General features: G+C 70.3%; 44 protein-coding genes and 3 pseudogenes (1 of these 47 only partly in view). 24 read left to right on the plus strand and 23 right to left on the minus strand.

Annotated features, from left to right (window positions below; translation table 11 throughout):
* The first annotated feature begins 166 nt into the window (after positions 1–166).
* On the plus strand, positions 167–427 hold the full coding sequence (locus AB0E05_RS10310; RefSeq protein ID WP_361961546.1) for a hypothetical protein: 261 nt from the start codon (positions 167–169) through the stop codon (positions 425–427).
* Here AB0E05_RS10310 and AB0E05_RS10315 read toward each other — a convergent pair.
* Positions 426–546 (minus strand): annotated as a pseudogene (locus AB0E05_RS10315) (transposase); the annotation flags it as partial. The gene AB0E05_RS10310 and the pseudogene AB0E05_RS10315 overlap by 2 nt on opposite strands.
* A gap of 42 nt (positions 547–588) precedes the next feature.
* Here AB0E05_RS10315 and AB0E05_RS10320 point away from each other — a divergent pair.
* A pseudogene (locus tag AB0E05_RS10320) lies at positions 589–1835 on the plus strand (RNA-guided endonuclease TnpB family protein).
* A gap of 54 nt (positions 1836–1889) precedes the next feature.
* Here AB0E05_RS10320 and AB0E05_RS10325 read toward each other — a convergent pair.
* Positions 1890–2789 carry a helix-turn-helix domain-containing protein gene (locus AB0E05_RS10325; protein ID WP_361961357.1) on the minus strand — a complete coding sequence of 300 codons (900 nt, stop codon included), beginning with the start codon at positions 2787–2789 and terminating at the stop codon, positions 1890–1892.
* 133 nt (positions 2790–2922) lie between these two features.
* Between AB0E05_RS10325 and AB0E05_RS10330 the strand changes: the two genes are divergently transcribed.
* On the plus strand, positions 2923–4287 hold the full coding sequence (locus AB0E05_RS10330; protein WP_361961359.1) for an alpha/beta hydrolase: 1365 nt from the start codon (positions 2923–2925) through the stop codon (positions 4285–4287).
* Between the two features lie 35 nt (positions 4288–4322).
* On the opposite strand, the gene AB0E05_RS10335 is transcribed toward AB0E05_RS10330, so the two are convergent.
* Positions 4323–5063 (minus strand): SDR family oxidoreductase, encoded by a 741-nt coding sequence (locus AB0E05_RS10335; protein WP_361961361.1) that lies wholly within the window; start codon positions 5061–5063, stop codon positions 4323–4325.
* Between the two features lie 293 nt (positions 5064–5356).
* On the opposite strand from AB0E05_RS10335, the gene AB0E05_RS10340 reads away from it, so the two are divergent.
* Positions 5357–7567: a transglycosylase domain-containing protein gene (locus AB0E05_RS10340; protein WP_361961363.1), complete on the plus strand. Its 2211-nt coding sequence runs from the start codon at positions 5357–5359 to the stop codon at positions 7565–7567.
* A gap of 105 nt (positions 7568–7672) precedes the next feature.
* Here AB0E05_RS10340 and AB0E05_RS10345 read toward each other — a convergent pair whose 3' ends face one another.
* From AB0E05_RS10345 to AB0E05_RS10360, 4 genes are all read right to left on the minus strand, one after another.
* Positions 7673–9124: a catalase gene (locus tag AB0E05_RS10345; RefSeq protein ID WP_361961365.1), complete on the minus strand. Its 1452-nt coding sequence runs from the start codon at positions 9122–9124 to the stop codon at positions 7673–7675.
* A 161-nt stretch (positions 9125–9285) separates the two neighbouring features.
* A complete protein-coding gene (locus AB0E05_RS10350; protein ID WP_361961367.1) occupies positions 9286–11235 on the minus strand; it encodes a SpoIIE family protein phosphatase in 1950 nt (649 codons plus the stop codon).
* A 502-nt stretch (positions 11236–11737) separates the two neighbouring features.
* Complete coding sequence (locus AB0E05_RS10355; protein ID WP_361961370.1) at positions 11738–12454, minus strand: DUF402 domain-containing protein; 717 nt, start codon at positions 12452–12454, stop codon at positions 11738–11740.
* A 17-nt stretch (positions 12455–12471) separates the two neighbouring features.
* Positions 12472–13887 carry a class II fumarate hydratase gene (locus AB0E05_RS10360; RefSeq protein ID WP_361961372.1) on the minus strand — a complete coding sequence of 472 codons (1416 nt, stop codon included), beginning with the start codon at positions 13885–13887 and terminating at the stop codon, positions 12472–12474.
* Between the two features lie 129 nt (positions 13888–14016).
* Between AB0E05_RS10360 and AB0E05_RS10365 the strand changes: the two genes are divergently transcribed.
* Positions 14017–15573, plus strand: a complete 1557-nt coding sequence (locus tag AB0E05_RS10365; protein WP_361961374.1) for a ricin-type beta-trefoil lectin domain protein — start codon at positions 14017–14019, stop codon at positions 15571–15573.
* A 266-nt stretch (positions 15574–15839) separates the two neighbouring features.
* On the opposite strand, the gene AB0E05_RS10370 is transcribed toward AB0E05_RS10365, so the two are convergent.
* On the minus strand, positions 15840–17504 hold the full coding sequence (locus AB0E05_RS10370) for a fumarate hydratase (protein WP_361961376.1): 1665 nt from the start codon (positions 17502–17504) through the stop codon (positions 15840–15842).
* Between the two features lie 326 nt (positions 17505–17830).
* Here AB0E05_RS10370 and AB0E05_RS10375 point away from each other — a divergent pair, with 326 nt between their 5' ends.
* Together AB0E05_RS10375 and AB0E05_RS10380 are read left to right on the plus strand one after the other, a co-directional pair.
* On the plus strand, positions 17831–18517 hold the full coding sequence (locus tag AB0E05_RS10375) for a DUF1707 domain-containing protein (RefSeq protein WP_361961379.1): 687 nt from the start codon (positions 17831–17833) through the stop codon (positions 18515–18517).
* 165 nt (positions 18518–18682) lie between these two features.
* Positions 18683–19027, plus strand: coding sequence for a WhiB family transcriptional regulator (locus tag AB0E05_RS10380; protein ID WP_361961381.1), 345 nt, complete (start codon positions 18683–18685; stop codon positions 19025–19027).
* 350 nt (positions 19028–19377) lie between these two features.
* On the opposite strand, the gene glpX is transcribed toward AB0E05_RS10380, so the two are convergent.
* Positions 19378–20409 (minus strand): class II fructose-bisphosphatase, encoded by a 1032-nt coding sequence (gene glpX / locus AB0E05_RS10385; protein ID WP_361961383.1) that lies wholly within the window; start codon positions 20407–20409, stop codon positions 19378–19380.
* Between the two features lie 115 nt (positions 20410–20524).
* Here glpX and AB0E05_RS10390 point away from each other — a divergent pair, with 115 nt between their 5' ends.
* Positions 20525–21094: a DUF4245 domain-containing protein gene (locus AB0E05_RS10390; RefSeq protein WP_361961385.1), complete on the plus strand. Its 570-nt coding sequence runs from the start codon at positions 20525–20527 to the stop codon at positions 21092–21094.
* Positions 21095–21207: 113 nt separating this feature from the next.
* On the opposite strand, the gene AB0E05_RS10395 is transcribed toward AB0E05_RS10390, so the two are convergent.
* The 4 genes from AB0E05_RS10395 to AB0E05_RS10410 form a co-directional block, all read right to left on the minus strand.
* Positions 21208–21795, minus strand: a complete 588-nt coding sequence (locus tag AB0E05_RS10395; RefSeq protein WP_361961387.1) for a malonic semialdehyde reductase — start codon at positions 21793–21795, stop codon at positions 21208–21210.
* A gap of 197 nt (positions 21796–21992) precedes the next feature.
* On the minus strand, positions 21993–22268 hold the full coding sequence (locus AB0E05_RS10400; protein WP_361961389.1) for an exodeoxyribonuclease VII small subunit: 276 nt from the start codon (positions 22266–22268) through the stop codon (positions 21993–21995).
* 67 nt (positions 22269–22335) lie between these two features.
* On the minus strand, positions 22336–23592 hold the full coding sequence (xseA, locus tag AB0E05_RS10405) for an exodeoxyribonuclease VII large subunit (RefSeq protein ID WP_361961391.1): 1257 nt from the start codon (positions 23590–23592) through the stop codon (positions 22336–22338).
* 165 nt (positions 23593–23757) lie between these two features.
* Positions 23758–25155, minus strand: coding sequence for an APC family permease (locus AB0E05_RS10410; protein WP_361961393.1), 1398 nt, complete (start codon positions 25153–25155; stop codon positions 23758–23760).
* Between the two features lie 132 nt (positions 25156–25287).
* Between AB0E05_RS10410 and AB0E05_RS10415 the strand changes: the two genes are divergently transcribed.
* Complete coding sequence (locus AB0E05_RS10415; protein WP_361961395.1) at positions 25288–26292, plus strand: 4-hydroxy-3-methylbut-2-enyl diphosphate reductase; 1005 nt, start codon at positions 25288–25290, stop codon at positions 26290–26292.
* A 52-nt stretch (positions 26293–26344) separates the two neighbouring features.
* On the plus strand, positions 26345–27094 hold the full coding sequence (gene ppgK / locus AB0E05_RS10420; RefSeq protein WP_361961398.1) for a polyphosphate--glucose phosphotransferase: 750 nt from the start codon (positions 26345–26347) through the stop codon (positions 27092–27094).
* A 9-nt stretch (positions 27095–27103) separates the two neighbouring features.
* Here the strand turns inward: ppgK and AB0E05_RS10425 are convergent, their stop codons facing one another.
* Entirely contained in the window at positions 27104–27688 is a 585-nt protein-coding gene (locus AB0E05_RS10425; protein ID WP_361961400.1) for a DUF6542 domain-containing protein, read from the minus strand.
* 255 nt (positions 27689–27943) lie between these two features.
* On the opposite strand from AB0E05_RS10425, the gene ychF reads away from it, so the two are divergent.
* The 6 genes from ychF (at position 27944) to AB0E05_RS10455 (ending at position 38186) form a co-directional block, all read left to right on the plus strand.
* On the plus strand, positions 27944–29032 hold the full coding sequence (gene ychF / locus AB0E05_RS10430; protein WP_361961402.1) for a redox-regulated ATPase YchF: 1089 nt from the start codon (positions 27944–27946) through the stop codon (positions 29030–29032).
* A 289-nt stretch (positions 29033–29321) separates the two neighbouring features.
* Positions 29322–31067, plus strand: a complete 1746-nt coding sequence (locus AB0E05_RS10435) for a class I SAM-dependent DNA methyltransferase (protein ID WP_361961405.1) — start codon at positions 29322–29324, stop codon at positions 31065–31067.
* Between the two features lie 131 nt (positions 31068–31198).
* Positions 31199–32302: a restriction endonuclease subunit S gene (locus AB0E05_RS10440; protein ID WP_361961407.1), complete on the plus strand. Its 1104-nt coding sequence runs from the start codon at positions 31199–31201 to the stop codon at positions 32300–32302.
* Positions 32302–35877 carry a type I restriction endonuclease gene (locus tag AB0E05_RS10445; RefSeq protein ID WP_361961409.1) on the plus strand — a complete coding sequence of 1192 codons (3576 nt, stop codon included), beginning with the start codon at positions 32302–32304 and terminating at the stop codon, positions 35875–35877. Before AB0E05_RS10440 ends, AB0E05_RS10445 begins: the two co-directional genes overlap by 1 nt.
* A gap of 3 nt (positions 35878–35880) precedes the next feature.
* Complete coding sequence (locus AB0E05_RS10450; RefSeq protein WP_361961411.1) at positions 35881–37161, plus strand: CHAT domain-containing protein; 1281 nt, start codon at positions 35881–35883, stop codon at positions 37159–37161.
* Positions 37158–38186, plus strand: coding sequence for a hypothetical protein (locus AB0E05_RS10455; RefSeq protein ID WP_361961413.1), 1029 nt, complete (start codon positions 37158–37160; stop codon positions 38184–38186). Before AB0E05_RS10450 ends, AB0E05_RS10455 begins: the two co-directional genes overlap by 4 nt.
* A 215-nt stretch (positions 38187–38401) precedes the next feature.
* On the opposite strand, the gene AB0E05_RS10460 is transcribed toward AB0E05_RS10455, so the two are convergent.
* The 6 genes and pseudogenes from AB0E05_RS10460 to AB0E05_RS10485 all read right to left on the minus strand — a co-directional run bounded on the left by AB0E05_RS10460 (position 38402) and on the right by AB0E05_RS10485 (position 42904).
* Positions 38402–38809 (minus strand): PIN domain-containing protein, encoded by a 408-nt coding sequence (locus AB0E05_RS10460; RefSeq protein WP_361961415.1) that lies wholly within the window; start codon positions 38807–38809, stop codon positions 38402–38404.
* The gene (locus AB0E05_RS10465) at positions 38806–39081 is read right to left on the minus strand and encodes a hypothetical protein (RefSeq protein WP_093675290.1); all 276 of its coding nucleotides are present in this window, start codon (positions 39079–39081) and stop codon (positions 38806–38808) included. The genes AB0E05_RS10460 and AB0E05_RS10465 overlap by 4 nt, the downstream gene beginning before the upstream one ends.
* A gap of 303 nt (positions 39082–39384) precedes the next feature.
* A pseudogene (locus AB0E05_RS10470) lies at positions 39385–41038 on the minus strand (DNA/RNA helicase domain-containing protein).
* Between the two features lie 168 nt (positions 41039–41206).
* The gene (locus AB0E05_RS10475) at positions 41207–41335 is read right to left on the minus strand and encodes a DUF6408 family protein (RefSeq protein ID WP_361961418.1); all 129 of its coding nucleotides are present in this window, start codon (positions 41333–41335) and stop codon (positions 41207–41209) included.
* A gap of 261 nt (positions 41336–41596) precedes the next feature.
* Positions 41597–42460, minus strand: coding sequence for a putative RNA methyltransferase (locus AB0E05_RS10480; protein ID WP_361961420.1), 864 nt, complete (start codon positions 42458–42460; stop codon positions 41597–41599).
* A gap of 96 nt (positions 42461–42556) precedes the next feature.
* Positions 42557–42904 (minus strand): DUF4326 domain-containing protein, encoded by a 348-nt coding sequence (locus AB0E05_RS10485; protein WP_361961422.1) that lies wholly within the window; start codon positions 42902–42904, stop codon positions 42557–42559.
* A gap of 220 nt (positions 42905–43124) precedes the next feature.
* Here AB0E05_RS10485 and AB0E05_RS10490 point away from each other — a divergent pair, with 220 nt between their 5' ends.
* A complete protein-coding gene (locus AB0E05_RS10490; RefSeq protein WP_361961424.1) occupies positions 43125–44336 on the plus strand; it encodes a DUF4190 domain-containing protein in 1212 nt (403 codons plus the stop codon).
* Positions 44337–44637: 301 nt separating this feature from the next.
* On the opposite strand, the gene AB0E05_RS10495 is transcribed toward AB0E05_RS10490, so the two are convergent.
* Positions 44638–45990 (minus strand): glycoside hydrolase family 18 protein, encoded by a 1353-nt coding sequence (locus AB0E05_RS10495; RefSeq protein WP_361961426.1) that lies wholly within the window; start codon positions 45988–45990, stop codon positions 44638–44640.
* 287 nt (positions 45991–46277) lie between these two features.
* Here AB0E05_RS10495 and AB0E05_RS10500 point away from each other — a divergent pair, with 287 nt between their 5' ends.
* The 7 genes from AB0E05_RS10500 (at position 46278) to AB0E05_RS10530 (ending at position 54603) form a co-directional block, all read left to right on the plus strand.
* Positions 46278–47030 (plus strand): GntR family transcriptional regulator, encoded by a 753-nt coding sequence (locus AB0E05_RS10500; protein WP_361961428.1) that lies wholly within the window; start codon positions 46278–46280, stop codon positions 47028–47030.
* Between the two features lie 480 nt (positions 47031–47510).
* Positions 47511–47687, plus strand: coding sequence for an SPOR domain-containing protein (locus tag AB0E05_RS10505; RefSeq protein ID WP_361961431.1), 177 nt, complete (start codon positions 47511–47513; stop codon positions 47685–47687).
* Between the two features lie 73 nt (positions 47688–47760).
* The gene (locus AB0E05_RS10510; RefSeq protein ID WP_361961433.1) at positions 47761–48213 is read left to right on the plus strand and encodes a (deoxy)nucleoside triphosphate pyrophosphohydrolase; all 453 of its coding nucleotides are present in this window, start codon (positions 47761–47763) and stop codon (positions 48211–48213) included.
* Between the two features lie 163 nt (positions 48214–48376).
* Positions 48377–48793: an ATP-binding protein gene (locus tag AB0E05_RS10515; protein ID WP_361961435.1), complete on the plus strand. Its 417-nt coding sequence runs from the start codon at positions 48377–48379 to the stop codon at positions 48791–48793.
* Between the two features lie 147 nt (positions 48794–48940).
* Positions 48941–51535 (plus strand): SpoIIE family protein phosphatase, encoded by a 2595-nt coding sequence (locus tag AB0E05_RS10520; protein ID WP_361961437.1) that lies wholly within the window; start codon positions 48941–48943, stop codon positions 51533–51535.
* A 159-nt stretch (positions 51536–51694) separates the two neighbouring features.
* Entirely contained in the window at positions 51695–53833 is a 2139-nt protein-coding gene (locus AB0E05_RS10525) for a TPM domain-containing protein (protein WP_361961439.1), read from the plus strand.
* 56 nt (positions 53834–53889) lie between these two features.
* Positions 53890–54603: a PspA/IM30 family protein gene (locus AB0E05_RS10530; RefSeq protein WP_361961441.1), complete on the plus strand. Its 714-nt coding sequence runs from the start codon at positions 53890–53892 to the stop codon at positions 54601–54603.
* 633 nt (positions 54604–55236) lie between these two features.
* Here AB0E05_RS10530 and AB0E05_RS10535 read toward each other — a convergent pair.
* Positions 55237–56007 (minus strand): succinate dehydrogenase/fumarate reductase iron-sulfur subunit, encoded by a 771-nt coding sequence (locus AB0E05_RS10535; protein ID WP_361961443.1) that lies wholly within the window; start codon positions 56005–56007, stop codon positions 55237–55239.
* Positions 56004–57671, minus strand: the 3' portion of a protein-coding gene (locus tag AB0E05_RS10540) for a fumarate reductase/succinate dehydrogenase flavoprotein subunit (RefSeq protein ID WP_361961445.1). 276 nt of this gene lie beyond the right edge of the window; the window shows 1668 of its 1944 coding nt (coding positions 277–1944); its start codon lies off the right edge, out of view; its stop codon occupies positions 56004–56006. The genes AB0E05_RS10535 and AB0E05_RS10540 overlap by 4 nt, the downstream gene beginning before the upstream one ends.

Raw genomic sequence — 57671 nt, forward strand, 5'->3', positions numbered from 1 at the left:
GGCGTTCACCTGCGGGACAGGGGATTTAGGGGCGCGGGGAACTGCGCGAGCAGCCGCAGACGCCATCACCGCGCACCCATCCGCGGCGGGACCCGCGCCCGCCGGAACAGCCGCGTGGGAGCCCCGCCGGGGGGACCGTGACGGAGCGGGGTGATGCGAAAGGGGCATGCGCAGCCACGACCGTACGCAGCCGGCCGACGAACCGTCGGTGGAGGCGATCCGCACGGGCGACGAAGCGGTCTTCACCGCGCTCGCCCAGCGCCACCGCCACGAGCTGGGCCGGTTCTGGTTCCCGATGTACTGGCGGATGGTCGTGAGCGATGCCCCGCCGCAGGACCCGGCGAAGTGGGGACCGGACCGGAAGTGTCCGCCCCACGAGTATCGGCGGATGTGCGTGTCGTGCTCCTGGCGTATCCGGCGCCCGTGAGGCTGTTGACCAGCTTGGAGACGGCCGCCTTCGGCAGGTAGTGCATCAGGAGGTGGACATGGTCGCGTTCGCCGTTGAACTCCCTTCAGCCCCGCTTCGAAGTCCTCGCACACCTTGCGTTCTGCATACTCATGCGGTCGATCGCATATAGCATCTCTGTCATGCGGCTCCGCTACAACTTCCGGGCCTACCCGGACGCCTCCCAGCGCCATGCGCTGGCACGTGCGTTCGGATGTGCCCGCGTGGTGTGGAACGACTGCTTGCGCGACCGTAAGGAAGCGCACGCGGCGGGGCTGCCGTATGTGAAGTCGGCGGATCTGTCTCGGCTTCGCATCACCCAGGCCAAGCGCACCGAGGAACGCGCCTGGCTCGCTGATGTGTCGGCGGTCGTCCTGCAACAGTCTCTGCGGGACCTGGACACCGCCTACAAGAACTTCTTCGACAGTCTCAAGGGCAAGCGGCAGGGCCGCAAGATGGGGCCGCCCCGGTACAAATCGAAGAAGGACACCCGGCAGTCGATCCGACTCAACACCAACGCCTTCTCCCTCCAGGATGACGGCACCGTGTACGTGGCCAAGGTCGGCAGCCTCAAGGTCACGTGGTCCCGCCGGCTTCCGGCCGCACCCACGTCCCTGACCGTCACCAAGGACAGCTCCGGCCGGTACTTCCTCAGCTTCGTCGTGGACACCGAGCCGGACATCCTCCCCGCCCTGGAGACCGACACCGGGATCGACCTCGGCCTGTCCGCCTTCGCCGTCCTGTCCGGCGGCCGGAAGATCGACAGCCCGCGCTTCCTGCGCAGGGCGGAGAAGAAACTCAAGCGCCTTCAGCGGGAGCTGTCCCGCAAGGCCAAAGGGTCGAAGAACCGGGCCAAGGCCCGTATCAAGGTCGCCCGCCAGCACACCAAGGTGGCCGACCGGCGCCGGGACTGGCACCACAAGGCATCCACACAGATCATGCGCGACAACCAAGCGGTGTATGTGGAAGACCTCGCGGTGTCCGGCCTCGGCCGCACCCGGCTCGCCAGTCCGTGCACGACGCAGGATGGTCCGCGTTCGTCGGCATGCTGGAGTACAAGGCGGTCAAGTACGGCCGTACCTTCGTCAAAGTGCACCGGGCCTTCCCCTCCTCTCAGGTCTGCTCGGCCTGCGGGTTCCGGGACGGACCCAAGCCACTCCACGTCCGCCAGTGGACGTGCGGCGCGTGCCACACCGTGCACGATCGCGACCACAACGCAGCACGCAACGTCCTCTTCGAAGGACGCCGAATCGTCGCCGCCGGACGGGCGGAGACACTAAACGCCTCGTGGAGCGCAGGTAAGACCAGGACGAAAGCCCCGGCACAGCGCGGTGAAGCAGGAAGCCCCCGGACAGGTCAACCGACCCAGACCGGAATCCCTGGACATTGAGGCCAGAGAGCACGTCAAGAGTCCGTTATGACCCGGGCGTGACCCGGCACCGCGTCACAGGGTGCGCCGGATCAGCAGACTGCCCAGCGGCGTCCGCCGGTGCAGCACCGTCCGCCCCGCGCGTACGGTCGTGATCAGCCCGGCGCCCCGCAGCGCCGCGGCGTGGGCGGACACCGTGGCGTCGCTCAGCTCCAGTCGGCGTGCCAGCGAACGGGTGGTGTGCTCCTCGGCGAGCAGCAGCAGCATCGAACAGCGCGTCCGGCCCAGCACCGCGACCAGCGCGCAGGGCGCGTCCTCCGCCGGCTCCAGCGGGAGCCCGGGGCCGGCCGGATACGTCAGCACCGGAGCGCCCGACGGCGGCTCCGCGACCAGCGGGCCCGCGGTCCAGTGGAAGGTGGGCTGAAGCACCAGCCCCCGCCCCTTCAGCTCCAGGTCCCGGTGCGCCCCGGGCGCTTCGCACTCCCACACCGTGCCGTCCCGCAGCCGGGCGCCGGGCACGAGCCCGCCGACCGCGGCGCCCAGCCCCTGCTCGGCGACGGTCAGCGCGTACCGGGTGAACTCCGCGCGGTGCAGGTCCTCGACGCGGGACCACACGGGCCGTACGACCGCCTCGAAGGCGGCGAACTGGGCACGCCGCAGCACCTCCCCGGCGCGCGGGTCCCCGGCGTTGCTCCCGCCCGCCCAGCACGGGGGCGACGGGCGGGCCGCCGCGTCGCCCCCGTGCTGGGCGGATCCGTCCCCGGCCGCCCGGCCCGCCGGCACCAGGTCCGCCAACGGCCGGGCGGCGTCCGGCAGGGACCGCAGCAGCCGCTGCCGCCAGCGGCCGAGCAGCGGATCGTCGTCGTGGGCCAGCACCATCGTCGCGAGGGCCGCGTTCAGCTCCTGCAAGGGGGCCGGTCTGCGGGCGAAGCTGACCAGGGCGAAATCGGCAGCGGTGAAGTGGATCCGGATCACAGGTCGTCCCTCCCCCGTCGCCCCGAGCCCCGCCCCTGGGCGTCGGCGGGGGCGCGGTCGTCCGACCGGGCCATCCTTTCGGTCTGGTCCTTAAGTATTCCCCCGGGCCCACTGAGGGGGCCAGCATGCAGATATGACGACTTCCAGCCCATTCCACGGACACGGTGGCGGATTTCGCGGTCGGGCGGCGGCCGCGTTACCCGGTCGCCGTGCCGTCATCAGCGCCTCCGCCGCCGTGGCGGGCACGGCGCTGCTGACCGGTGGTGCCGTACCGAGGGCCAAGGCGTTGCCGCCGGATCGGCCCGCCCCACCCTCCACCCCGTCGGTCGTACCGACCCTGCCGAGGCCGCTCGGCCCCCACACCGTCGGCGTCGTCGACCTCCACCTCGTCGACCGCTCGCGGCGCGACCCCCTGCGGTTCGCCGTCCCCGAGCGCGAGTTGATGGTCTCCGTGCACTACCCGGCCTGTCGGGTCCCGGCGGACCGGGCCGCCGCCCCCCAGATGACGCCGGCGGCGGCCCGGTCCTTCGTCGAACTGGCGCCGGTGGTCCACCCCGAGCTGCCCGGCGCGGGCGTCGACTGGGCGGCGGTCACCACGCACGCGTACGCGGGCGCCGAGCCGTGGGGGCGGTGGCGCCCCGTGCTGCTGTACAGCCCCGGCGTGCGCGAGCCGCGCACCCTCGGTACGCACCTGGCCCAGGACCTCGCCAGCAAGGGCTGGGTGGTGGTCAGCATCGACCACCCCGGGGACGCCTCCGAAGTCGACTTCCCCGGGGCGACGCAGCACCGGCACACCACGCTGGTCACCACGGAACTCCGCGGCGACCCCCGCCAGGACCCCGACCTCTACCGCGTCCTGCTCTCCGCCCGCGTCGCCGACGTCCGCTTCGTCCTGGACTGTCTGCAACGGCTCACCGCGGGACGGAACGTGGAGGGCGTCGGACCGCCCCTGCCGAAGGGCTTCCACACCATCTTCGACCTGGGGCGGGTGGCCGCGTACGGACACTGCGCGGGCGGTACGGCGGTCTCCCAGGCCCTGTACGAGGACAGCCGCATCCGGGCGGCCGTGAACATGGAAGGGCACCTGGACATCCCGACGGTCCCAGCCGTCCCCGGCCGGTCGGGCCGACCGGGCAAGCCCCTCCCGGTCGCCCGACACGGCACCGACCGGCCGCTGGACCTGCTCGCGACCGACGGCTACGTCCGCCGCACGGAACTGGAGCGCTCCTGGGCGCCGCTGCTCGCCCGGTCGGGCGAGCGGGTCCGCCGGATGCGGATCGCCGGCTCCAACCACCTGGTCTTCAGCGACTACATCACGGTGGCGCCGCAGTTGGTGCGGGCCGGGCTGATGACCAAGGGCGGCCGGGACAGCATGGTCGGCTCGGTCGCCGTGGACGTCGCCCTGCCGCTGCTCAAGTCCCGGCTGACGTCCTTCTTCGCGGAACACGCACCGGTCGCCACGCAGGAGTACCGGGCGGCGCCCGAGGTCGCCTCGTAGCCCCTCCGCGGTCCCGTGGTGTCGGGGCGAGCGCCTCAGGAGGTGAAGCCGCCGTCGACCGCGATCCGGGCGCCGGTGACGTAACCGGCGTCCGGGCCGGCGAGATGGGCGACGACGGACGCCACGTCGACCGGCTCGGCGAACCGGCCCAGCGCCGTGTAGCCGCGGATCGTCTCCGCCATCGGCCCGTCCGCCGGGTTCAGCTCGGTGTTCGTCGGCCCCGGGTCGACCAGGTTCACCGTGATGCCCCGCCCGCCCAACTCGCGGGCGAGCGCCTTCGTCAGGCCCACCATGGCGCTCTTGGTCATCGAGTAGAGGGAGAAGCCGGGGAAGGGGACGTAGGCGGTGACGTTGCTGCCGATGTTGACGATCCGGCCGCCGTCCGCCATGCGGCGGGCGGCGGCCTGGGCGGCCAGCAGCGGGCCGCGCACGTTGACCGCCAGGGAGCGGTCGACGTCCGCGAGGGAGAGCTCCTCCAACGGGCCGACGACGAACGCCGCCGCGTTGTTCACCAGGACGTCGATCCGGCCGAAGGCCGCGACCGTCTGCTCCACGGCGTCCCGCACCGCCTCGGGGTCCGCGGCGTCGGCGCGCACCGCGACCGCCCGGCGGCCGATGCCCTTGATCCGCTCGACGACCTCCGCGGCCCGCTCGGCCTCCCGCTGGTACGTGAAGGCGACGTCCGCGCCCTGCTCGGCGAGGCGCACGGCCACCGCCGCTCCGATGCCCCGGCTGCCGCCGGTGACCAGTGCTGCACTTCCATCCATACGGTTCATGGCATCGATCCTGGTCGGGCGGGCCGCCGTGGTCCGGCGGTAAACGGACGTCCACCTGAGGACCGTCCGCCGGCCGGTCGAACCGCGCCCCCGGGGCAACCCTGAGCGGCCCTCGTGAGTCGGTTCTCATGGAACACGTGGGAACGACAGAGCGAGCACGTGCTGATTCTCACGTCCGGAAAGAGTGGATCGGTCGCCCTTTGTCACAGGGAGCGGTGTTAGCTTTCTTAGCTGCTTCCGGTCGGGCTGCGACCTGGGACGAAGAGCTGAGCGAGAGCGGAGCGGGACGGGTCATGGGCCGAGCCGAGGAGCGACGAGCCCGGCAGCGCGATGCGCGCCGGGCGAAGAAGGGGGCCAAGCCCACGGGCATACGCCGCTTCTTCACCTGGAAGAAGATGCTGGGCACCTTCCTCGGCGTCTGCCTGCTCGGCATGGGCGCGTTCTTCGTGCTCTACCTGATGGTGCCGGTGCCGGCGGCCAATGCGCACGCCGAGATGGAGAGCAACGTCTACAAGTACAGCGACGGCACCATCCTGGCCCGCACCGGCGAGTACAACCGCGAGATCATCGGCCTGGAGAAGCTCAGCGAGGAGGTCAGGTACACCTTCGTCGCCGCGGAGAACAAGAGCTTCTACAAGGACAACGGCATCGACTTCAAGGGCACCACCCGGGGTCTGCTGAACACCCTGTCCGGCAAGGGCAAGCAGGGCGGCTCGACGATCACGCAGCAATACGTCAAGAACTACTACCTGAACCAGGACCAGACGGCGACCCGCAAGCTCAAGGAGCTGGTGATCGCCCTCAAGGTGGACCAGGAGAAGAGCAAGGACGACATCCTCGCCGGGTACATCAACACCAGCTACTACGGCCGCGGCGCGTACGGCGTCCAGGCCGCGGCGCAGGCGTACTACGGCGTCGACGCCGAGAAGCTCTCGGTCCAGCAGGCTGCCTACCTCGCGGCCCTGCTCCAGGCCCCGAACCAGTACGACTGGGCGCTCGCCTCGGAGACCGGCAAGAAGCTGGTGACCGACCGCTGGAACTACGTCCTGGACAACATGGTCGAGATGGGGAAGCTCGACTCGGCCAAGCGCGCCGGCCTCACCTTCCCGCAGCCCAACCCGCCGAAGGCCGCTCCAGGCATGGGCGGCCAGGCCGGCTACCTCGTCGAGGCCGCCAACGCCGAACTCGCCCGGGCGGGCATCAGCGAGCAGGACATCAAGGCCGGCGGCTGGACCATCACGCTGAACATCGAGCCCAAGCGGCAGAAGGCGCTGGAGACGGCGGTCGACAAGGAGCTGGAGGCCAAGCTCGACCGCAAGAAGGACAAGAAGGACGCCACGGTCCAGGCCGGTGCGACCTCCGTCGACGCGCAGACGGGGCGGATCGTCGCCATGTACGGCGGCGTCGGCGCCACCGAGCACTGGCTCTCCAACGCCACCCGCCGGGACTACCAGCCCGCCTCCACCTTCAAGCCGATCGTGCTCGCGTCCGCGCTGGAGAACGAGTCCCGGACGCAGGACGGCCAGCCGATCAACCTGAACACGGTCTACGACGGCACGAGCAAGCGCCCCGTGGTCGGCAGCGACACCCCCTTCTCCCCGGAGAACGAGGACGACCGCGACCACGGCAAGGAGATCACCGTCCAGAAGGCCACCAACAGCTCGGTGAACTCGGTGTACGCCCAGATGATCGTGGACGTCGGCCCCGGCGACACCAAGGACACCGCGCTCGACCTCGGCATGAAGGACGGCGAGGGCTGGCCGGAGCGGCCCGCGATGTCCCTGGGCACCATGGGCGCCTCCACCGTGGACATGGCCGGGGTGTACGCCACCTTGGACAACCACGGCAAGAAGGTCACCCCGACGATCGTGAAGTCCGCGGAGCACCGGGCCCGCAAGGCGGACCGGAAGGACCCGATCGGCGAGCAGGTCGTCTCCCGCGGCACCGCGGACACCGTCACCGCCGCTATGGAGGGCGTCGTCAAGGAGGGCTCCGGCCGCCAGGCCGGCGGCAACTACGACGCCGCGGGCAAGACCGGCACCTCCGAGAACAACCGCTCCGCCTGGTTCGTCGGCTACACGCCCAAGCTGGTCACCGCGGTCGCCCTGTTCGGCGAACAGTCCGACGGCACGGGCCAGGTCACGCTGACCGACACCATCAACCAGGGCCGGGCGAACGGCGGTGGCGTCCCGGCGCGGATCTGGAAGGCGTACACCTCCGCGGCGCTGAACTCCGCGGACGCACGGATGAAGTTCGACCTGGAGGTCAAGGAGCCGGCGCGGCCCCTGCCCGACCCGTCGCCCTCGCAGAGCGAGGCCGACCCCTCGCCGTCGCGGAGCGAGGAGCGCCGCGAGGAGGACGAGTCGCCGGCGGCGCCCTCCACGTCGTCGAGCCGTCCGCCGACGAACGACCCGTCCCCGTCCCGCAGCGAGGTCGACCCCTCACCGTCCACGTCCTCCTCCGGCCCCCCGACGTCCCCGTCGGGCGCGGGCGTCCCCCGCTAGGTCCTTTCCGAGAGGGCCCAGGCCCGCGGGGCGGGGCGGCTTGGGGGCGCTGGGGGACCCCAGCGCCCCCAAGCCGCTTCCCCGTGAGGCACTGGTGAAGGCGGGCTAGCCGCCGTTGACCTTGGAGGCGATGCGGTCGCCCAGGGTCTTGTCGACGTTGCGCCAGTACTGGAACGCCCGGTCCAGCGTCGGACGGGACACCCCTTGCAGCAGGTGACCCGAGACGTTCGACACCAGCCGGTCCCTCGCCGCGTCGTCCAGGACCTCGCGGACCTGCGTCCCCGCCTGACCCCAGTCGTCGTCCTCGCGGTGCAGCTTGTACGCCTCCCGGACCATCTCCCCGGCCGTCGCCCAGCCGGCGACCTCGCCGAAGCGGGCGGTGTCCGCCGCGGGCCCGCCGAAGGAGTTCGGCGCGTACGGCATCGCCGTGTTCGCCGGGAAGTACCGCATCGGCCCGTCCTTGGCGTACGAGTTCACCTGCGACCGCGCACGGTTCGGCGGCAGCTGGGAGTAGTTGGGGCCGATCCGGTACCGATGGGTGTCGGGGTACGAGAACAGCCGTCCCAGCAGCATCTTGTCCGGCGACGGCCCGATGCCCGGCACCAGGTTCGACGGCTCGAACGCGGCCTGCTCGATGTGGACGAAGTAGTCCTCCGGATTCTGGTTCAGCGTCATCCGGCCGACCTCGATCAGGGGGTAGTCGCCGTGCGGCCACACCTTGGTCAGGTCGAAGGGGTTGAAGCGGTAGTCGGGCGCGTCGTCGAACGGCATGACCTGCATGTACAGCGTCCAACTGGGCGCGTCCCCGGCCGCGATCGCGTCGTGCAGGTCGCGGCGGTGCTTGTCCGCGTCCGACCCGGCCAGCTCGTCCGCCTCTGCCTGGGTGAGGAACTCGATCCCCTGGTCCGTCTTGAAGTGGTACTTCACCCAGAACCGCTCGCCGCCGCCGTTCACCCACAGGTAGGTGTGCGAGCTGTAACCGTTCATGTTGCGGTACGTCCGGGGGATGCCCCGGTCGCCCATCAGCCAGGTGACCATGTGCGCGGACTCGGGGGACAGGGTCCAGAAGTCCCACTGCATCTCGTTGTCCCGCAGCCCGGAGTCCGGGCGGCGCTTCTGCGAACGGATGAAGTCCTGGAACTTCTGCGGATCGCGCACGAAGAAGATCGGCGTGTTGTTGCCGACCATGTCGTAGTTGCCGTGCTCGGTGTAGAACTTCAGCGCGAAGCCGCGCGGGTCGCGCCAGGTGTCGGGGGAGCCCTGCTCGCCGGCGACCGTCGAGAAGCGCGCCAGCATGTCGGTGCGCTTGCCCGGCTGGAAGAGGTCCGCCTTGGTGAACTGGCTGACGTCGTTCGTGACCTCGAAGAAGCCGTACGCGCCCGCTCCCTTGGCGTGCACCACCCGCTCGGGGACCCGTTCACGGTTGAACTGGGCCATCTTCTCGATCAGATAGTGGTCCTGGAGCAGGATCGGGCCGTCGGAGCCCACGGTGAGCGAGTGTTCGTCGCTCTCCACCGGAATGCCGACGTTGTTCGTGGTGTAGGGGGTCTCGCTCACGAGCGCCTCCCGTCGTGAGACATGGATGGGTCGCTACGGGCGCCGTGTACCCCAGTGAACTCCGCCGACACGTCGTCGGCAACACGAGACGGGCCCGCTGCCGCCGCCCGGCGTACCCGGGCGGCGGCAGCGGGCCCGCCGTGGCGGACGACCCCCGGTGACTACAGGCGGGTCGGCAGCTCGAACCAGACGACCTTGCCGCTGGAGAGCCGGGTCGCTCCCCACCGCCTGGCCAGGCGGTTCACCAGGAAGAGCCCGCGCCCGCCCTCGTCGGTGTCCCGCGCCTTGCGCTGGCGCGGCAGCTGCGGCGAGTCGTCACCCACCTCGCAGCGCAGCACGTCCGTACGGAGCAGGCGCAGCGTCACCGGGCGCTCCGCGTAGCGCACCGCATTGGTCACCACCTCGCTGACCAGCAGCTCCACCGCGTCGGACAGCTCCTCCAGGCCCCAGCGGGTGAGCGCCCTGCGCGCCAGCCGGCGGGCCCGGCCGGGAGCCGCGTCCTCCGGGTCCAGGAACCAGTACGCGACGTCGCTGGGCGCGATCCCGTCGAAACGGGCCGCGAGCAGGGCGATGTCGTCGTCCCGGTCGCCGGGGCCGAGCATGTCGAGCACGTCGTCGCAGAGCGCCTCCAGCGGCGGCGCGTGGTCCGGTCCGGTGAGCTGGGCGGTGGCGTGCAGCCGCTCCCGCAGTTGCTCGATCCCGGTCCACACGTCGCGCAGTCGGGACTCCACGAGCCCGTCGGTGTAGAGCAGGAGGGTGGCGCCGGCGGGTGCGTCGAGTTCGACGGCTTCGAAGTCCACGCCGCCGACGCCGATCGGGGCACCGGGCGGTACGCGCAGGACTTCTGCCCGGCCGCCGAGGTGGAGCAGGATGGGCGGCGGGTGGCCGGCGTTGGCGATGGTGATCCGGTGCGAGACCGGGTCGTACACCGCGTACATGCAGGTCGCCATCCGGTCCGTGCCCAGGCGCTGGGCCTGCTCGTCCAGGTGGTGCAGGACCTCCTGCGGCGGCAGGTCGAGCCCGGCGAGGGTCTGCGCCGTGGTGCGCAGTTGGCCCATGATCGCGGCGGAGGTCATGGAGTGGCCCATGACGTCGCCGACGACGAGGGCGACGCGGCTGCCGGGCAGCGGGATCGCGTCGTACCAGTCGCCGCCGACCCGCGCGGTCTCGGCCGCGGGCAGATAGCGCGAGGCCAGCTTGACCCCGGTCGGCTGCGGCAGGGAGTCCGGCAGCATGGTGCGCTGGAGTTCGTCCGCGATGTACGCCTCGCGCCCGTACAGCACCGCCTTGTCGATGCCGAGCGCGGTGTGCGTGGCGAGTTGGGCCGCCACGAGCAGGTCGTTCGGCTCGAACGCGGGCCGGTCGGGGCGGCGCAGGAAGACGGCAGCACCGATCACCCGGCGCCGCCCGCGCAGCGGTGCCAGGATCGCGCGGTGTCCGTTCGGTACGGTCCGGCCGGCGCCGAGCAGCTCCGGCAGCGCGGCACGGGCCGCGGCCGAGTCGCCGAAGACGGGCCGCACCCCGCGCAGCACCTCGGAGAGGGCGCCGCCGGAGCGGACCTCGCACTGCTCGGCCGCGGGCGCCAGCTCGTTGTGCTGGTCGATGACGGGGAGGAGGCCCGTACCGCCGAAGTCGGACCCGTCTTCAGCTAAACGCAGCCGGTCCGTGCGGCGCAGGCGCAGCAGGAACGGCGAGACGGGGCGCTCGTCGCCCACCGGCAGGGGGTCGCGCAGATAGACCAGGATCGCGTCCGAGAAGGTCGGCACCGTGGCCCGGCACAGCCCCAGCACGATCTCGTCGAGGTCTATCCCCCGGGCGATCCGGCGGGTCGCGGCGCCCACGAAGCGCAGTCTGTCGCCCTCGCGACGGGCCGCGCCGGCCGCGTCGAGGGCGGCCCCGCCGGGTCCGCCGGGTCCGCCGACGCCGCTGGTGGCCGTGGTGGGGTTGGTCGGCGGGGGAGCGCCGGCGCCCGGGCCGCCGGGTGCCGGCACGGGGGAGACCGTGGCGGACATCGCGGTGGCGCCGGCCGACTCCGCCCGCGGCCGGGTGCGTTCCTGCGACCGGGCAGCCAAGGGCTGTCGGCCTTCATGGGAGGTGGGCTGCTCCGTCACGCGTGGGCTTCCGTCCATCTGGGCCGGGTGTGCGATGCGTACGCCTCAAGGAGCGGTATACCCGCTCCGGGGGCGACGTCGACAGGGTGGCGGAGGCCCCGCACGGCTCCACCCCCTCGTGGTGACTCTAGTGACTCGCGACGACTCTTTGGTGACTTACGGTCAGGCCCTGCGCTGCGCTCAACGATGACCGAACGGATGGCGAACGAGTGCAGAACGGTGAGCCTTGCGGACGACGATCCTACGTTTGCCCCCCGGGGGCGCATCAAGAGTCTCACGACGTCCTTCACGCCGGAGTGCGTTCTTGGACCGGAGTCGGACAACTTGTGACGGCGAACACCCTCACATCTGGGCCGTCACCCGCACATCTGCGTTGCCGGCGGGGTGTTCGCCCCCCTTTCGGCCGGTCCCGGCGCCAGCGCGCCGAGTTGACCGCGGGAGGCACGGGTGCTTCGGATGCTCGGAGGTTTGGGGGGCGTGGCCGCTTGGCGGGGTGGCGCCCTCAGGGCGCGGTGCGCGCAGGCGTGCGCCCCCAGTCGCCGGGAAGCTCCGGCACGTGCCAGGCCGGGTCGGGTCGCCAGTGCTCCCAGCCGTCCGAAAACGGCGGCCCCCAGCCCTTGATGACCTCCACCGCGGCGGCTCCCGCTCGACGGACCCGCGCGGCCTGCTCCGCACCCATCAGCCCCGCACGCTGGGCCTCGGCGAACTCGTCCTCGTCCAACCACAGCCAACTGCGGTCAGGGAAGACCGAGATGTCGAGAAAATGGTCCTCGGAGTCGGTTCCTCCACACCATCGAGTACGCGGTTCTTCCAGGTTGACGTACCAACTACGGAACGTCCAGCCCTCGTCCCAGAAGAGCCACACCGACCACGGCTCGCCGGGCCGCACCAGCTTCAGCACGCCGGCGCCCCGCCAGTGGTCGCGCACGACCCGGCGCGGGGCCGTGTAGCGGGTGGCCAGCGGTTGTTCGTGTAGCGGGGTGCCGTCCGCGCTGACCGGCTTGATGCACGGGGTGCCGGGGGCGATCCACACGGCGAGCAGGTCCGCGCTGTCCTCGACGACGGTCGCCGGGCGGCAGATCAGGAAGCCGCCCGGCTCGCCCTGCCCGTCTTGCTCGTGGCGCCCGTCCCGCTCGTCGTACGTGCCGTGGTCGCGGTAGCGCCACAGGATGTGCTCGCCGGGGCGCCACCGGCGTTCCACGCGTTCCGTGCCTGTCATGAGCAGATCTTAGGAGGTCAGGGACGCGTCATCCGCAGGACGTCGAGGGCCTCGTCGAGCTGCTCCAACGTCAGGTCGCCGCGCTCCACGTACCCCGACTCCAGCACCACCTCGCGGATCGTCCTGCGCTCCGCCAGCGACCGCTTGGCCACCTTCGCGGCCTCCTCGTACCCGATGTAGCGGTTCAGCGGGGTGACGACGGACGGCGAGGACTCCGCGTACTCCCGCGCCCGCTCGACGTTGGCGGTGATCCCGTCGACCGTGCGGTCCGCGAGCAGCCGGGCTGCGGACGCCAGCAGCCGCACCGACTCCAGCAGGTTCTTCGCCATCACCGGCAGCATCACGTTCAGTTCGAAGTTGCCGGCGGCGCCGGCGACCGCGACCGTGGTGTCGTTCCCCGTCACCTGGGCCGCGACCATCAGGACCGCCTCCGGGACGACCGGGTTGACCTTGCCCGGCATGATCGACGAGCCGGGCTGGAGGTCGGGCAGGTTGATCTCGGCGAGCCCGGTGCGCGGGCCGCTCGCCATCCACCGCAGATCGTTCGCGATCTTCGTCAGCGAGACGGCGACCGTCCGCAGCTGCCCCGAGGTCTCCACCAGGCCGTCGCGCGCGCCCTGCGCCTCGAAGTGGTCGCGCGCCTCGGTGAGCGGCAGCCCGGTGGCGCGGGCCACCTCGGCGATGACGTCGGCGGAGAAGCCGGGCGGGGTGTTGATGCCGGTGCCGACCGCGGTGCCGCCGAGGGGCAGCTCGGCCAGCCGAGGCAGCGCCGCGCCCAGCCGCTCGATGCCGTACCGCACCTGGGCCGCGTACCCGCCGAACTCCTGGCCCAGCGTGACGGGCGTGGCGTCCATCAGATGCGTGCGCCCCGACTTGACGACGTCCGTGAACGCGGTCGCCTTGCGCTCCAGGGCCTTGGCCAGGTGCTCCAGGGCCGGGACCAGGTCGGTGGTGACGGCGGCGGTGGCCGCGATGTGGATGGAGGACGGGAAGACGTCGTTCGACGACTGGGACGCGTTCACCTGGTCGTTGGGGTGGACCGGGCGGCCCAGCCGCTCCGTGGCGAGGGTGGCCAGCACCTCGTTCATGTTCATGTTCGACGACGTGCCGGAGCCGGTCTGGAACACGTCCACCGGGAACTGGTCGTCCCAGCGCCCCTCGGCGACCTCGGCCGCGGCGCCGGCGATCGCCTCGGCCACGTCCTCGTCCAACACCCCGAGCCGGGCGTTCACCCGTGCGGCGGCGCCCTTGATCCGCGCCAGCGCCGCGATGTGGGAGCGCTCCAGGCGCTGCCCCGACACCGGGAAGTTCTCGATCGCCCGCTGCGTCTGCGCCCGCCACTTCGCTTCGACCGGGACGCGGACCTCGCCCATGGAGTCGTGCTCGATGCGGTACGCGTCGTGGTCGCGCGCCTGGTCGCCGGTTGTGGACATGGGCCGTGTACCTCCTGAAGGACTCCTGCAAGGCTCCTGAAAAGGTGAGCACTTGTCTTGTTCTGCCTATTCCCCTGTGCGCTACCTGCCAGTAGAACCCGGGGTAACCCAAGAGCAGGGGAGGCGCACATGACGCACGTGAAACACCCGCCGAAGCGGACCACCGGGCGCGGACTCCGCCGTACGGTCGCCGCCGTGGCCGCGCTGGCCGCCGCCGCGGTCGGCCTCGCGGCCCCCCCGGCGACCGCGGACCCCGGCGCACCCGCCGCCGTACCGACCCGCGCCGTCGCGCCGCTGTCACCGGAGCTGGAGGCGATCCGCGCCGCGGAGGCCGTGAAGCTGTACGGCAGCCCCGAGGTCCGCCCGCCCGCCCAGCGCAAGACCGGGCTGGTCTCCCTCGGCGACAGCGAGATCTCCGGCGAGGGCGTCGGCACCTACGAGCCCGGCACCGACGGGCCCACCAACTGGTGCCACCGCTCGCCCGACGCGGCCATCCACCGCACCGGCATCGCCGCGGACGTGACGTACAACGTCTCCTGCTCCGGCGCGTACACCGGCAACATCCGCATCGGCGGAACGAAGCAGTACGCCGACGAACTCGTCCAGAGCGACAACCTCGCCGTCAAGGCGCGCAACACCCGCATCAAGATGGTGCTGCTGGTCGCCGGGGCCAACGACGACCTCCAGTTCGGCCCGGTCATGACCGACTGCGTCGTGCGTTACGTGACCCTCCAGGGCCCCTGCGAGCCCAAGTACGCCGCCGGCTGGCAGGCCCGCGTCGACGCCCTCGTCCCCAAGGTCGAGGGCACGGTGCGCGACCTGCGCACCGTGATGCGCGACGCCGGGTACGCCGACGGGGACTACAAGCTCGTCGTCATGGGCTACCCCAGTCCCATCGGCCCCGACTTCCGCGACAACCCGAACTTCCCGGGCAAGCTGATCTGCGGCGGCATGGGCTACGACTCCGACACCGTCTGGGGCCGCGACACGGCGGTGCCCGCGTTCCAACGCGGCATGCGCCAGGCCGCCGCGTCGACCGGCGCCACCTACCTCGACAACTCGCGGCTCTTCCACGGCCACGAGGTCTGCACCCAGAACACCTGGGTCCGCGGCCTCTACCTGGACCTGTCCAACCCGGTCCCGCCCAGCGAACACACCGCGCGCCAGTCCTTCCACCCCAACGCCCGGGGTCACCAGGCGTTCGCCGCCTGCCTGACCCAGCTGTACGGCTCCTCCCTGCGGGAGGCGAGCTGCGCCGAGACCAGCTCCGACGCCAAGCCCGTCCTGCGCCCCTTCGCCTGGGACGACGCGTACGCCCCGCTGCGCAACCAGGCGACCGGCGGCTGCCTCGACGTCTCCGGCTCCGTCACGCGCAACGGCACCGCCGTCGTCGGCTGGGACTGCCACGACGGCCGCAACCAGGGCTGGTGGTACGACGCGAAGGCCGGCACCCTGCACACCGAACTCTCCCAGGACCGCTGCGTGGACGTCCCCGGCGCGCAGTACCGCGCGGGCGCCGAGCTGATCGTCTGGGACTGCTCCGGCGCACCGAACCAGCGCTTCGTGAAGCAGGACGGGACCCTGCGCCCGACCGCGGCGCAGGACTTGTGCGCGACGCATGAATCGGCGAAGTCCCCGATCCGCCTGCGGGCCTGCACGGGCGCACCGAACCAACGCTTCGCGTAGCGACGCGAGTACCTGCCGGCAAAATCCGGCCTCGCCGGCGTCTGAGGCGCTGGGGGTACCCCCACGCCCTCCGGGCGTGGGGGGCGGGTTCGGGGGCTGGCCCCCGACGGGTGCCCGCGCTTGTCCGGGCGCGGATCGCACCGCCGGGGCTCTGCCCCGGACCCCGCGCCTCAAACGCCGGCGGGGCTGATTTAGCTCCGCCTCGAACCTCGCCGGCTCAGTCGGCGAGGCTGAACTCGCTCAAGCGTCGGCGCGGCCGGATGCGCTCAGCCCAGCCCCGGTCCGCGGACCGGGATGGAGGTGAAGGTGGGCGCGGGCGCCGGCTCGGTGAAGAAGTCGTTGCCCTTGTCGTCCACGACGACGAACGCCGGGAAGTCCTCCACCTCGATCCGCCACACCGCCTCCATCCCCAGCTCCTCGTACTCGACGACCTCCACCTTCTTGATGCAGTCCTGCGCAAGCCGGGCCGCCGGGCCGCCGATCGAGCCCAGGTAGAAGCCGCCGTGCGCGGCGCACGCGTCCGTGACCTGCTTGCTGCGGTTGCCCTTCGCGAGCATCACCTTGGAGCCGCCCGCCGCCTGGAACTGCTCGACGTACGAGTCCATGCGCCCGGCCGTGGTGGGGCCGAAGGACCCGGAGGCGTACCCCTCGGGCGTCTTCGCGGGGCCCGCGTAGTACACGGGGTGGTTCTTCAGGTACTCCGGCATCTCCTCGCCCGCGTCCAGCCGCTCCTTGATCTTCGCGTGCGCGATGTCGCGCGCGACCACGAGCGGACCGTTCAGCGAGAGGCGGGTCTTGACCGGGTACTTGGTCAGCTCGGCCAGCACGTCGTCCATGGGGCGGTTGAGGTCGATCCGGACCACGTCGCCCTCGTCGAGGTGCTCGTCCGTGGTCTCCGGCAGGAAGCGCGCCGGGTCCTTCTCCAGCTGCTCCAGGAAGACGCCCTCCGTGGTGATCTTCGCGACGGCCTGGCGGTCGGCGGAGCAGGAGACGGCGATCGCGACCGGCAGGGACGCGCCGTGCCGCGGCAGCCGCACCACGCGCACGTCGTGGCAGAAGTACTTGCCGCCGAACTGCGCGCCGATGCCGATGCGCTGGGTCAGCTCGAAGACCTTCTGCTCCAGGTCCTTGTCGCGGAAGCCGTGCCCCGTGGCGGAGCCCTCGGTCGGCAGCTCGTCGAGGTAGTGCGCCGACGCGTACTTCGCGGTCTTCAGGGCGTACTCGGCGGACGTGCCGCCGACCACGATCGCGAGGTGGTACGGCGGACAGGCCGCCGTGCCCAGCGAACGGATCTTGGCCTCCAGGAACTTCATCATCGCGGCCTCGTTGAGGACCGCCTTCGTCTCCTGGTAGAGGAAGGACTTGTTCGCCGAGCCGCCGCCCTTCGCCATGAAGAGGAACTTGTACGCGCCACCGTCGGTCGCGTACAGCTCGATCTGCGCCGGCAGGTTGGAGCCGGTGTTCTTCTCCTCCCACATGGTCAGCGGCGCCATCTGGGAGTAGCGGAGGTTCAGCTCGGTGTACGCGTCGTAGATGCCGCGCGACAGGGCCTCCTCGTCACCGCCCTCGGTCAGCACGTTCTGCCCGCGCTTGCCCATCACGATCGCGGTGCCGGTGTCCTGGCACATGGGCAGGACGCCCGCGGCGGCGATGTTCGCGTTCTTCAGCAGGTCCAGGGCGACGAACTTGTCGTTCGACGACGCCTCGGGGTCGTCCACGATGCGGCGCAGCTGCGCGAGGTGCGCGGGGCGCAGGTAGTGCGAGATGTCGTGCATCGCCTCGGCGGCGAGCTTGCGCAGCGCCTCCGGCTCGACCTTGAGGAAGGTGCGCCCGTCGGCCTCGAAGGTGGAGACGCCCTCGGAGGTCACCAGACGGTAGGGGGTGGTGTCCTCTCCCAGGGGGAGCAGGTCGGAGTACTGGAATTCCGGCATGACGGCCATTCCTCACACGGCGGGCATTGGCATACGACACCGACGGGCGACGGCGCGCCCCCCCAGCGTAGAACGCGCGCGGGCGGGCGAGCCGGTGAGGTAAGGCTCAGTAACCGCCCGCCGGTGGCGGTGTGGCTGTGGGTGGTCGTGCGCGGAGGTGGCCGGGCACGACCATCTCCGCGCACGCGGAGGTGGCCGGGCGGGTGACGATCGGGGCAAGCGGGGCGAACTGGCCCGTCCAGTAAGGGGATGATCCGGGGTATCCCGGATCCCCGTCAGGGTGTTGCCCCTAGTTGCGATCTATCGCGTTTCGCTACGCTTGGGACGTGGACCTCGAAAAGCACCCGCAGAAGCCCGCCGCCCCCGCGGAGAACGGCGCCGCCGCCCGGCCGTCGGACTCCATGCGGGCGTCCGACGCCGACCGGGACCGGATCGCCGACATCCTGCGGGACGCGCTGGCCGAGGGACGGCTGGACGCCGAGGAGCACTCCGAGCGCATCGACGCGGTGTACCGGGCCAAGACCCTGGGCGAACTCCAGCCCATAGTGCAGGACCTGCCCGCCCCTGCCGCCGCCGGCAAGGCGCGGGAGGCCGCTCCGTACGGATACGGCCCCGAGGTCGGCGCGGGCCCGGGGGAGAACCTGGTCGCGGTCTTCTCCAGCACCGTCCGCAAGGGCCGCTGGAGCATCGGCCAGCGCACCAACGCGTATTCGATCTTCGGCAGCATCGAGATCGACCTGACCGAGGCGCTGTTCCAGCAGCGCGTCACGGTGATCAACGCCACATCGATCTTCGGCAGCGTCGAGGTGCGCGTCCCGGAGAACATCACCCTGCGCGGCACCGGCAGCGGCCTCTTCGGCAACTTCGAGATCCGCGCCCTGGAGGCGGCCAACCCCGACGCCCCGGTCGTCGTCGTCAGCGGGTACTCGGTCTTCGGCCACGTCGAGGCCAAGCCGAAGCGCGGTCGGCGGGTCGCCGACCTCCACAACCGCCTGCGGAAATACCTGAGCTGACCGCGGCGCCCGCGCGGGGTCGTCGACGTCGACTTCCGGCCATGAGCCTCCGTGCGCTGGCGGTGCCCCCGGAAGGGAGGGCCACTCAGTGCATAGGCGTGCGTACAGCGGGTAGGGAGTGCTGCATCGCCTCTCGCTCGCGAAGCCGTCGTCAGGAGTAGACCCGTGCTGCAACTGCCGTACCAGTCCTTGCCGGTGACCGCCGTACCGACCCAGCGGGCCCCCGTGAGGGAAGACCAGGACGGACCCTGGCACGCAGACGCAGTGTGCCGACGGGACGAGGCCGGACTCTTCTTCGCCCCCTCCAAGGAGCCGACGGCGGCGCGACTGTCACGCGAGGACGCGGCGAAGCGCGTGTGCGCCCGTTGCCCGGTCATGGTGGAGTGCCGCGACCACGCGCTGCTCCAGCCGGAGCCGTACGGAGTGTGGGGCGGCCTGACGGCGGCGGAGCGACGCGTGATGCTGGCCCGTCGCCGCCGCCGCGCCACGACGAAGAAGAACGCGGCGTAGCCCCCATGCGGGGGTGCTTGCGCCCGGCCCCCTCGCCGTAGCCGCACGGGAGCGTCGGCCTCTGCGGCTCGGTGGGGCCTTTTCGCGCAGTTCCGCCCCCTACGCCCAGAGGGCGTGGGGGCCCCAGCGCCCCTGATTGCCCACGCCCTGCGGGCGCGGGGGACTTTCCCGGGGTAATCCGCAGGTGACCGACAAGGGGAGCAAAACAGGGGCGCGGGGAACTGCGGGACAAGCCCACCACCGGGCCGCGGTGACCGACGCTCCCGCAGGGGTACGGCGGGTACGTTACGCGCAGCCCCCGCAGGGGAGGCGCGAGTCGTGCACGCGCGGGCGGTCCGGGGCGCCCCGGGCTACTGGGCGCGGTCGAAGTCGATCGCGCTGTACGCGCGGAGCTTCGACAGTCGATGCGTCGAGTCGATCTGCCGGATCGTCCCCGACTTCGACCGCATCACCAGCGACTGCGTCGTCGCCGTCTCCGCCCGGTACCGCACCCCCCGCAACAGCTCCCCGTCCGTGATCCCCGTCGCGACGAAGAACACGTTGTCCCCGCTGACCAGGTCGTCCGTGAGCAGCACCCGGTCCAGGTCGTGGCCCGCGTCCAGCGCGCGCTGGCGTTCCGCGTCGTCCTTCGGCCACAGCTTGCCCTGGATCGTGCCGCCCAGGCACTTGATGGCGCACGCGGTGATGATGCCCTCGGGCGTACCGCCGACGCCCATCAGCATGTCGACGCCCGTGCCCTCCCGCACCGCCATGATCGCGCCGGCGACGTCGCCGTCCGAGATGAACTTGATGCGGGCGCCCGTCTCGCGGATCTCCTTGACGATGCCGTCGTGCCGGGGGCGGTCGAGGACGACGACCGTGACGTCCTCGGGGGAGGAGCTCTTCGCCTTGGCGACCCGGCGGATGTTGACCGAGACGGGCGCGTTGATGTCGACGAAGTCCGCCGCCTCGGGGCCGGTGACCAGCTTGTCCATGTAGAAGACGGCCGAGGGGTCGTACATCGTGCCGCGGTCGGCCGCCGCCAGGACCGCGATCGCGTTCGGCATGCCCTTGGCGGTCAGGGTGGTCCCGTCGATCGGGTCGACGGCGATGTCGCACTCCGCGCCGGTCCCGTCGCCGATGCGCTCCCCGTTGAAGAGCATGGGCGCTTCGTCCTTCTCGCCCTCGCCGATGACGACGACGCCGTTCATCGAGACGGTGTGGACGAGTGTCCGCATGGCCTTGACGGCAGCACCGTCCGCGCCGTTCTTGTCACCGCGCCCGACCCACCGACCCGCGGCCATGGCGGCGGCTTCGGTGACCCTGACCAGTTCGAGGGCGAGGTTGCGGTCGGGGGCCTCGGGCGAGACCTCCAATGGGGACGGCAGGTTGTGCTCGGACATCGGAGCGCACCTTTCTGTACGACGACGACCGTAAATGAGGGTGATCTGACTCTATCGCCAGAGCGGCAGAATGAGCAGCGGGGCCCACGTTTGAGCGCGAGGTGCGGATGCGACGATGGGGGGCGTGGCAGGTATGCGAGGCAAACAAACGGTGCGGGACATGGTGCTGTCGATGGCGGTCATCGGAGCCGTCGTCGCAGTGATCTACTTCTTCCTCCCGAACGACGACACCGACCAGATGAAGGCCGTGGACTACCGGGTCGAGCTGGTGACGGCGCAACGCGCGGCGTCCTACCCGGTGCTGGCGCCGGAGGGGCTGTCGAAGGGCTGGAAGCCGACGTCGGTCCGGTACGACGGGCAGGCGGGACAGGCCTGGCACCTGGGCTTCCTCGACCCGGAGCGGGAGTACGTGGCGATCGAGCAGTCGTCCCAGCCGTACCGCAAGTACGTCCCGAAGGTCACCGAGAAGGCGGCCGACACCGGTAAGAAGCAGATGGTGAACGGCGAGCCGTGGGAGCTCTGGACGGGCTCGAAGTACGACGCCCTGGTGCGCCAGCACGAGGGCGTGACGACGGTCGTCACGGGTACGGCGCCGCTCGCCCGGCTGACGGAGATGGCCGAGTCGTTGAAGGCGGGGGCCACCCTGCCGTCGACCGCCCCGTCCGCACCGGCGCAGGGCTCCTGACCTTCCGTACCGCGCCGACGGCGTGACGTGCCACAGGGCCGCCGCATCCGACTCCCGGATGCGGCGGCCCTGTGGTGTTCGTCCGGCTCGTGCGAGCCGTCGGGTCGAGTGCGTCAGACCGAGGTGACGACGTCGTCGTACGCCAGTCGCGGCGAGCGCGGGAAGGCCGCGTCCGGGCCCGGTCGACCGATGTTGATGATCATCAGCGGGGTGTGGTCCCCGTCCAGGAACTCCTGCTGGACTCCCTTGAAGTCGAAGCCCGTCATGGGGCCGGCCGCCAGGCCGGCGGCGCGGATGCCGACGATGAAGTACGCGGCCTGGAGCGAGGCGTTCACGCTCGCGTTCTGCTCGCGGACCGGACGCTCCGAGAAGAGGTCCTTGGCCTGCGGGAAGTGCGGGAGGAGCTGGGGCAGCTCCTCGTGGAACTCGTTGTCCGCGGCGAGGACGGCGACCAGCGGCGCGGTTGCCGTCTTGGCCCGGTTGCCCTCGGACATGTGCGGGAGCAGTCGTGCGCGGGCTTCGTCGGAGCGGACCAGGACGACGCGCAGCGGCGTCTGGTTGAAGGCGGTCGGCCCGAACTTCACCAGGTCGTAGATCGCCTGGAACTGCTCGTCGGTCACCGGTTCGTCGGTGAACGTGTTCGCGGTGCGCGCCTCGCGGAAGAGGAGGTCCTGGGCGGCGGTGTCGAGAGCGAGGGACATGCTGGGGGAACCTTCCGATGGTTCGTTGGTGCGGAATCGGAGGGTCCAACCGTAACGCAATAGATTAAATTTCAACTATTGGGGAAGTGTGAGGCGCCTCATAGCCGCCCGGTGCGGGGCATGGGGCCCACGGCTCGGGCTGACGTGCAGGTCAGAGGCTGGTCGGCCCCGGTATCGGCCCGTAGTGCGCCGGCGCCCTACTCGCCCCTTCCGCCCCCCGCATCGGCCGCGAGCGCCGCGTCCAGCCGGGCCCGCGCCCCCTCCAGCCAGTGCCGGCAGACCTTCGCCAGCTCCTCGCCGCGCTCCCAGAGCGCCAGCGACTCCTCCAGCGTGGTGCCGCCGGCCTCCAGCCGGCGCACGACGTCGATCAGCTCGTCCCGCGCCTGCTCGTACCCGAGCGCGGCGCGCTCCGTGTCGTCCGCCACGGCGCCGCCCTGCGCCGTCTCGCCCGTCTCGTCCGTCTTCGCAGCCATGTGATCCTCTTCCTGGTCCTGTTCCCCGTACTCCGTGCACGCGGTCCGCCCGCGCCTCGGCCGCTCGCTACGCACCCTCGACGGCCCGCGCGGCCCCGTCCTCGGAGCCCTCGGGCGCGGACTCCACCCGTACGGCGAACTCGCCCTCCGAGACCCGTGCGCGCAGCGCATCGCCGCCCCCGACGTCCGCCGGCGAGCGCACCACGCCCCCGTCGGCGCGCTGGAGCACCGCGTACCCCCGCTCCAGGGTGGCCGCGGGCGACAGCGACACCACCCGGGCCCAGGTGTGCGACAGCTCCGAGTCGGCGCGGTCCAGCAGATGGCCCAGGACGCGCCGGCCGCGCGCCGCCAAGGCCGTCAGCTCCGCCTCCCGGTCGTCCACCATCCGCTGCGGATGCTCCATCGCAGGGCGCGTCAGGGCGTGCGCCAGCCCGCGCTCCTCGCGCTCCAGCAGCCCGCGGACCGTGCGCAGCGCGCGGTCCCGGAGCTGACGCACCCGCTCCAGCTCCTCGCCCACGTCCGGAACGACCTTCTTCGCCGCGTCCGTGGGCGTGGACGCCCGCAGGTCGGCGACCAGGTCCAGCAGCGGCGAGTCCGGCTCGTGGCCGATCGCCGACACCACGGGCGTACGGCACTCGGCGACCGTGCGCACCAACTGCTCGTCCGAGAACGGCAGCAGGTCCTCCACGCTGCCGCCGCCGCGCGCCACCACGATCACGTCCACCTCGGCGAGCGCGTCCAGCTCCTTCACGGCCTGGACGACCTGCGGCACCGCGTGCACCCCCTGCACGGCGACGTTGCGCACCTCGAAGCGGACGGCGGGCCAGCGTCGGCGCGCGACCTCCAGCACGTCCCGCTCCGCTGCCGACGCCCGGCCGCAGACCAGCCCCACCCGGTGCGGCAGGAAGGGCAGCGGCTTCTTGCGACCCGGCGCGAACAGGCCCTCGGCCGCCAGCGACCGCTTCAGCTGCTCCAGCCGCACCAGCAGCTGGCCCACGCCCACGGGCCGTATCTCCGCGGCGCGCAGCGAGAGCTGCCCCCGCGGCGCGTACCACTCCGGCTTGGCGTGCACCACGACGTGCGCCCCCTCGGACACGACGTCCGCGATCGCGTCGAAGACCTGCCGGAAGCAGGTGACGCTCACGGAGATGTCGTACGACGGATCCCGCAGGGTCATGAACACGACGCCCTGACCGGGCCGCCGCGACATCTGGGTGATCTGTCCCTCCACCCAGACCGCGCCGAGCCGGTCGATCCACCCCCCGATGAGCCGAGAGACCTCCCCGACGGGCACCGGGGCTTCCGCGGACGTGTTGAGAGCCATACGGGGGAGCGTAACGGCCGGGTGTGACAACGCGGCGCGTCGTGCAGGGACGCGCGGCGCACCGCCCCGAAAGCCCCCGCCACCACCTGCCCGACGGGCACCCGGTGCCCCTCCCGGCACCCCTCCCGACGCCTCAGCCAGCCCCGGCCCCTCCCCGCGCACCGCTCACAGCGCCCCCGGCCGCTCCCAGCGCACCGCCAGCACCACCAGCCCCACGCCCAGCCACACCACGCCCACCACCTGCGCCGACGTCGCCGCCTCCGCCATCACCGCGATCAAGATCACCGCGCCCACCACCGGCACCGCCACGTGCCGCAGCCAGTCCGGCGGCCCCGCCATGCGGCGCACCACGAACCACCCCACCACGCTGGCGTGCAGCAGCACGAACGCCGTCAGCGCGCCGATGTCCACCACCGAGACCAGCTGCTCCAGCCCCTTGGGGCGGCGCGCCGCCCACACCGCCGCGACCAGCGTCACCACCGCCGCCGCCAGCAGGGCCACCCGCGGCACGCCCGCGTTCGTACGGGCCAGCCCCCGCGGCAGCCGCCGGTCCCGGGCCATCGCGAAGAGCAACCGCCCCGCCGCGGCCTGTGCCGCCAGCGCCGCGAACGCCGCGCCGATCGCCTTGCTGACCGCGATCAGATCGTGCAGCCAGGTCCCCACGGACGAGTCCACGGCGTCGTAGAAGGCCGTCCCCTGCTTCTCGGGCGCCGCCGCCAACTCCGCCGACGACGCCGGCTCCAGCAGCGCCACCAGATAGGTCTGCGCGAAGAACAGCAACCCCGCCAGCACCAGACAGAACAGCACTGCCCGCGCCACCTGCTGGGACCCCCCGGTCACCTCCTCCGCGAACGACGCGATCGCGTCGAAGCCCAGGTACGACAGCACCGCCACCGACACCGCGGCGAACACCGCCGTCAGGGAGAAGGACAGGTCGCCCGTGATCGGCGACAGCCAGCCGCGCTGCGCCCCGTCCTGCGCCAGCACCACGATCGCCGACACCACGAACACCAGCAGCACCACGATCTCCATCACCAGCACCGCGAAGCCGACCCGGGCCGCCGGCCGCACCCCCCACAGGTTCAGCGCGGTGGTCACGACCACGGCGAGCAGCGTCCAGATCCACCGGTCGACCGCCGGCACCAGCGCCTCCATCGCGATCCCGGAGAAGAGGTACGCCACCGCCGGAATCAGCAGGTAGTCGAGCATCGCCATCCAGCCCGCGATGAAACCCGGCCCCTGACCGAGACCCTTCGAGGCGTACGTGAAGACGGAGCCCGCGCGCGGGGCGACCCGCACCATCTGCGCGTAACTCACCGCCGTGAAGGCCATCGCGACCGTTGCGACCACGTAGACGAGGGCGACCGCGCCGTGGGACTTCGCGTCCAGGGTCCCGTAGACGCCGACGGGCGCCATGGGGGCGATGAAGAGCAGACCGTAGACCACCAGGTCGCGGAAGCCGAGGGTGCGCCGCAGCTCGCCGACGCCCCCGGCCCCGTCCGCACCGCCGCCACCGTCCGTGACTCCGCCGCCCTCGTTCGACTCGGGAACACCCGCGGTCATCCGGCCCTCCGTCCGCCCGTCACCCGGTCGTCACCGTGCCCGCGGACGCCCACGGCACCCCGCGCACACCCAGACAGTCTTTCCCCAAGCGGTGATCTCCCGCCTGTTCTGCTCGGCCTTACGATGGGGTGCATGACTGCAACGCCTCCAGCCCGTCGCGTCCTGCTCGCCGCTCCCCGTGGCTACTGCGCGGGCGTGGACCGTGCCGTGATCGCCGTCGAGAAGGCCCTTGAGCAGTACGGGTCGCCGATCTACGTCCGCCACGAGATCGTCCACAACAAGTACGTCGTGCAGACCCTGGAGAAGAAAGGTGCGATCTTCGTCGACGAGACGGCGGAGGTCCCCGAAGGCTCCATCGTGATGTTCTCCGCGCACGGCGTCGCCCCCGTCGTCCACGACGAGGCCGCCCAGCGCAAGCTCGCCACGATCGACGCGACCTGCCCGCTGGTGACCAAGGTCCACAAGGAGGCCGTCCGCTTCGCCAACGAGGACTACGACATCCTCCTCATCGGCCACGAGGGCCACGAAGAGGTCATCGGCACCTCCGGCGAGGCCCCGGAGCACATCACGCTGGTCGACGGCCCGGACGACGTGGCCAAGGTCGAGGTGCGCGACGAGTCCAAGGTCGTCTGGCTCTCCCAGACCACCCTCTCCGTCGACGAGACGATGGAGACCGTCGACAAGCTCAAGGAGAAGTTCCCGCAGCTCATCTCGCCGCCCAGCGACGACATCTGCTACGCCACGCAGAACCGCCAGATCGCGGTCAAGCAGATGGGCGCGGAAGCCGACCTGGTCATCGTCGTCGGCTCGAAGAACTCCTCGAACTCCGTCCGTCTCGTCGAGGTCGCCCTCGGCGCCGGCGCGGGCGACGCCCACCTGGTCGACTTCGCCGACGAGATCGACGAGGCGTGGCTGGAGGGCGTGTCGACCATCGGCGTCACCTCCGGCGCCTCCGTCCCCGACGTCCTGGTCGAGGGCGTCCTGGAGTGGCTGACGCAGCGTGGCTTCGAGGACGTCGAGCTGGTGAAGTCCGCCGAGGAGTCCATCACCTTCTCGCTGCCGAAGGAGCTGCGCCGCGACCTGCGCGCCGAGGCGGCCGAGCTGGTGGCCAAGGCCGGTGGGCCGAGCGCGGGGTGACCCCGCGCCGCTGACGGGGTGCTCCTGACGCCGGGACCGTAACGTGGTGCCCATGAACGTCTTCGGAGTGGACATCGGTGGATCCGGCATCAAGGGCGCTCCCGTCGACCTTGACGCCGGAGATCTGGCGCAGGAGCGCCACAAGGTCCTGACCCCGCACCCGGCGACGCCCGACGCGGTCGCGGACGGCGTTGCCGAGGTGGTGCAGCACTTCGGCTGGACGGGCCCCGTCGGGATCACCTTCCCCGGCGTGGTCACGGGAGGCGTCACCCGTACCGCCGCGAACGTCGACAAGGGCTGGATCGACGTCGACGCGGCCAAGCTGCTCAGCTCCCGGCTCGACGGCAGCGCGGTCACCGTGCTCAACGACGCGGACGCGGCGGGCGTCGCCGAGATGACCTTCGGCGCGGGCCGCGGACGCGGCGGAACCGTGATGCTGCTGACCTTCGGCACGGGCATCGGCAGCGCCCTGTTCGTCGACGGCCGCCTGGTGCCGAACACCGAACTGGGCCATCTGGAGCTGCACGGCCGCGACGCCGAGACCCACGCCTCCACCAAGGCCAAGGAGGACGCCGACCTGTCCTGGCCGCACTGGGCGCGCCGGGTCCAGAAGTACCTGGCGCACGTGGAGATGCTGTTCTCGCCGGAGCTGTTCGTCATCGGCGGCGGCGTGAGCCGCAAGGCCGAGAAGTTCCTCCCGCTGATCGAGGGCGTACGGGCGGAGATCGTGCCGGCGCAGCTCCAGAACAACGCGGGGATCGTGGGCGCGGCGATGGCCTGCTCGGCCGCCGCGAAGCGCTGACGACCGTATCTAGCGCCCCCGGCCCACCGGGGGCGCCGCGGGCCGTCCACGGCGCTTGCGCCGCCCCATCTGGCGCACCTTCCGCACGCAGGTGATCAGCCCCGCGACGAGCGTGCCGCCGTACAGCCAGCCCGCGTGCACCGCCAGCGCGGTCACCACGGCCATCACCTGACCGCCGATGCCGCCCTCGCCGCCGGAGATCGGCACGACCCCGGCGGCGAACGCGATCGGCACGCTGATCGGCGCGGTGACCAGGTCGGCCTCGCGCACCCACAGCGCGGTCAGGGCGCTGACGAGGAGGAACAGCACGCCGTAGACCGCCGCGGAGCCGTCGAAGAGCAGCCAGTCCACAACGCCGAGCAGCACCATCGCGACCAGCGCGAACAGCCCCGCGCCCAGCCCGGTGAGCCGGGGGCTCGGCAGCTTGCGCAGGGCGAGCACCAGCGGCGACACCGGACGCTGTGACCGCGCGGGCCGCACCCCGTACACGACGGGACGGTCCGCGAGGGCGCTCTGCGGGGAGAGCGGACCCTGCGCGGGAGGTGTCTGGGGCCGCTGGCGGCGCTGGGGGTTACTCGTCCTTGGCTGCTCCACTTGACCAACGTAGGTTGCGACGGGGGCGGAATCCGGCTCAGGACACGCCCTTTGGACGACCTTGGCGAAGAGTTCGACTCCACCAGCCGCCTTCGGACGGCAGCGCGTGCGGACGAGGGCTCCGGGCCGGGTGCCGCAGCGCCCCGGGCCGCGGCCGTGAAACCCCCGCGCGGCCCGTAAACTGGGGGATCGGCCCGGTGCGGCCGAAGCATCCCTCGTCCATGCAGTCCCCTCCCAGCCCAGGAAGTCGCCACCGTGTCGCTCACGATCGGAATCGTCGGCCTGCCGAACGTCGGCAAGTCGACCCTGTTCAACGCCCTGACCAAGAACGACGTGCTGGCGGCCAACTACCCGTTCGCCACCATCGAGCCCAACGTCGGCGTGGTCGGCGTCCCCGACGCGCGCCTCGCCAAGCTCGCCGAGATCTTCGGCTCCGAGCGCATCCTCCCGGCGACGGTCGACTTCGTGGACATCGCGGGCATCGTCCGCGGCGCCAGCGAGGGCGAGGGCCTGGGCAACAAGTTCCTGGCGAACATCCGTGAGTCCGACGCGATCTGCCAGGTCATCCGGGCCTTCAAGGACGAGAACGTCGTCCACGTCGACGGCAAGGTCTCCCCGAAGGACGACATCGAGACGATCAACACCGAGCTGATCCTCGCCGACCTCCAGTCCGTCGAGAAGGCCGTCCCCCGCCTGACGAAGGAGGCCCGCCTCCAGAAGGAGAAGGTCGCCGTCCTCGCCGCGGTCGAGTCCGCCCAGAAGATCCTGGAGTCCGGCGAGACCCTCTTCTCCGCCGGCATCACCAAGGGCACCGAGCAGGGCGACCTGCTCCACGAGCTGCACCTGCTGACCACGAAGCCCTTCCTCTATGTCTTCAACGTCGACGAGGACGAGCTCGTCGACGAGGACTTCAAGAACGAGCAGCGCGCCCTGGTCGCCCCCGCCGAGGCGATCTTCCTCAACGCCAAGATCGAGTCCGAACTGATCGAACTCGACGACGACGAGGCCCTGGAACTCCTCCAGTCCATGGGCCAGGAAGAGCCCGGCCTCGCCACCCTCGGCCGCGTCGGCTTCGCCACCCTCGGCCTCCAGACCTACCTCACGGCCGGCCCCAAGGAATCCCGCGCCTGGACCATCAAGCAGGGCGCGACGGCCCCCGAGGCGGCGGGCGTGATCCACACCGACTTCCAGAAGGGCTTCATCAAGGCGGAGGTCATCTCCTTCGCCGACCTGGTGGAGACGGGCTCGGTGGCGGAGGCGCGCGCGAAGGGGAAGGCGCGGATGGAGGGGAAGGACTACGTGATGAAGGACGGGGACGTGGTGGAGTTCCGCTTCAATGTGTAGCGGCTGAAATATCATCACGTCGCTGATCTGGCAAACATGCAGGTCAGGGTGGGTCCGACTCTTCGGGGTCGGGCCCTTGGTTTTTTCCCGTGCTGGGATGGTGCTGGGATAGCTGACCCCTCATCACCTGTCGTCATCGCTGGTCATCCGTACCGTGCTGGGATTGTGCTGGGACGTGGATGTGGTGCCGGTGCTGGGTTCTGCTCTGGTGAGTGGCTGAACCGTGGGACGGCGACTGCTGGCTCTGGCAAAGTAATCGGCACTGCTAGACGATTCTCGTGAGGAACTTGTGAGCGCGCTCGGTAGCTTCATCTGGACTATCGCTGACCAACTTCGGGGCCCCTATCGCCCCAACCAGTACGGGACAGTGGTCCTCCCGTTCACGATCCTGCGACGGCTCGACTGCGTACTTGAGCCGGACCGCGCGGTGGTACGGGAGCTGGCTGCGAAGCACGAGAACCCGAACCGGCTCAGGGTCGAGGTCAAGAAGGCCACAGGGCGGACCTTCTACAACACCTCCAACTACTCGTTCGCGAACCTGCTGGCCGACGCGGACGGGCTGGCGGATAACTTGGCCGATTACATCGACTGGTTCTCCAGCGACGTGGACGTGTTCGAGTACTTCGACTTCAAGAAGGAGATCCTGGCCCTGGAGAAGGCCGGGCTCCTGCGAGAGATCGTCAAGTCCTTCGGTAGGGTCGACCTCCACCCTGATGTGGTGTCGAACTCCGACATGGGTGACGCCTTCGAATACATCATCCGCAAGTTCAACGAGGCAGCGAACGAGACCTCCGGCGACCACTACACGCCGCGCGACGCGATCCGACTGCTGGTCGACCTGCTCTTCGCGGAGAAGGATGTCGACCTCACTGAGGACGGCATCATCCGAACTCTGTACGACCCGACCGCTGGCACCGGCGGCATGCTCTCCCTGGCAGAAGAACACCTGCTCGCCGAGAACCCCGACGCGAAGCTGAGCCTCTATGGCCAGGAGTACAACCCGCAGTCGTACGCCATCTGCAAGTCCGACCTGCTTGCCAAGGGCCACGACGCGACCAACATCGCCTTCGGTAACACGCTCACCGACGACGCCTTCGAGCGCCGCCAGTTCGACTACTGCATGTCCAACCCGCCCTATGGCGTGGACTGGAAGCAATACGCCAAGGAGGTCAAGGCGGAGCGAGACTCAGCCGGCCCTTACGGCCGCTTCGCACCGGGCCTCCCCGCGACGTCCGACGGGCAGATGCTCTTCCTGCTCCACCTCGCCCACAAGATGCGCGCACCCGAGGATGGCGGCGGCCGTGTCGGCATCGTCATGAACGGCTCTCCGCTCTTCAACGGTGCCGCTGAGTCCGGCCCGTCCAACATTCGCCGGTGGCTCCTGGAGAAGGACCTCGTCGAGGCGATCGTCGCCCTGCCGACCAACATGTTCTTCAACACCGGTATCGCCACTTACATCTGGATCCTGGACAACACCAAGCACCCCGACCGCGAGGGCAAGGTGCAACTGATCGACGGCACGTCGTTCTGGACCAAGATGCGCAAGAACCTCGGAGCCAAGGGACGCGAGATCAGCAACGCAGACCGCGCCAAGGTCCTGCGGCTGTATGACGACTTCGAGGACGCCGATCCCGAGCTCTCCAAGGTGCTGCGCAACGACGAGTTTGGCTATTGGACTGTCACCGTCGAGCGCCCCCTGCTGGATGAGAACGGGAACCCTGTCGTCAACCGTAAGGGTGACCCGAAGCCCGATTCGAAGAAGCGTGACACCGAGAACGTGCCCTTCACCTACGGCGGCTCGACCGCCGGCACGGAAGCGGAGCGCGAAGTCATCCAGGCGTACTTCGACGCGGAGGTAAAACCGCACGTTCCCGACGCCTGGATCGACTGGGCCAAGACCAAGACGGGGTACGAGATCCCCTTCACGCGGCACTTCTACAAGTACGTTCCGCCTCGTCCGCTCGCCGAGATCGACGCCGACCTGGAGAAGCAGGTCGCTAAGATCCTCGATCTGCTGCGGGAGGTTGAGGGATGACACTAGCGCAGCTTGATCTTGAGCAGGCTTGGGCCGGCAACGTCCCATCCCGCTGGCGTTGGAGTAGAAACAAAGAACTCCTGGCAGAGTCACTGTCTGTCTCGTCCGAAGGTGCAGAGGAACTTCTCAGCGTGTCGCATCTGACCGGGATCACCCCGAGGTCAGAGAAGAACGTGACGATGACCGCAGCGGAGAGCCTCGATGGCTACCGCCTTGTGGATACGGGCGATCTCGTCATCAACACGATGTGGGCGTGGATGGGGGCGCTCGGCGTCTCGAAGCAGGCCGGCATCGTGAGCCCTGCGTACGGTGTGTACAGGCCGCGTCCGAACGCAGCCTTCTGTCCTGGGTTCTACGACTACCTTTACCGATCGACCCCGTACGTGATGGAGATGACTCGTCTCTCCCGCGGCATCTGGTCGTCGCGCCTTCGGATCTATCCCGATGTCTTCCTCAGCATGGCGATCCCAGTGCCGCCGCTGGAAGAACAGCGCGCCATCGCCGACTACCTTGACCGTGAGACGGCCCGGATCGACACCCTCATCGAGGAGCAGCAGCGGCTGATTGACATGCTCCATGAGCGGCGGGCATCGGCGGTCCGAGCCGTCTTGCTGCGCGGGTTGGACAGCGATGCGCCGCTCCGCGCCTCAGGTAGCGAATTGCTCGGTTCGATTCCGTCGGCGTGGAACATGGTCCCGACGCGTCATCTCTGCACCATCACGACCGGTGACGAAGACTCGGGAAATGCCACCGAGGACGGCGCCTACCCCTTCTTTGTCCGTGGGCGCGAGGTTCTGCGATCGAATGCCTACGCGTTCGACGGCGAGGCTGTTATGACCCCGGGCGACGGGCAAGGTGGGACCGGCAAGGTCTTCCACTACTTCGACGGGAAATTCCAAGCCCACCAGCGGGTCTATGTTTTCACCGATTTCCACGGAATCGCCGGGCGGTACTTCTACTACTACCTCTCTACTTTCCTGAGGCCGATCGCACTCGCTGGCAGCAACACCGTGACGATGGAGTCGCTGCGGCGACCGCTTCTCGCCGGCTTTCCCGTGGCTGTTCCGCCTTTGGATGAGCAAGCCCGGATCCTCGGTTATCTCGACGAACAGACTGCCAAGATCGACCAGCTGATCGCCGAGACCGAGCGGTTCATTGAGCTCTCCCAGGAACGACGCGCAGCGCTCATCACGGCTGCGGTCACGGGGCAGATCGACGTACGAGAGGCTGCGTAATGGCCGACCACAACGAGGCGGCCTTCGAGAAGGAGATCTGCGAGTACCTCGAGGCCCGTGGCTGGCTGTACTCGGTGAACGACCACGACGGCGGCGAGTACGACCGTGAGCGAGCGCTGTTCCCAGAGGATCTGTTCGAGTGGCTGAAGGCGACGCAGAAGCCGGCGTACGAGAAGGCGCTGAAGGCGGCGGGCTCGCAGGCGAAGTTCCTCGACGTGCTGACTGCCGCTCTGGACAAGCCCCTTGAGCACGGTGGCGGGACGCTGAACATCCTCCGTAACGGAGTTCAGTACATCGGTGGCGGCCGGTTGAAGATGGCGCAGTTCCGCCCCGAGACCTCGCTCAACGCGACCACCACGGCGCACTACGAGGCGATGCGGGTGCGGGTGGTGCGGCAGGTGCACTTCTCGACTGCCGACCAGCGCACCATCGATCTGGTGTTCTTCATCAACGGGCTCCCGGTGGCCACGGTGGAGCTGAAGACTGACTTCACCCAGTCGCTGGACGAGGCGATCAACCAGTACAAGCGGCGCCGCAATCCTTTGACGAACGGGCGCCCGGAGCCGCTGCTGTCGTTCGGTCACCGGGCGCTGGTGCATTTCGCGGTCTCCAACAGCCTGGCGGCCATGACCACGAAACTGGAGGGGGACGAGACCCACTTCCTTCCGTTCAACATCGGCTTCGACAGCGGTGCCGCCAACCCGCCCGGTGCGGAGGGAGGGTCGGCGACGGCATATCTATGGGAACGCGTCTGGGAGAAGCACGCGTGGCTGCACATCATCGGGCGGCTGATGATCGTGCAGACCAAGGAGGAGTGGGACGTCACCACCGGCACCTCGGTTCGGCGTACGAGCATGCTCTTCCCGCGCTTCCACCAGTGGGAGGCCGTCACGAGCGTCGTCGCCGCGGTGAAGGAGGAAGGTGTCGGGCACCGGTACTTGATCGAGCACTCGGCTGGGTCAGGAAAGACGAACACCATCGCCTGGACCGCCCACGGACTGGCCCGACTGCATGACGCCGAGGACAAGAAGGTCTTCGACTCCGTCATCGTGGTCGTGGACCGTACGGTGCTCGACTCCCAGCTGCAGGATGCGATTCGGCAGATCGACGGGAACAAGAAGATTGTCGCGACGATCAGCCCCGAGGACGTCCGCAAGGCCGGCGCAAAGTCGAAGTCGGGGCTGCTGGCACAGGCGTTGAAAAACGGCGAGCTCATCATCGCGGTGACGGTGCAGACCTTCCCATATGCGCTGGAAGAGATCCGAACCGACGCCGGCCTCAAGGGCAAGCGCTTCGCCGTGATCGCTGATGAGGCGCACTCCTCCCAGTCTGGACAGATCTCCTCGAAGCTGAAGCAGGTACTGACGGCCGAGGAGATCACGGAGATCGAGGAGGGCGGCGAGGTCGATGTGGAGTCGGTGCTGGCCTCGGAGATGACCGAGCGAGCCGAATCGGAGAACATCTCCTACCTCGCCTTCACCGCGACGCCGAAGAGCAAGACCCTCGAGCTGTTCGGCCGCAAGGGCCCCGATGGCAAGCCGCGCGAGTTCCATCTGTACTCGATGAAGCAGGCGATCGAGGAGGGCTACATCCTCGACGTCCTCAAGGGCTACCAGCACTATGACACCGCGCTGAAGATCGCTGGCAAGGCCGAGAGTGGTGACGGGAGAAAGGAGGTCGAGGAGGCTACCGCCCGCAAGGGGCTGATGAAGTGGGTGCAGCTCCACCCGACGAACATCAGCCAGAAGGTACAGATCATCGTCGAGCACTTCCACGCCAACGTCGCCTACCTCCTCGAAGGCAAGGCGAAGGCGATGGTGGTCACCGGCTCGCGCAGGTCTGCGGTGAAGTACAAGCTGGCAATAGATGCGTACATCGCCAAGCGTCGCGCCGAGGACGCCTCGTACAACTACCGCACCCTCGTGGCCTTTTCGGGCGGGGTGGCGATACCCGAGGACGAGACCTGGCACAGGGACTGGGGTCCGCAGCCATCGAAGGACGACGAGTTCACCGAGGCCAATATGAACCCCGGCGCCGGGGCTGATCTGGCGGCAGCGTTCAAGGGTGACACGTACAAGGTCATGCTGGTCGCCAACAAGTTCCAGACCGGCTTCGACCAGCCCTTGCTCTCGGCGATGTACGTCGACAAGAAGCTGCCAGGGGTCACCGCGGTGCAGACGCTCTCGCGCCTCAACCGCACCCACCGCACCGCGGGCGGGGAGCAGAAGCGCAAGACGTTCGTCATCGACTTCGCCAACAAGCCCGAGGACATCAAAGCGGCCTTCGAGCCGTACTTCAAGAATGCGACCCTGGAGACCGAGACCGACCCGTACGTTGTTGTCCATCTGGCCAACAAGCTAGCCCAGGCCGGGATCTACACCGAGGACGACGTCCGCAAGGTCGCCGAATTGTGGGTGACGCGGAAGGGTAACAACGCTCTCTCGGCAGCGATCAGCCCGGCACAGCACGACTTCCGGCGCCGCTACGCGCGCGCGATCGAGGAGGAAGACCAGGTAAAGCTCCAGGAGCTCGACCTGTTCCGAAAAGACGTATCCACCTACGTACGGCTCTACGACTTCATGTCCCAGATCGTCGACTACGGCGATCCCTACATGGAGATGCTCTCGATCTTCCTGCGCCTGCTGGAGAAGGTGATCGCCGAGTCCGCCTGGGCGGCCGACGTAGACCTCTCCGACGTGGTGCTGGTCGGGGTCAAGCACACCAAGGCGGCTCCGGTCGACATCTCGCTGGTGGGCGACGGACAACTGAAGGGCATCAGCGCGGCCGGCACGGGCGCGAAGAAGGATCCCAAGTACGTCGCGCTTCAGGTCGTCATAGACAAGATGAACGACCTCTTCGGCGCCGAAACGTTCGCCGCCTCCCAGATCCGGGAGTTCGTGCAGGGCCTCGTGCAGCGGCTGCTCGCCGACCCGAACCTGGTCCAGCAGACCAAGGTGAACTCGAAGAAGCAGTTCCTGGAGTCACAGGACTTCCAAGCCGCCGTCACGGAGGCAGTCGCAGAAAACCAGGACGCCCACAACACGATGGCTGACTACTTCTTCACCGATGGGCCGGCGATCAACTCGATCATCGTTGCGCTCGCGGATGCCTTCTACGAAGCAGCGGTCGTCCCCTACGCAGTCGCCAACCGCGTGGTTGATGTTGACGTGGTTCCTCCGGCGCTTTCGGCACCGCCACGCTGCCGCGCGCATCTGACGCTCTTGGACGACAACCCCAGTGCGGGGACTCCAGTACACGTGACACTGAAGCTGATCGCTGAGCCCCAGCATCCATGGGCCCGCCCGGGTGCGCGGCCCGCGCTGGACATCGTGGCCGTGCCGTTGAGCAGCGCGGATGTCGCCCCTGCCACAATGGCGTACCACCCTGGAGATGCCGAATCCGAGCAGTTCCGCTTCACGGCCCTGGAGCCCGGTACGCACCGGATCCGGTTCACCCTGGTGCATCACGACACAGGCACCGTCTTGCAGCAGGTGGAATCCGACCTGTCCATCACGGAGCCGAAGTCCACTGGGTCGGGGAATAGACAGCTGCGGCCACGCACGGGGAGGGCCTGACCGATGCCCCGTGAATTGACCACCCGCATTGTTCAGGACCCCAGCGACGGCTTCCGCTTCCTGCCGCACCTGACGACGCAGGCTCCCGATCTCCTCGTCAGCTTCGACGTTCTCGGCGGAGGCCGGATCAGGGCGCGGATGTCAGGATCGGCCGTTCCGGCACTCCACGGCACCGAACATAAGGTTGACCTGCATGCCACGCCCGATGAGGTCCATGGGGCGGCGGCCCGGCTCCGTGCCCGATGGAAAACACAGTTCGTTGACTTCCAGCCAGTCGACGACCTGGGTCGCTCTGTACAGGGTCGACGGCGCCCGTACGCAACGTCCGCGGACCTCAGTGCCGAACCTGAGGAGGAGCTGCGCCGGATAGTGGCCGACCTGGCTCGAAGCGGGGAAACACTGCTGTTCAGCACTCTGCTGCGCGGTGACGACGAACCGACCAAGATATTCCGCAACTCCCTGCGTTCGGCCTTGTCCCAGGAGGGGCTGCGGGTACGGTTCGACTCCGAACTACATCTGCCCTGGCCGTTGCTGTGCACACCCGAAGATTCCACCGCGCCTGCAACCTTGGAGGTTCTCTTCACTCGCTTCCTCGGCCATCGGCATCAGATCGAGCACACCAGTGATGCCTACGCGTGGATCGGGCCGCCCGGAGCAGCCCACGAACGGCCCTCGGTCAGCCTGAACCACGACGTCCACGTGGGCAGTGCCACCCGTGCGGATGAAGTCGCGAAGGCACTGGCGGCCGGCACGGAGTACACCGTACGAACGACCTATGAGGACCTCGCCCGCGATCTGGAGAAGCCGGAGCTGGACGAGCAGTTGATGTACTTCTGGTGCCACGGAGACTTCGTCAGCAACCCTCCCGAACCCCCGACCCTGGTCATCAAGCTCACCGACGGAGCCCCCATCGACGGCCACACCGTACGTGAGCTACGGGCCAACTACCGGCACGGTTGCTTCCGACCGCTTGTCCTACTCAACGCCTGCCACACCGGAGTCTCCGCGGCGAGTGCGGACCGAGCGTTCCTTGGGAGCATGCTGATCGAGCACGGCGCGCAAGGCGTGCTCGGGCCGCAAATCGCGATGCCGCAGGCGTTTGCCGCCGAGTACGCGCTCGAGTTCGTCACCCGCTACCTTCGCGGGGCGGCGACCGCTGGCCAGATCACTCGTGAGTTGGCCCGGGACTTCGCCGCCCGATACCGAAATCCCTTGGGGTTCGCCTACGGTCTGCACTGCGGCATGGATGCTCGTCTGGAGCGGACAAGGGGAGGCGAGGCGTGAGCCGTGTCGGCACGGTGGAGGTTGTCGACCTGGACGCGACGGGCTGGCTGCTCGACGCTGACACGGGTGAGCCTGTGCCCGAGGCCAGGCTGCGCCATTACTTCGCGGAGCACCTCGCCCCGCCTGTCTGGGCGACGGACATACTCGTCTATGTCCACGGTTGGCAGACCTCACCCGACTCCGCCTACCGCACCGCCGAGCGACTGTTGGTTCTGATGGATGGGGTCCTGGAGACAGCTCCGGACCGGTATCCAACGCTAGCGGCCAAGGGCTTCAGCCCATGGTGTGTCGTCGTGCGCTGGCCATCCTCCAGCCTGGTCACCCCCACCGGCTACCGCAGGATCCGGGACCGGGCACACGCTATGGGTGCACGCGACGGAGGAGGCCACGCCGCCCACATCCTGGGCCGGCTCCTCGGGTATTTGGACGCCGAGCGCGCCGACCCCGAAGCAGCGCCCGTGCTCGCCAACCGAGACGGTCAGTACCTCCACCTCGTCGGGCACTCATTCGGCTGCCGCTTCCTGTGCGAGGCGGTCCAATGGTCGGCAGACGCCGACCTCGTGGACACACTCGGCTGGAGCGTGCCGGACCACTCGCCATCGCGCCCGTTTACCGCCGACAGCATGCTGCTATTCCAGATGGCCGCACGCCGGGACGCGTTCCTCTCGCTCTTTCCGAACATCCTGCCGAGCGAGGCGCATGACGGCGCTCCGCTGAGGGGGCCCATCGTCGCCACATACTCCCGTCACGACCGGGCGACGGGGTTTTGGCACTTGCGAGCCGAGCAGCAACCTGGCATCGGGCACTCCGGAATTGGTCCTGCCCCCGCACCCATGTTCACCACAACCCTGTTGCCACTCGACGACCGGTATCCGCACTCCGCGCTCGACCACCGTTTCGTCAACATCGACGCCTCCGACGTATTTGTACGAGGGCGCCACCTCAATCCGGCAGGTGCCCATTCCGATCACGTGCGCGCTGAGTCGGCACACCTGCTACTCACCCTCGCGGACTACTCACGCTGAGCAGACGGTCCACGGTCCCCATCGCCAGAGGACTGCACCGTCGGGCAACTTGTGTACGCCGCCACCGCTCATCCGCTACGTCTCGCGGAGCCGACCATGGAACCGCTCACTCAGCCTTGACCCTCCCGGGCCCTTCACAATGACCCCACGGGGTTCGTTGGGCCCAGCCGCGGGGTCGGCGAGACAGCGCGATTCAAGCTGAGTGAACGCCGAGGTCAGACATCCTTGATCTGTACGCGGTCGCCGCACAGTTTCGACCAGTCGTCGCGGTCTGAGGTCAGTACGAGGACGGGTGCCGGGGAGCGGAGCGCCATCGCGGCGACGAGGGCGTCGATGGCGTACTTGTGGCCGTGTAGGCCGCCGGCGTCGCTCAGTAGCTGCACAGCGGTGAGGCTGTCCGCCTGGGTGACGTCTTGGACCTGAAGGCGCGAGAGCAGCCAGCGCAGCCGGGCGGTATCCGTCTTCCCGTACACGGCCTCCACCACCGTCAGGGCCGACACGAGGACAGGCACGCCCACGCGTCGAGCGGCCTCGACCCGGGTGATCATCTGGCGGTCGTTGCGCAGCAGTAGCGACAGTGCCTGGGAGTCGAGCACCAGGGACCTGGCCGCGGGCTCCTTCATGCGGCGCTGTCGTTCGACGCGTAGGGCGCCGGTGCGTCACCAAACAGTTCGCTCTGGGCAGCGTGGACCTCGGCATCGCTCAGCGGCTCGTGCTCGGCTTCGTAGGCAGCCACGATTTCGGCGAGGCCGTCCATGGCGAGCTGATGCCGGACCGCCGCCGTCACGTATGCGGACACGCCGCGCTTACCGGTACGAGTGCGCAGGGCACCGAGGAGTTCGGAGGGCATCGACACGGAGACGTTCTCCGTGCCACCGGGGCGGGATGATTTCATGGCCGCAAGTCTAGTACAGAAACTATTACAGCGTCTGGACTGCTGCGCGGTCTGTATCCGGGGCGGGCGTTGATGCGTAGTCTTGGCGTTTCTGGATCTTCTTGTACTTTGCAGTGGATCCCGTGCTGGGGTGGTGCTGGGATGCGCCCACATAACCGCAGGTCAGACCGGGTGTGGTGGAGTTCCGCTTCAACGTGTGAGCGGACGGCTCGATAGCGCGTCCTGAACCTGCGCACCCGTAGATCGACGGGGGCCGGCTCCGCCCGGAGCCGGCCCCCTCTGTTCCCCGTGCCGGGGCGTCGATCACACCACGGCGAGGCTTGCCGTCGAGCCGATCAGCTCCCGCAGCTTCTCGCGGGTCTCGGCGTCGGTCGAGTACACCACCGTGCCGATTATTCCCAAGGCGGCGGGAGGCGCACCCCCGACGGCCCACTCCCCGTAGACGTTCCAGGGCCGTGCCCAGTCCCCGATGACCACGTCGGCGAGCAGTTTCTGCCCAGGGGACACCTTCGTCCACTTCCAGCAGTAGCCCGCGGACATGCGCGCGCTGTAGCCCTGTGACCGGCGCTCCTCAAGGAGGGCCTCCATCTCCCAGGGGCTGTCCGCGACCAGCAGTTGCATCTTGTCGTCGGGCTCCCAGGTCACGGGACCACCGTCCACGAGCCCCAGCAGGCGCACGACCCACTGCACGTACGCCTCGCTACCACCGCACCGGAACTGGCTGTCCAGCGCCACCACCTGACAGGCGAGGCCCTTGCGCGCGGCAGCCGCCTCGATCTCCGCGACCGTGCCCATCTCGCCGGGGCGGACGACCTGGTGCTCGTCCAACAGGAACACCGGGACGCGCGCGGCGTCGATGAGTTCCTCAACCTTGTGCCTTGCCGGTGCGGTTCGCCGCCCGCGTGTAGCGGTCGGCGGACGTCTCCCGGATGCGGTGGGCCTCGTCGCAGACAAGGACGTCGAGAGCGTTGCGCTCCGCCGTCATGTAGCTGTTGAAGTACTTGAACAGGTTCTGCACCTCGCGCTTCCGGGCACCGGCGACCTTCCTCATGGTCGTGGTGAAGGAACCCGAACCGGTTGCGTGCAGTGCGGTGGAACCCTGCCGGTACAACTCGCCGAGGAGCGACAGGGCGATGACGCTCTTGCCCGTGCCGGGCCCGCCCGTGTGACGATCATGACCTCCTTGTGGTCGGACTGCTTGGCGCGGCGGACAGCGTTGAGGACCGTGCGGTACGCGATTTGCTGCTCGTCCAGCAGGATGAACTGCTCGCGTTCGTGGACCTCCTGGGCGGCCACTGCCATGAGCTGCTTGGACGGCCCGACCTTTCCGGCGATGAGTTCGTCCGCGGCCGAGGCGCCGGATCCTGTCCCGAGCCGTGCCCGCAGGAAGTCGATGTACTCTCCGCGCCGCGCACCGATGAAGAGTTGACCGTGTTGGTCCTGCTCGACTTCGAAGAGCCCGCCGACTCCGAACTCGGTGGCGTTGTGGAGATACGCGGCGCCGCTGATGCGTTCCGGGTGCTCGGCCAGCGCTCCGTTGAAGGAGACGATGTGCTCACAGTAGCCGCGTACCTGGTTGACGGGGTTCAGCACGGCCCGGGCGTACGCGTCGATGCGGCACAGCGACGGATCGTCGTCGTCCTGCTCGGCGCTGCTCCACCGCTTCAGTTCCACGACGACGTACGAGGCAGGCCCGTCTGCGGATGCACGCCGGCCAGCACGGCGTCCGCCCGCTGCTGGTGAGCGGCAGCCCGTACTCCAGGAGCATCTCCACCTGCCCGAGTCCCGCTTCGTAGAGCGCGTTCGCGAGCACCGGGACGCTCCGCTCCCACGAGCGGACCTCGGACGAACTCGGCCGATGGCCGTGCACATGGACGAAATGCTCCGTCAGGCGAAGGACGAGAGCGCCGGAGAGACACTCTGCGGCGACCGCTGCGGCGGAGTCGCGGAACAGCAAGGCATGCCCCCCCAGGCAGCACGGAAGAACTCGTGCGGGTGGGGGCGTGTCCTTCGTGACTCCGCCGGAGCGGAGCGGAAGCCCGGCGGGCCGCAATGACGACCGTAGGCTAACCCGGGACGGGACGGGGTGAGGGCGGGCCCCGGAGGCCCACCCCGCCGCCCCGGCTCAGCCGAAGCGGTGCACCACGACCTGCACGAGCACCCACATCAGGTTCGAGCAGAAGCCCGCCGTGACGCCCACCAGGACGTCGCGGACCCGGGTGCGGTGCTCGGGCGTGTGCTCGACGGTAGCCATACGAATCCGTCCCCTTCGGCTGTGACCGGTGACGGACGCCGGCTGGCTCCCGCCGGGAACGCACCGTGGTCCGCGTCACCGAACCGAAGGACCTACGTCTTCGCAGGCCGTGCCGCGCAACTCCTCCGGGAAGGGCACGTGGTAGTGGCTCACGTCAACGGACGACTGGGCGCGGTGGTCAAGGAGTCAACACCGTGGCCGGGCCGCAACTGTTGCACCGCTACACAAGTGAGGGACGCACGGCCTGGTAACGATCGGTCGCTAACTGAGCGGTCGGAACGTCGACACCGTGAAGGAGAACGTCACCGGCTGCGGGTTCGGCAGGGCGGCGGCCCGGGTGCGGAGGGCGTCGGGGGAGATGTGGTGGGCCGAGGGGGTCATCGTCACCAGGTTGAGGACGTCCGCCGTGGCGAGGGGGGCGACGTACTCCAGCGTCTGGGTGGCTTCACGGCGGAAGGTCGCGGAGAGCGTTTGGTGCAGGCGGTCCTCCTTTGCCGGGTCGACGTTCAGGAGGTTGAGGCTGGTGCGGAGTTCTTGGAGGTGGGTGGGGGTGGGGGTGACCACGAGGAGGGTGCCGGTGGGGTGGAGGACGCGGTGGAACTCGGGGGCGTTGCGGGGGGCGAAGACGTTGAGGAGGAGGTGGACGGAGTCGGGGCGGAGGGGGAGGGGGCGCCAGACGTCCCAGGTGGCCGCTGCCGCGCGGGGGTGGATGCGGGCGGTGGAGCGCAGGGCGTGGGAGGAGGTGTCGAGGCCCAGGCCCGTTGCCGAGGGGAGGGCGTCGAGGACCGCGGCCAGGTAGTGGCCGGTGCCGGTGCCGGCGTCCAGGATCGTGGCGTCGGGGGTGGGGGCGAGGGCGGCGGCGCGGGTGGCGAGGGCTGCCGCGAGCGGGGCGTAGTGGCCGGCGTCCAGGAAGGCGGTGCGGGCGCGGACCATCGCGGGGGAGTCCGCGGTCGCCGGGCCGCGGTGGCCGGTGAGCAGGCCGACGTAGCCCTGGCGGGCGATGTCGAAGGAGTGGCGGGCCGGGCACCGCAGCGTGCGCTCGACCGCTTCGAGGGGGGCCGAACACACGGGGCACAGCAGGACCGAGAGCATCCGGTCGAGCGCGGTGGGCGGTGCTGTCGGCATCTGTGGTCGCTCCTCCGCGGGGTGGGCCGCGGCACGCCGCCTGCGCTCGCCGGGAGGCGTACGGGCCGTTACCCAAGGGTACTGCCGGGGCGATCATCATTTTGACTGCGTCCCGGCGGCCCCGTAACCCGCGTCCGCCAGCTCCGCGATGACCTCCGCATGGCACTGCTCGGGGACGCACCAGCAGCCGAGCCGACGGCCCCGCAGCGCGGGGAGGTGCGCCAGCAGGTCGGGGCGGGCGAGCAGGTAGTCGCGGTAGCGGGCCATGACCTCCGCCCGGGTGCCGTCGCGGCCCGGGCGCCACGGGCAGGACAGCGGGGAGCCGTCGAGGTGCCAGCCGCCGCGGTGCATCGCGCGGCCCACGTAGACGACGTCGGCGTACGCGGGGTCGTCGCGGTGGCCCTTCAGGTTGACCACCGTGGTTTTCGGGCGTGCTGGTGCCATGGAACGGATCCTCGGCGAGGGGCGGGCGGCGCGCCACCGCGGCGGGGCCTCTTGGCGGGGCGGGCCGGGGAATTCGTCGCGCCCCGCCGTACCCCGAACGGCGCGCTGTTTATACGATTCCGAACTGATTCCCGTGCATTCCCCGCACCCCGACGGTCCCGGCCCCCTCCCCGGCGCTACTCGGCAACCGGGCGCATCCCCGATGAGGAGTAGGACACCCGTGGATCCCTTGGACCCCTTCAAGCCGCCAGGGCCCGACCAGCCCGGTCAGCAGCCCCAGTCGGGCCAGCAGCCGCAGGCGCCGCAGCCCGGACCGTACCCCGGGCAGCAGCCCGGACAGCCCGTCCCCGGGCAGCACCCGGCGTACCACCCGTACCAGCAGTTCCCGGGATATCCCGCGCCGCCCGTCGCCCCGACCGTCAACGGCCTCTCCATCGCCTCCCTCATCTCCGGCATCGTCTGCTGCCTGCCGCCCCTCGGCCTGGTCTTCGGGCTGATCGGCCTGCGGCAGATCAAGCGCCGCGGCCAGCGCGGCCGGGGCCTCGCGATCAGCGGCATCGTGCTCTCCACCGTGTCCACGCTCCTGATCACCCTCTTCTTCGCCACCGGCGGCGCCGGCGAGTTCTGGAAGGGGTTCAAGGAGGGGATCGACGAGGTCGCGAGCTACCGGACCGTCGAGGACCTGAGCAAGGGCGACTGCTACGACCTCCCCGGCGCCGGTGACAAGGACGGCAAGGAGGTCTCCGAGGTCAAGATCATCGACTGCGACAGCCCGCACGAGGCCGAGATCACCGGCGGATACACCATCACCGGCTACGACGACTACCCGGGCGAGGAGACCCTCGCGCCCGTGGCCGAACTGCGCTGCGAGGAGATCGACTTCGCGTACGCCATGGACGTGTGGGCGATCCCCGCGTCGATGGAGCCGTACTACTACTTCCCCACCGGCGAGAGCTGGAAGCAGGGCGACCGCCGGGTGAGCTGCGGCTACTCCACCAGCAAGAACGAGAAGACGACCGGCTCCCTGCGCCGGGACGCCAGCACCCTCAACGGCGACCAGCTCGCCTATCTGAAGGCGGAGAACGGCTTCCTGCGCTCGGGCTTCCGGTTGCCCGAGGACGAGTTCACGGCCGCCGCCCATCTGCACCGCGCCTGGGCGAAGGACACCTCCAGCGCCCTCGCCGACTCCGCGAAGGCCCTGCGCGGCCACGCGTGGCAGGGCGACGTGCGCAAGACGGCGCTGCAGCGCGCCGACCAGTTCGACGCATCGCGCGCGCACTGGGACAAGGCTGCGAAGGCCACCAGCGAAGAGGTCTTCTGGGACCACATCTACTCGGCCGACGAAGCGCTGAAGGCCGACACCGAAGTCGCCATCCGCAAGGCGCTGAAGGGCCTGGAGACCACGGCGCCGGCCCAGGAGGAACGCGTCTGAGGCCGTCGGGCCGGGCCCTCGGCGGCGCCCCGGCCCACCGGCCCGGCCTCGTGTTGAAGTCGCCCACTGAAGCACGGGCAAGGCCACGGGCGGGGCGGCGCAAAGGCAGTAGACGCGGTAAAGGCGGTACGGCGGGGCGGCGCAGGGGCAGCAAAGGCGGAAGAGGCCGGTGTCCAGGCCACCGACAGCCCATGACACCGACCTCTTCCCAAGGACGCGCCCCGGCCCCTGCCCGGGCCGCGTCCCGTCCGACGGCGCGCACCGCGGCGCGCGCCTCAGCTCTCAGCTTCGCATCCGACCGTCAGTCGTCGTGCGACAGCCCCCTGTCCACGGTGCGCATCAGCTCGCCGTCCGCGGTGTCCCCGTCGAGGGACCAGAACATCGCGCCACCGAGCCCCCGGTCGCGGATGTACTCCGTCTTGGCGCGCAGCACCTTCGGGTCGTCGTACGTCCACAGGGTGTTGCCGTCGAAGAGCCACGCCTGCCCGTACTTCCGGTACACCTTGTACTGGCCCGACGCGGCCAGCTTCTTCAGCTCCTTGTAGTCCTCGAAGCCCGGCTGGAACTTCGCGGGAGCGGGCTTCTCGGCCGGCTGCCCCATGCCGTCGCCGCCGCCCTTGACGCCCGTCCAGCCCTGCCCGTACGCGGGCATGCCCATCACCAGCTTGTGTGCGGGAGCGCCCCGGCGCAGCCAGTCGTTCACGGTCTGGTCCACGCTGAAGTCGTTCTTCGCGTACAACGCCGACTGCTGGGCCGTGGTCTTCTCGCCGGAGACGTGGAAGTCGTAGCCCTGGAGGTTGACGAAGTCGAAGTCCTTCATGATCTTACGGACCTCGAAGCCCGCGTCGATCTTCGCGGGTGCCGTCGGCACGAAGGCGGAGAGCTCGTAGCGCTTGCGCTTGCCGTCCTGCTGCTTCGGCTGGCTCTTCGCGTACGCGTCGAGCTGCTTGCGGAACTCCCGCACCACCGCGGTGAAGTTCTGCTTGTCCTCGGGACGGTAGACCGTGTCGTCCTCGCCCGACGAGCCCGGCCACTCCCAGTCGAGGTCGATGCCGTCGAAGACCCCGGCCGCCGCGCCCTGTCCGCCGCGCGCGCCGTCCACCGGCAGGTTGCCCTTGATGTAGAGGTCGATGCAGGAGGAGACGAACGCCTTCCGCTTCTCCTCGGTGAGTACCGCGTCGGAGAAGTGCGTGGACCAGCTCCAACCGCCGAGGGAGATCATCACCTTGAGATCGGGGTGCTTCGCCTTGAGCTCGACGAGCTCGTTGAAGTTGCCCGCGAGCCGCTGGTCGGGGGAGTCGGTGACGCCGTCCACGGAGTCGGCGGCGGGCACGGGCCGCTGGTAGTCGGCCCAGGGGTCCGCCTCGCCGGCCGGTCCCTGCATCATGCATGTGCCTTCGGGGCTGACGTTCCCGAAGGCGTAGTTGATGTGGGTGAGCTTGGCAGCCTGGCCGCTGGTGTCCAGGTCCTTGACCTGGAAGTCGCGTCCGTAGACGCCCCACTGGGTGAAGTAGCCGATGCGCTTGTACGCGCGACGGTCGTCGTCGCCGTCGTGGCGGTCCCCGCCGTGTGCCACGGCGGTGGGGGCCAGGGTGGCGAGGAGCGACAGGGAGGTGGCGGCAACAGCGGTCCGGACGAGGTTTCTTCGACGCATGGGGGCTCATTCCTGTGCGTGGTCCCGGCGGGGCAGGGCGCGCGGGCCGGGGCACGGCCGCGCGCACGTGCGCCGGGCTCTTCCGTGAACGGGCGTCGTGCAGCACAGGACGCTATTGGTCTGGACCATTAAGGTCAATGGTTTGATGCGGAACGATCGTTTGTACTCGCGGTAATGCCCTGTCGGAGGGGAACTCCTCACCGTGTGCGAGGCTTTGGCCGGCGGTTGCAGTCGACAACCCACCGTTGCCAGGCTGTTGCTGTCTGTCAATGTGATGGGAGTGGCCAGTGGGCATCGGTGAGCAGCCGGCGTATCTGCGCGTGGCGAGCGACCTCCGCCAGAAGATCGTCAGTGGCTCGCTGCCCCCGCACACCCGGCTGCCCTCCCAGGCCCGGATCCGCGAGGAGTACGGGGTCTCGGACACCGTCGCGCTGGAGGCGCGGAAGGTCCTGATGGCGGAGGGCCTGGTCGAGGGGCGGTCCGGATCCGGCACATACGTCCGCGAACGGCCCGTGCCCCGGCACATCGCCCGCTCCTGCTTCCGGCCGCCGACGGGCGCCAACCCCTTCCGGCAGGAGCAGGCGACCGAGGGCGTGCGCGGCACCTGGGAGTCGCGCAGCGACCAGGAGGGTGCGGGCGAGGAGATCGCGGAGCGGCTCGGCGTCCAGGTCGGCGACCGGGTGATGCGCACCCGCTACGTCTTCCGGGAGAACGGCGAACCGGTCATGCTCTCCACCTCCTGGGAGCCGTTGGAGCTCACCGGGCGGACTCCGGTGATGCTGCCGGAGGAGGGGCCGCTCGGGGGCTGCGGCGTGGTGGAGCGGATGGCGGCGATCGACGTCGTCGTGGACAACGTCTCCGAGGAGGTCGGCGCCCGACCGGGGCTCGCGGAGGAGCTGCTGGCACTCGGCGGGGTGCCGGGGCACGTGGTGCTGGTGGTCTCCCGTACGTATTACGCGTCCGACCGCGCGGTCGAGACGGCGGACATCGTCGCGCTGGCGGATCGTTTCCGGATCGCGTACCGGCTGCCGGTGAAGTGAGCGGCGCGCAGCCCGCGGAGCGACTGCCGGCGTAGGTCGGGACTGCCGGCGAGGGTCCTGCCGACGCGGGTCCGGGCCGTCGGCGCGAGGGTTGCCGGTGCGGGTCCGGGGCGTACGGCCCAGGGCTGCCGATGCGGGCCGGATCGTCGGTGTGCGCCCGGACTGCCGGGTGCGGGCCCGCGCTGTCGGTGCCGGCCCTTATGGTGAGGCTCGTACGACGCTGTGAAGGCGCTGAAGGCCGACGGGTTCGGACCGGCGGCTGCGTACCGACGGCTACGTACCGACCGCTCCGGTCGCGGTGTAACGGGAGAGGCATGAGGGGCGCAGGGGGCGCATTCGATGGTGCGCGCCCCCAGTTTCCTATCTCTTTGTGAAAACCCGTATCCGCTGAGTGAAGGTCAGGCGTAGGCTCCGGCATATGCGTAGTGCGGTTTCCCGGCGATCTTCATACCTGCTCGGACCCACCGGGGGAGGGGAGCGATGAGCGACAGCACGGCCCTGACCTGGCTCGTCATACGCCAGGACGACAACGGCAACCGCTATCGCGTCGGCCAGTACGCCACCGAGGACGAGGCCCAACGCATCGCGGACTCCCTCGATGTCAAGGGGCACAAGCAGCTCTATCACGTGGAGCGCATGGGGCAGTCCCGCCCCTGAGGCCCACGGGCCATGTGGACGTGCGCTGACGACGGCCGGGGCCGACGGCGGGGGCGCGGGTACGCTCCGGCGCATGACTGATCACGATCGCGTGGTGGTGGCCGGAGCCGTGTACGACCGCGGACGGCTGCTCGCCGCGCGCCGCAGCGCTCCCGCGGAGGTCGCGGGGCGCTGGGAGCTGCCCGGCGGCAAGCAGGAGCCGGGCGAGCGGCCGGAAGAGGCGCTGGTCCGCGAGTTGCGCGAAGAGCTGGGCGTCGAGGCGGAGCCCGTCGCCCGGATCCCCGGTGAGTGGCCGCTGAAGCCGGGCTACGTACTACGGGTGTGGACCGTGCGACTGCTCTCCGGCGAGCCCCGACCGCTGGAGGACCACGACGCGCTGCGCTGGCTCGCCCCGGACGAGACCGACGCCGTCGACTGGCTCGACCAGGACCGCCCGGCCGTCGCCGAGGCCGCCCGGATGCTGCGCGAGGGCACCATGGACGCCCCGGTCGACGGTGCGTCGGAGGGGCTGACCGGCACGCCGTGATCCCGCGGACGGTCTCGCTGACGGCCTCGGGTGCGTGGGGCGATGAGGTCGGTGAGGTGGGCAGCGGGCCCCGGATGGGGGGATACCTCAACGGGCATTTCGGGTATGTGATGATTAGCCACCCGATATGGGACGTGGATCTGCTGCTGGTCCGGGAAGTGAAGTGAGCGGTGTGATCGACACCGACAGCCCGAGCGCCGAATGGACCTTCCCCGCCGAGCCCGGCGCCGTGCGCTCCGCCCGCCACGCCGTCCGGGACACCCTCCGGGACTGGGGACTGGACCACGGCGTGGGCGACGTGACGGTGCTGCTGGTCAGCGAGTTGGTCACCAACTCCCTGCGGTACGCCTCCGGCCCCATCGGCGTCCGACTGGTCCGCCGCGAGCAGGTCGACACCACCCCCTCCCTCCTCGTCGAGGTCTCCGATCCGCTGCCCGACCCGCCCGTCGAGCGGACCGCCGCCCCCGACGACGAACACGGACGCGGACTGCAACTCGTCGCGGGATCGGCCCGCCGTTGGGGTACCCGACGTGGAAGTACCGGCAAGACGGTGTGGTTCGAGCTGGCTCTGGCCGGTTAAAAGTGTGAAGGGACAACGATCACGGCTGACACGGCGCAAAATGAACGAGACCGTGCTGTGATCGTGAACGCCGTGTCCGGCACGGCCGTAGTGCTGAATACTGCGGTCATGGCCGGTCCGGTGCGGTGAGCTGGAGGGGACGGTCGCGTGAGCGAGATACCTGGGACGTCGGGCGGTGCCGTGTGGCAGAGCAGCCCGCCTGGCTCGATCTACGACTACATCAAGGTCGCCTCGTTCTCGATAGGCCCCGACGGGCTGGTCGACCAGTGGAGCGGGCGGGCCGTGGACCTGTTCGGCATCACGGCGTCCGAGGTCAGGGGCCGTGACCCGATCGAGGTGCTGCTGCCGGAGGAGTTGCGTCCGCGCGGCCGGCACCGGGTCAAGGAGATACTCGACGGCAAGGAGTGGACGGGCCTCGTGCCCTTCCGACTCCCCGACACCGCGCGCGGCCACGGCCTCGCCGAGGTGTACGTGATGCCGACCGAGACGGAGAGCGGCGAGCGCGCCGCGCTCTGCATCGTCGTGGACGTGCGGGCCCTGCGGCAGATCGAAACCGACCTCGCCGCCTCGCAAGCCATTTTCGGCCAATCGCCCTTCGGGTTCGTGCTGTTCGGCACCGATCTGAAGGTGAAGCGGGCCAACGAACGCTTCGCCACCGTCTTCGGCGGCAGCGCGGACGACCACCGCGGACGCACCGTCCACGACTACCTGCCCCGCGGCGAGGCCGACCGGATGACCGCCGCGCTGCGCCGCGTGCTGGAGACCGGCCAGTCCGCGATCGACCTGCAACTCATCGGCGCGTGTCCCGAAACCGCCGAGCGCAGGCACTGGTCCATCAACCTCTACCGCGTCCACAGCGGCACCGGCCGGACCATCGGAGTGGCCGGCATCGGCACCGATGTGACGCGCCGCCACGTGGCCGCTCGCGAAGCCGCCAGCGCCCGGCGCAACCTCGCCCTCCTCAACGAGGCCAGCGCCCGCATCGGCAACTCCCTCGATCTGGAGACCACCGCCCGCGAACTGCTCGACGTCGCCGTCCCCGGCTTCTGCGACCTCGCCTCCGTCGACCTGTACCAGGCGCTGCTCGCGGGCGACGCGGCACCGCCCGAGCGGCAGGCCGCCCCCGCCCCCGGTGGCGGGGGCCGGGGCAGCGCCGCCCTGCGCCGGGTCGCCTTCGCCAGCGCCGTGTCCGACGCCCCGCTGATCACCACCCCCGGCTGCGGCTCCCGCGGCCGCACCCCGACCGCCGTCGGCGAGGTCCACCGCTACGGCGCCGAATCGCCCTGCGCGAAGGCGCTGCGCACCGCCCGCGTGCACACCATCCCCGCCGAGGACGGCGGGCTCGTGCAGTCCACCCTCGCCGTGCCCCTGGTGGCGCACGAGGTCGTGGTCGGGCTGGTGCAGTTCTCCCGTACGAAGGGCAGCGAACCCTTCGGCGAACGGGACCGGGCGCTCGCGGTCGAACTCGCCGCCCGCGCCGCGGTCTGCATCGACAACGCCCGCCTCTACCGCAGGGAGCACGAGCGCGCCCTCATCCTCCAGCGCAGCCTGCTCCCGCCGGGCGACCCCGAGGCCGCGGGCCTCGACATCGCCTGCCGCTACCTGCCGGGCAACACCGCCACCGAGGTCGGCGGCGACTGGTTCGACGTCATCGAACTGCCCGGGCACCGCACTGCGCTCGTCGTCGGCGACGTCATGGGCCGCGGGCTGCGGTCCGCGGTGGCCATGGGCGAGCTGCGCACCGCCGTACGGACCCTGGCGCTGCTCGACCTGGAACCGGCGGAGGTGCTGTCCGCGCTGGACGAGATCGCCCGCGGTCTCGGCGGCCCCAGCGGAGCGCAGCAGGGCGCCCGCGCCGCGCACCGGTCCCGCGAGGCCGACCTCTCCGAGGTGTACCTCGCGACCTGCGTCTACGCCGTCTACGACCCGGTCACCCGCCGCTGCACCTTCGCCAACGCCGGCCACCTGCCGCCCGTCCTGGTCGAGCCCGGCGAGGAGCCGCTGCTGCTGGACGTGCCCCCGGGGATGCCGCTGGGCGTGGGCGGGGAGCCGTTCGAGGAGGTCGAGGTCGAACTGCCGGAGGGCGCACTGCTCGCGCTCTACACCGACGGCCTCGTGGAGTCCCGCGACCATCCGCTGGACGAAGGGCTACGGGCCTTCCGCGCGGCGATCGCGGCCCCCGCGAAGTCGCTCGCGCGACGGGACGAGGGGGTGTCGCGGCTGTCCCTGGAGGACGTCTGCGACCACGTCCTCACCACCCTCGACACCCGGCACGGCGAGGACGACATCGCCCTGCTGATGGCCCAGGTCCGGGGCCTGCCGTCGGACGCGGTGGGGGACTGGACCCTGCCGCGGGAGCCCCGCTCGGTGGGCCGCGCCCGTGAGCTGTCCCGCGCGCTCCTGGTCTCCTGGGACTTGGAGCCCCTGGTCGACACGGTGGAGCTGCTGGTCAGCGAGCTGGTCACGAACGCGCTGCGGTACGGGGAGGGTGAGATCCGGCTCCGGCTGCTGCGGGACCGCACCCTGGTGTGCGAGGTCTGGGACTCGGGCCTCGTCCAACCGCGCCGCCGCCGCGCCCGCGACACCGACGAGGGCGGACGCGGCCTGCAACTCGTCGGCCTCCTGAGCGCGGCGTGGGGCTCGCGCCGCACCCCGCGCGGCAAGTCGGTCTGGTTCGAGCTCGCCCTCCCGGACGGGGGTTCGTCGGAACCGACGGTGGAGCAATTGCTGAGCATGTTCTGAGCGGCGGTGCGCCGCGGGGCGCGTACGCCGCCCGCGTCCGCAGAGGTGTGGCAGGGACGTCGGGGCCCGGGCCCGAGGCGGCGTGCGGCGTGCGGGGGCTGCGCGGAGCCCGTGTGAGGTCGAGTCGCGGGAGGGGAAACGCGGACATAGCCTCCCCATGTGACACGAATCGCCCGCCGGCTGCTCGCCACCGCGCTGGTGGCGTCCTGGGCGCTGGGCAACCCCCTCCTTCCTGCCACCGCCACCGCCACCCTCGCGCCGCTCGACGAACCCGTCACCCTCTCCCGCGACGGGCAGATCACCGACCGCGTCGACGCCCTCGGCACCCGTACGGGCGACGTCACGCGCGCGCTCGACCGGTTGTACGACGCCCAGCGGCTCCAGCTCTTCGTCGTGTACGTACGGGACTTCTCCGACCACACCGCCCAGGACTGGGCGGACGCCACCGCGCGCCGCAACGGGCTCGGCACGGACGACGTGCTGCTGACCGTCGCCACGCACGAGCGGCAGTACGCGTACTGGGTGGCCGCCGCGTCCCGGCTCACCGATGCGCAGCTCGCGGACGTCGCGCGGACCGCGATCGTGCCGCCGCTGCGGCAGCACGACTGGGCCGGCGCAGCGATCGGCGCGGCCGACGGATATGACGCGGCGCTCAGCGGGCAGCCCGTGCCCACTCCCGCCGTCACTCCCGGCGACCCGGACCCCGGCGCCGCGCCCGCTGGCACCGGCGCCGGTGACCTGGTGCTGCCGGTCGGGGTGGCGGTCGCGGTCGCCGGCGCCGTCGGGTACGCCGCGCTGCGGCGCCGCAAGCGCAGCGCGACCCGTACCACCCCGCAGGGCGGTCAGACGGGCTGGGGCGGCGCGGCCGACGCGGGGCCTCCCCTCCAGGAGCTGGACGCCGCCGCCCGGCAGGCGCTCGTCGACACCGACGACGCGCTGCGCACCAGCCAGGAGGAGCTGGGCTTCGCGACCGCGCAGTTCGGCGAAGCCGCGGCGAAACCTTTCGTCGAGGCCGTCGCCCACGCCCGCGAGCAGCTCAACGCCGCGTTCCGGCTGCGCCAACAGCTCGACGACGCGTTCCCGGAGGACGACGCCACGCGCCGCCGCATGCTGACCGAGATCGTGGAGCGGTGCTCGGAGGCCGACCGCCGGCTCGACGCGGAAGCGGAGGACTTCGACCGGCTGCGGGACCTGGAGCGCACCGCACCCGACGCGTGGGAGGCGGTGCGCGCCGCGTGGGCCGAGCTGGACGGACGGGTGATCAGCACGGAAGCCGCGTTCGCGGTGATGCAGCAGCGGTACGCACCCTCCGCGTCCGCGCCGGTGGCGAGCGACCCCGTCCAGGCCCGGGACCGGCTCGTCTTCGCCAAGACCGCCGTCGACCGGGCCCGTACGGCGCTCGACGGCGCCGACCCGGCGACCGCCGCCGTCCAGATCCGCGCGGCCGAGGGCGCGCTGGCGCAGGCGACCCGGCTGGTGGAGGCCGTGGACCGGCGGGCGCAGGAGATCGCCGAAGCGGTGGGCGCACTGCCCGGCGCGCTCACCGAGACGGACAGCGACCTCGCCGAGACCCGCGGCGTACTGAAGGGCACCGCGCCCGAGGAGTCCACCGCGTCCCTCCAGGGCCGCATCGCCCGGGCGGAGGCCGTGGCCGCGGAGGTGCGCCGGGAGATGGCGGCCGAACGGTACGACCCCATCGACGCGCTGCGCCGGCTCGATGAGGCGGACGCCGCGCTGGACGAGGCGCTCGCGGGCGCCCGAGCGGCCGACGAGGAGGTGCGGCGGGCGCGCGGGCTGCTCGGGCAGGCCACGCTGGGCGCGCGCGCCGCGGTGGGTGCGGCGGCGGACTACGTCGCCACGCACCGCGGCGCCGTCGGCAGCGAGGCGCGCACGCGACTGGCGGAGGCGCAGCGCCGCCTGGAGCTGGCGGCCCGGCCGACCACCGACGGCGGGGGCGCGGGCGACGCGCGGACCGCGCTCGCCGAGGCCCAGCAGGCCGACGCGTTGGCCCGGGAGGCGCTGCGGATCGCCGAGCAGGACGTACGCGCGTACGGAAACCGCTTCGGCCCCGGCGGCGGCGCGGCCGGTACGGGCCCGGGCATCGGCAGCGCGGGCGGCGGCCTGGGCGGCGCGGTCCTCGGCGGGATCATCCTCGGCGGGCTGTTCGGCGGAGGAGGGGGCGGGGCCGGCGGTGGGTTCGGGCGCGGCGGCGGCTTCGGCGGCGGGGGTTACGACGGCCGGCCCGGCAGCTTCGGCGGCAGCGGCACCCGCGGCCGGATGGGCGGGGGTCGTTTCTGACCGTCACGGCGCGGACGTCACGGCGTCACGAGTACGGCGTCACAAGGAGGAGCACGATGACCAAGCAGACCATCCTCGGCCGGGTCGCCCAACTGGCGAAGGCCAACATCAACGCCCTGCTGGACCAGGCCGAGGACCCCCAGAAGATGATCGACCAGCTGATCCGCGACTACGCGAACAACATCAGCGAAGCCGAACGCGCCGTCGCGGACACCATCGGCAACCTGCGGCTGATGGAGCAGGACCACGCGGAGGACGTGGCGGCGGCCGGCGAGTGGGGCGGGAAGGCGCTGGCGGCCAGCAAGAAGGCGGACGAGCTGCGGGCGGCGGGGCAGGGCGCGGAGGCGGACCGCTTCGACGGGCTGGCCAAGGTCGCGCTCCAGCGTCAGCTCCAGTCGGAGAAGGAGGCGAAGACGGCGGAGCCGGTGATCGCCTCCCAGACGGAGGTGGTCGCGCAACTGCGCACCGGGCTCGACCGGATGAAGGGCAAGCTCTCCGAACTCCAGGCCAAGCGGGACGAACTGGTGGCCCGCTCCCGTACCGCGGAGGCGCAGAACCGCATGGTGGACGCGGTCAAGAGCATCGACGTGCTCGACCCGACGAGTGAACTGGGCCGCTTCGAGGACAAGGTCCGTCGCGAGGAGGCGAGGGCGGTGGGCCGCCAGGAACTCGCGGCGTCGTCGTTGGACGCGCAGTTCGAGGGGCTGGAGGAGGTGGGGGACGAGGCGGAGGTGGAGTCGCGCTTCGCAGCGCTGAAGTCCGCGGGCTGATGCGGCGCGAGCCGAGCGTACGTGCGTGCCCGGCGCCTCCGCCCGGTGGAGGGTTGCTCGCGCAGTTCCTCCCCCTGGCCCTGCGGGCACGGTGGCACCCCCAGCGCCCCTGGACGATGTCGCCGTTTCCCTGCGGGTGGGTTGGTCTCTGCGGACCGGTGGTGGGTTGCTCGCGCAGTTCCCCGCGCCCCTGGACATTCTCGCCGTTTCCCTGCGGGTGCGTTGGTCTCTGCGGACTGCGGATGGCTTGTCGCGCAGTTCCTCCCCCTCGCCCTGCGGGCACGGTGGCACCCCCAGCGCCGCTGTTTCGCTCGACCTGTCGGTCACCTGCGGATCACGGCCCTGGCGCGCCTGGACCGTCGTTCATCAGCGGGCGATGCGTCACGCCTACGCCCGAAGGGCGAGGCAACAAGGGGCGCGGGGAACTGCGCGACAAGCGCACCACCGGGCCGTAGCCGGCAGACAACTCGTGCGCCTACGGCGAATGGCCGCTACGAGCGGCAGACGGCGGGCAACGATCACGCCCGCGGCGAGTGGCCGCAGACGGGTACGTACCGGTACCACCGGTAGAGACGGGGCGTGGCCCCGGGCGCGGTCGGGGGACCCGCCGCGCCCGATGCCGCGACCCGTCAGTCAGTCACCGCGGCGGCGGATCTTGTTGCCGAGCCACACCAGTGGGTCGTACTTCCTGTCCACCGCCCGCTCCTTCAGCGGGATCAGCGCGTTGTCGGTGATCTTGATGCCCTCGGGGCAGACCTCCGTACAGCACTTGGTGATGTTGCAGTAGCCGAGGCCGTGCTCCTCCTGCGCCGTCCGCTTGCGGTCGAGGCCGGTCTCCGCCGCCGCGTCGAGCGGGTGCATGTCCAGCTCCGCGACGCGCATCAGGAAGCGCGGGCCGGCGAACGCGGGTTTGTTCTCCTCGTGGTCGCGCACCACGTGGCAGGTGTCCTGGCACAGGAAGCACTCGATGCACTTGCGGAACTCCTGCGCCCGGTCCACGTCGACCTGCTGCATCCGGTACTCGCCCGCCGCCACCCCCTGCGGGGGGACGAACGAGGGCACCTCGCGCGCCTTGGTGTAGTTGAACCCCACGTCGGTGACCAGGTCACGGGTGACGGGGAAGGCCCGCAGCGGCGTCACCGTGATCGTCTCCTCGCGGGAGAAGACGGACATCCGCGTCATGCACATCAGCCGCGGCCGGCCGTTGACCTCGGCGCTGCACGAACCGCACTTGCCCGCCTTGCAGTTCCAGCGCACCGCGAGGTCGGGCGCCTGGGTCGCCTGGAGGCGGTGGATGATGTCCAGGACGACCTCGCCGTCGTGGACCTCGACGGCGAAGTCCCGCAGCTCGCCGCCGTCCTGGTCGCCCCGCCACACCCTGAAGCTGGCCTGGTACGCACTCACTCGTAGAGCTCCTCTTCGGCGAGGTACTTGACCAGCTCCTCCTTCTCGAAGAGGGCGAGCAGGTCGGGTCGGATGGGGTCGGTGGTCTTGCGTTCCAGGGTGATCTGCGGGGCGCCGGGGTCGGTGGCCGTACGCGCGCCGGTCGGGTCGACCAGCCGGCACAGCAGGTTCGCCCGCCGCCAGGAGCGGTCCATCGCGGGGTGGTCCTCGCGGGTGTGGCCGCCGCGGCTCTCGGTGCGTTCCAGGGCCGCGCGGGCCACGCATTCGCTGACCAGCAGCATGTTCCGCAGGTCGAGGGCGAGGTGCCAGCCGGGGTTGAACTGGCGGTGGCCCTCGACCAGGGCCCGGCGGGCGCGCACCCGCAGCTCGGCCAGCTTCTCCAGGGCCCGTCGCATCTCGCCGTCCCGGCGGATGATGCCGACCAGGTCGTTCATCGTCTGCTGGAGGTCCTGGTGGACGGAGTACGGGTTCTCCGCGCCGCCGCCCCCCTCGCCCGCCGCGTCAGCGCTCGTGGCCGTGCCGAACGGCCGCAGCGCCTCGGCCGCCGCCGCGTCGATCTGCGCGTCGTCGACCGCGGCCCGCTCGCCCGACTCGCGTGCGTACTGCGCCGCGTGCAGCCCCGCCCGACGTCCGAAGACGAGCAGGTCGGAGAGGGAGTTGCCGCCGAGCCGGTTGGAGCCGTGCATCCCGCCGGCGACCTCGCCCGCCGCGTACAGGCCGGGGACGCCCACCGCCGAGGCCGTGTCGGAGTCGACGGCCACGCCGCCCATCACGTAGTGGCAGGTCGGGCCGACCTCCATCGCCTCCGCGGTGATGTCCACGTCCGCCAGCTCCTTGAACTGGTGGTACATCGACGGCAGTCGCCGCCGGATCACCTCGGCCGGCATCCGGGTGGAGACGTCGAGGAAGACGCCGCCCGCCGGGGAGCCGCGGCCCGCCTTCACCTCGGAGTTGATGGCGCGGGCCACCTCGTCGCGGGGGAGCAGTTCGGGCGGGCGCCGGTTGTGGTCCGGGTCCTCGTACCAGCGGTCGCCCTCCTCCTCCGTCTGTGCGTACTTCTCCTTGAAGACGTCGGGGACGTAGTCGAACATGAACCGCTTGCCCTCGGAGTTGCGCAGCACCCCGCCGTCGCCGCGCACGGACTCGGTGACGAGGATGCCCTTCACCGACGGCGGCCAGACCATCCCGGTGGGGTGGAACTGCACGAACTCCATGTTCAGCAGCGGTGCGCCGGCGAGCAGGGCGAGCGCGTGGCCGTCGCCGGTGTACTCCCAGGAGTTCGAGGTCACCTTGAAGGACTTGCCGATGCCGCCGGTGGCGAGGACGACCGCGGGTGCCTCCAGCACGAAGAAGCGCCCGGACTCCCGCTCGTAGCAGAAGACGCCCGTGACCCGGTCGCCGTCCTTGAGGACGCGGGTGACGGTGCACTCCTGGAAGACCTTCAGCCGGGACTCGTAGTCGCCCGTCTCGGCCGCGTCCTCCTGCTGGAGGGAGACGACCTTCTGCTGGAGGGTGCGGATCAGCTCCAGACCGGTGCGGTCGCCGACGTGCGCGAGCCGGGGGTACTCGTGGCCGCCGAAGTTGCGTTGGGAGATCCTGCCGTCGGCGGTGCGGTCGAAGAGCGCGCCCCAGGTCTCCAGCTCCCACACCCGGTCGGGGGCCTC

Origin of the sequence: Streptomyces sp. NPDC048057, assembly GCF_040653095.1 — a bacterium.
In the GTDB taxonomy this organism is placed as follows: Bacteria; Actinomycetota; Actinomycetes; order Streptomycetales; family Streptomycetaceae; genus Streptomyces.

What these genes read in the sequence shown, in the direction of transcription:
- AB0E05_RS10310 (WP_361961546.1), top strand. Translation starts at nt 167, where the DNA reads ATGCGCAGCCACGACCGTACGCAGCCGGCCGACGAACCGTCGGTGGAG.
- AB0E05_RS10485 (WP_361961422.1), bottom strand. Translation starts at nt 42,904, where the DNA reads ATGGCACCAGCACGCCCGAAAACCACGGTGGTCAACCTGAAGGGCCAC.
- glpX (WP_361961383.1), bottom strand. Translation starts at nt 20,409, where the DNA reads ATGTCCGAGCACAACCTGCCGTCCCCATTGGAGGTCTCGCCCGAGGCC.
- AB0E05_RS10400 (WP_361961389.1), bottom strand. Translation starts at nt 22,268, where the DNA reads ATGGCTGCGAAGACGGACGAGACGGGCGAGACGGCGCAGGGCGGCGCC.
- AB0E05_RS10480 (WP_361961420.1), bottom strand. Translation starts at nt 42,460, where the DNA reads ATGCCGACAGCACCGCCCACCGCGCTCGACCGGATGCTCTCGGTCCTG.
- AB0E05_RS10460 (WP_361961415.1), bottom strand. Translation starts at nt 38,809, where the DNA reads ATGAAGGAGCCCGCGGCCAGGTCCCTGGTGCTCGACTCCCAGGCACTG.
- AB0E05_RS10330 (WP_361961359.1), top strand. Translation starts at nt 2,923, where the DNA reads ATGACGACTTCCAGCCCATTCCACGGACACGGTGGCGGATTTCGCGGT.
- AB0E05_RS10335 (WP_361961361.1), bottom strand. Translation starts at nt 5,063, where the DNA reads ATGAACCGTATGGATGGAAGTGCAGCACTGGTCACCGGCGGCAGCCGG.
- AB0E05_RS10415 (WP_361961395.1), top strand. Translation starts at nt 25,288, where the DNA reads ATGACTGCAACGCCTCCAGCCCGTCGCGTCCTGCTCGCCGCTCCCCGT.
- ppgK (WP_361961398.1), top strand. Translation starts at nt 26,345, where the DNA reads ATGAACGTCTTCGGAGTGGACATCGGTGGATCCGGCATCAAGGGCGCT.
- AB0E05_RS10495 (WP_361961426.1), bottom strand. Translation starts at nt 45,990, where the DNA reads ATGCGTCGAAGAAACCTCGTCCGGACCGCTGTTGCCGCCACCTCCCTG.
- AB0E05_RS10505 (WP_361961431.1), top strand. Translation starts at nt 47,511, where the DNA reads ATGAGCGACAGCACGGCCCTGACCTGGCTCGTCATACGCCAGGACGAC.
- AB0E05_RS10360 (WP_361961372.1), bottom strand. Translation starts at nt 13,887, where the DNA reads ATGTCCACAACCGGCGACCAGGCGCGCGACCACGACGCGTACCGCATC.
- AB0E05_RS10475 (WP_361961418.1), bottom strand. Translation starts at nt 41,335, where the DNA reads ATGGCTACCGTCGAGCACACGCCCGAGCACCGCACCCGGGTCCGCGAC.
- AB0E05_RS10340 (WP_361961363.1), top strand. Translation starts at nt 5,357, where the DNA reads ATGGGCCGAGCCGAGGAGCGACGAGCCCGGCAGCGCGATGCGCGCCGG.
- AB0E05_RS10450 (WP_361961411.1), top strand. Translation starts at nt 35,881, where the DNA reads ATGCCCCGTGAATTGACCACCCGCATTGTTCAGGACCCCAGCGACGGC.
- AB0E05_RS10410 (WP_361961393.1), bottom strand. Translation starts at nt 25,155, where the DNA reads ATGACCGCGGGTGTTCCCGAGTCGAACGAGGGCGGCGGAGTCACGGAC.
- AB0E05_RS10370 (WP_361961376.1), bottom strand. Translation starts at nt 17,504, where the DNA reads ATGCCGGAATTCCAGTACTCCGACCTGCTCCCCCTGGGAGAGGACACC.
- AB0E05_RS10365 (WP_361961374.1), top strand. Translation starts at nt 14,017, where the DNA reads ATGACGCACGTGAAACACCCGCCGAAGCGGACCACCGGGCGCGGACTC.
- xseA (WP_361961391.1), bottom strand. Translation starts at nt 23,592, where the DNA reads ATGGCTCTCAACACGTCCGCGGAAGCCCCGGTGCCCGTCGGGGAGGTC.
- AB0E05_RS10390 (WP_361961385.1), top strand. Translation starts at nt 20,525, where the DNA reads ATGGGGGGCGTGGCAGGTATGCGAGGCAAACAAACGGTGCGGGACATG.
- AB0E05_RS10355 (WP_361961370.1), bottom strand. Translation starts at nt 12,454, where the DNA reads ATGACAGGCACGGAACGCGTGGAACGCCGGTGGCGCCCCGGCGAGCAC.
- AB0E05_RS10465 (WP_093675290.1), bottom strand. Translation starts at nt 39,081, where the DNA reads ATGAAATCATCCCGCCCCGGTGGCACGGAGAACGTCTCCGTGTCGATG.
- AB0E05_RS10395 (WP_361961387.1), bottom strand. Translation starts at nt 21,795, where the DNA reads ATGTCCCTCGCTCTCGACACCGCCGCCCAGGACCTCCTCTTCCGCGAG.
- AB0E05_RS10445 (WP_361961409.1), top strand. Translation starts at nt 32,302, where the DNA reads ATGGCCGACCACAACGAGGCGGCCTTCGAGAAGGAGATCTGCGAGTAC.
- AB0E05_RS10510 (WP_361961433.1), top strand. Translation starts at nt 47,761, where the DNA reads ATGACTGATCACGATCGCGTGGTGGTGGCCGGAGCCGTGTACGACCGC.
- AB0E05_RS10530 (WP_361961441.1), top strand. Translation starts at nt 53,890, where the DNA reads ATGACCAAGCAGACCATCCTCGGCCGGGTCGCCCAACTGGCGAAGGCC.